Raw genomic sequence first — 53,845 nt, forward strand, 5'->3', positions numbered from 1 at the left:
CGCTTTTCGAATTTGCGCTTCGGCGCGTTGGGGTCGAACGGCCCCTTGCCGCGGTGCGGTTTCTTGTCCGGGCTCGGCGGCTGGTAGCCGGCGCGCGACAGGTCCGGCGTGCCCTCCAGCCGCTTTACCAGGATGTTGCCCTGCAATTTGCGGTCGGGACCGATCGCGGCCAGAAAACGGTCAGCCCAATCCGCCGCGATCTGCACGAAGGTTTCTTCCGGCTGCATCTTGATGGCGCCGATCTCGCGCTTGGAGATGCTGCCGGTGCGGCACAGCATCGGGATCAGCCAGCGCGGCTCGGCATTCTGCCGCCGCCCGATCGACAGCGAGAACCAGACACTGTCACCGAAATCGTCGCGGCGGCTGGGCGCCTCGTCGCGATGTGCGAACTTTTCGCCCCCCGGTCTTTCCCGCGAGGGCGTGAAGGGCGCGATATCCAGGAGATCCTCGGGCGCCGAGCGGCTGGCGCGGCACTGGCGCACGAAGGCGGCCGCCACCTGTTCGGCGCCATGTTTGGCGAGCAGCGCGTCGATGAACTCGCGCTCATCCTCCTTCACCGGCTCGTCGAAAACCGGGTCGGCAAGGATGCGCTCGTCGTCACGCCGCATCACGTCGTCGGCCGAGGGTGGGCTTGCCCATGTCGCCTTCAGCCCGGCGTTCTGTAGGAGCCGCTCGGTGCGCTTGCGGGCGCTGCCCGGCACGATCAGCGCGCTGACGCCCTTGCGCCCGGCACGCCCGGTGCGGCCGCTGCGGTGCAGCAGCGTTTCCGGGTTGGTCGGCAGGTCGGCGTGGATGACCAGTTCGAGGTTGGGCAGGTCGATGCCGCGCGCCGCGACATCCGTGGCGATGCAGACTTTGGCGCGGCCATCGCGCATCGCTTGCAGCGCGTGGCTGCGCTCGTTCTGGCTGAGCTCGCCCGACAGCGCGACAACGGAAAAATTGCGGTTGTTGAAGCGTGCAGTCAGGTGGTTGACGGCGGCGCGGGTGTTGCAGAACACCAGCGCGTTCTTGGCCTCGTAGAACCGTAGCACGTTGATGATGGCGTTCTCGCGGTCAGCCTGGGCGACGCTCAGCGCCCGGTACTCGATGTCGAGATGCTGCTTTTCCTCGCCGGCCGCCGAGATGCGCACGGCATCGCGCTGATAGCCTTGGGCCAGCGTTGCGATCGAACGCGGCACGGTGGCCGAAAACATCAGCGTGCGGCGGTCGGCTGGGGCGGCGTCGAGGATGAATTCGAGATCCTCGCGAAAACCGAGATCGAGCATCTCGTCGGCCTCGTCCAGCACCACCGCCTTCAGCGCCGACATGTCGAGCGAGTTGCGGGTGATGTGGTCGCGCAGGCGGCCGGGGGTGCCGACGACGATATGGGCGCCGCGGTCCAGCACGCGCCGCTCGGTGCGCATGTCCATGCCGCCGACGCAGGACGCCACCGTCGCGCCGGTCAGTTCATAGAGCCACTCTAGCTCTCGCGTCACCTGCAGCGCCAGTTCGCGCGTCGGCGCGACGGCCAGTGCCAGCGGGGCTGCTGCATGGCCAAAGCGCTCGGCGTCGCCCAGAAGGGTCGGCGCCAGCGCCAGGCCGAAAGCGACGGTCTTGCCGGAGCCGGTCTGCGCCGACACCAGCGCATCGGCTTGGCCGAGCTCCAGAACCGCCTTCTGCACGGGCGTCAGTTCGGAATAACCGCGTTTTTCCAGCGCCTGTGCAAGCGCTGGGACAATAGCTTCGAAGTTGGACATCTCGCTCTTTCGGAATTCAGGGTTCTGCGCTCATCATGGAGCACGAGCCGGGGCCGGCGTCACGCCAGCCAAACAATCTTGGCCGTTCGTACTTCCTGGCGCCGCTCTTGTACAGGGCGCGCCTTGAAAGCCAGGCGGTGCGTCGCCAATTGACTCCTGCCGCAAACCGCGTAAAAGCCCGCTTCGAACGGGATCGTTTTCGATGCGCGGCCTTTTGATGGCTCTTCTTGCATTCGACGCCCCCAGCCTCAATGCACATCATTGGGCCGGGCGTTTTGGCGCGTCCCCTCGTTCCAGCAAAACTACGGCCAAAAAAACCACCACCAAAACGGTGTGATTCCCTTGGCCTAACCACCCTCTCCCGGGTCCGGCCCGGGGGACGGAACCCGCATCGGCCAGCGGGTTTTCTCCAAAAACCAAGCGGAGAGGGACAGGAGATTTTTCGATGAGTTTCAAGGTTGCAGTCGTCGGCGCCACGGGCAATGTGGGCCGGGAAATGCTCAACATACTGGAAGAGCGCGGCTTTCCGGTAAGCGAAGTCGTGGCGCTCGCCTCGCGGCGCAGCCAGGGCACGGAAGTGTCGTTCGGCGACCGCACGCTGAAGGTCAAGACGCTCGACCAGTATGATTTTTCCGACACCGATATCTGCATCATGTCGGCCGGTGGCAACGTCTCCAAGGAATGGTCGCCCAAGATCGGCAAGCAGGGCTGCGTCGTCATCGATAATTCGTCGGCCTTCCGCTATGACCAGGACGTGCCGCTGATCGTGCCGGAAGTGAACCCGGACGCGATCTCGCTGTTCACGCGCAAGAACATCATCGCCAACCCGAACTGCTCGACGGCGCAGCTGGTCGTGGCGCTGAAGCCTCTGCATGATTTCGCCACCATCAAGCGCGTCGTCGTTGCCACCTACCAGTCGGTGTCAGGCGCCGGCAAGGAAGGCATGGACGAGCTCTTTACCCAGACCCGCGCGGTCTTCGTTGCCGACGGCGTCGAGGTCAAGAAGTTCACCAAGCGCATTGCCTTCAACGTCATCCCGCATATCGACGTCTTCCTCGATGACGGCTCGACCAAGGAAGAGTGGAAGATGGTCGCCGAGACCAAGAAGATGCTCGATCCCAAGATCAAGCTGACGGCGACCTGCGTGCGCGTGCCGGTGTTCATCGGCCATTCTGAAGCGGTCAACATCGAATTCGAGAAGCCGATCACCGCCGACGAAGCGCGCGATATCCTGCGCGAGGCTCCCGGCTGCCAGGTCTTGGACAAGCGCGAGGACGGCGGCTACATCACGCCGCTCGAATCGGCCGGCGAGGACGCCACCTTCATCTCGCGCATCCGCGAGGATTCGACCATCGACAACGGTCTGTCGATGTGGATCGTCTCCGACAATCTGCGCAAGGGCGCGGCGCTGAACGCGGTGCAGATCGCGGAGCTTCTGGTCGAGCGCGGCCTGATCCAGCCGAAGAAGAAGGCGGCCTGACGGCTGTTTGTTTTCGCTCACGGGCCGTATCGCCGCTGCCGCGGCTGGCCCTGCGCGGGCGCGCCGGACGACCGGCGGCCCGCGGTCGCGGGCTCGGCCTTCGGCCGGGGCGCCTCTTCCTTCTCCCCGTTCAACGGGGAGAAGGTGCCCGAAGCGCGGATGAGGGGCAGCGCCGGCCTGCGTTGAGAAACGCTATGAACGATCCCGCCAAAATCACACTTCGCCCGGCCACCGGCTCGGACGCAGCCGCCATCGCAAAACTCATGCGGGCGGCGCTTGGCTCGTTCGACTGGATGCCGGTCATCCACACGCCGGCCGAGGACCTCGCCTTCATCAGGGATATCGTGCTGCCACGGCAGCAGGTGACGGTCGCCCAGATCGGCGAAGAGATTGTCGGCTTCATTGCCGTCTGCGGCGATTGGGTGGAACAGCTCTATCTCGACCCGGCCTGGACAGGCCAAGGCATCGGCAGCCGGTTGCTGATGGACGTGACCACTACCCTGCCGATCGTGAAACTGCATTGCTTCCGATCCAACACCGGCACCCGGCGCTTCTATGAGCGCCATGGGTTCCGTGCTGAGTCGTTTGGCGACGGCACGACCAATGAGGAAGGCCTGCCGGATATTCTGTACGTCCGCAGGCGTTATCTAGCGCCGGCGCGGCCATCGCAAGCCGTCAGTCACGCGGTATCTGACGGCCCTGCCCGCCGGCTTCCCAAATGATCTTGAAGCGCTCCACCATCAATGAGAACAGCCGCGGGGGCAGCAGGCCGTAGTCGTAGCGATCGATTGAATGCGGCACCGGACGGAGATCGTAGCCCGGCCATGCAAAGCGATTGCCTTCGTGAAGCATCACCCATGAGCGCTCGCCGTCCAGACCGAGATGGCGTTTGACAGCGGGAGGCAACTCGATCGCCACCGATGGGTCCGCCGGCGGCGCATGTGTGATCGGCACCACTGTCACGATCAAACCGTCAGCGCCGCGTTCGACGGCGAGTACGATCACACATGGACGATTCTTTCGTCCCTCTTCCTGTCCGGCCTGATGCTCATGATGCCACAGACAGGCGTAGGAGATCACAAGGCCGAGCTGCGGATCGGGAAGAGGCATGCCTTACTTGGCGTCCATCAAGGCATTGAGATGGTCGTGTTCCGATGACATGCGGCCGCTGGCGATGGCATCCACTTCCTCGCGCTTGAGATCTCTGGTCGCAAAGGATCTCTGGGCGAGGTTCTTGTAGCGCTGAAGATCCTCATACTCGACGGCCGAAACGAAATAGCCGGTGGGGCGTCCATGGCTCATTACGGCTACCGGCTCACGCTGCACGATTTCACGGTAGCGGCCGAAATTGCGGGTGAATTCTGTGGTGGGGACTTCACGCATGGCGTTCATTCCTAAATCGCGCGATTTACGCATTAAGCGTAATTTACGCTGATTTCGGGAATCTGTCAAAGCTTAGCCGGCGCTGTCCTTTACCAACTGGCGCAGCAGTTCCAGCGCCTCCTCCGCCCGCGCAGCCGGGACGAAAAGATGATCGTGATAAAAGGCCGAGACCGGATTGACGCCCATGCCGGCGCTTGCCAGCCGCGTTGTGATGGCGGCGAGGAAGCCGACTGCTTCCAGCGATGAGTGGATGTTCAGCGTGATCATCCGGCAGCGGAACGAGGCAGTGAGTCCGGCTGCCTTCGCAGCCTCCTCGGTCACGATCAGCGTCTGGCCTTCACGCTCGCGAAACACCATCACCGGCTCCAGGCCTTCCGGTTGGGCAACCCCATGTGCAAGGGTGACGAAGACATGGACGCCAGGAAGCAATTCCGGTGTCATCGATGCCAACAAGGTCTTCAGATCGGTCTCGCCGGTCATTTTTTTCTCATGCCTGATGTAGGACGGGGCCAAGTCTGCAGGCCTTTCAATATCCGTGACTGAAGCAAGCCGATAGTCCGCACGCTGCACGCACGACATGGCGATGTCGCTTGCCGATGGGCTTGCGAAGCTATCGCATCGCACAATAGAGAAGCTGAGGACCCGCGCCGGTCCGTGAAAGGCTCTTCGATGATCGTTCGCCCGCGTCCGGGGTTCCTGCAGCTGTTCTTCATCATGCGCGGTTCCGTGGTGCCACGTATCCTGCCGCAGATTTTTGGTTTTGCGCTCTATTCGGCGATCATCGTCGCCCTCGCACGCAGGTTTCAGCTGGATCTTGGCGTCTTCAACATCACGCCGTTCGGACTGGTAGGCGTGACCCTGTCGATCTACCTCTCCTTCCGCAACAACGCCGCCTACGACCGCTGGTGGGAGGCGCGCAAGCTGTGGGGCACGCTGGTTTTTGAGATCCGCAATCTGGCGCGGGCCACGACCAGCCTGATCGCCGACCCGGCCGAGCAGCGCGCTTTGCTCATGGAGGCGCTTGCCTTCTGCCATTTCCTGCGCGGCCAATTGCGCAAGACCGACAGCATCAATGACGCCCGCGCCTTCATCGATGCGGATGCGGAGACGGCCGCAAAATTCGCCAATCCAGCCGACGAGATGGTCAGGCGCATGGGCCGCCGCGCCAATGCGCAGCGCCGCGTCGGCGAGGTCGATTCGATCGGCTTTCGCATCCTGGATGAGAGGCTGGCATCGATTACCGCCATCCAGGCCGGCTGCGAGCGGATCGCCGGCACGCCGCTGCCTTTCGCCTACACGCTTTTGGTTCACCGCACGGCCTACATCGTCTGCCTGCTGCTGCCGATCGGGCTGATCTCGACAACCGGCTGGGCAACGCCACTGTTCACGGCGCTGATCGCCTACACCTTCTTCGGCCTCGACGCACTTTCGGAAGAGCTCGAGGATCCGTTCGGCACCGAGGCCAACGACCTGGCGCTCGACGGCCTCTGCCGCGTCTGCGAAATCTCGGTGTTCGAGGCGCTGGGCGAAACACCGCCCAAGATGATTCCGGCCGAGAGGTTCTATTTTTCCTGACGATGACCGTCGGAAATTTGCAGGCGCTCTGGTCAATAGAGGACAGCCGCGAGTTTATAAGAAACTGGATGTCGAAACGAATTGACAGATCATGGGTCGTGTTTGCCAGCGTTGAGAACGACGAACACGACCGCTGTGTCGATATCTTCTCCAGGCCCGACAAATCGTTCGGCTATGAGGAATTCCGCAGGGACGTCGAGGATGGTGGCGCCTGGACGCCAACGGAATACTATTCCGGTGCGCGTTACGCTACGGCGGAACTCGCCTATGCTGCGGCGGAGAAATCCGTTGTCTGGCTGGCGGAAGTGCTGAGGGTCAGTCCGAAGCTTCGGCGCATCCCACCTTCCCACTAGACACAATTCCCCGACCACGGCACTTGACCCCGCGCTTTATTGTGCCGTATATAACCAAAAGGTTAGATAACCACTTGGTTTGATAAGAATGGCAACCGACGCACTCAGCCTGACCTTGGCCGCACTGGCCGATCCGACGCGGCGCGCCATCCTGGCACGGCTGTCGCTTGGCGAGGCTTCGGTGACCGAGTTGGCCGAACCCTTCGCCATGAGCGGTCCGGCGGTGTCGAAGCATCTCAAGGTGCTGGAGCGCGCCGGTCTGGTGGCGCGCGGCCGCGATGCGCAATTCAGGCCGCGCCGCCTGCAGCCGGAGCCGTTGCGCGAGATCGATGCATGGCTGGAATCCTATCGCGTGCTGTGGGACGGGCGGTTCGATCGGCTCGAAACCTATCTGCAGGCTTTGCAAAAGGGAGATCCCGACGGCAGCCGCAGCTGAAGGGGTGGAATCACTGGGGGAGAACGTGACAGATCAGTCGATAGAAGTTCCGTCCGACGATCCGGCGATCATCATCGCCAGGACCTTTGAAGCGCCGCGCGCCCTGATGTTCAAACTGTTCACCGATCCCTACCATCTGGTGCGGTTCTGGGGACCGGAAGGATCGACCTATCCGGTCTGCGAGATGGATGTGCGGCCCGGCGGCGAATGGCGGCTGACCATGCGCTTCGCGGACGGCAGCGAATATCCGACCAACAGCGTCTATCTCGAGATCACACCGCCGGAGCGGATCGTCTACCGGGATGCGCCGCTCGACCGCAGCCAATGGCAGGATAGCCTGGCACCGGCCCAGATGGTGACCACCATCCAGTTCGAGGATGTCGGCGGCAAGACGCGTATCGTGGCAACCGTTCGCGCCAATTCGATCGATGCGCGCGACATGGCGGTCAAGATGGGCTTTGGCCAGATGGTCATGGCGAGTTACGCCCGCCTCGAGACCTATCTCACCACGCTTTGAACGAACACAGGTCCCGGCAAGGCAACGCGTCGCGCGTCGATTGCCGGGCATCAAAAAAGTATCCGCGGCGTGTCGGGTCAGCGCCTCGCCGCGCGTCCTTGGATCGACCTTCACGAAGAAGGTCGGCGCCCAACTGAAACACTGAGGGAAGAGCAATGACCATTTCTGAAACCGCGCCCGTCTCGTCGGGCGCTCTGTGGACCGGCCGCGTGCTCAGCGGCGTCATCATCCTGTTCATGATCTTCGACGGCGCCATCAAGCTGCCGCCGCTCGACATCGTCACGCAAACCATGGTGCAGCTCGGCTGGCCGGCCGATCCGAACGTCGCGCGCATGCTCGGCATCATCGGCCTGGTCTCGACGGCGCTCTACGCATGGCCACGCACCTCGGTGCTCGGCGCCATCCTGCTCACCGCCTATATGGGCGGCGCCATCGCCACCAAGGTGCGCCTCGACAGCCCGCTATTCTCGCACACGCTGTTCGGGGTCTATCTCGGTATCATCCTGTGGGCCGGCCTGTATCTGCGCGATCCCAGGCTGCGCGCGCTGATCCCGTTCGGCCGTTAAGCGCGAAGGAGAGAAGAATGTTCAGCACAATCCTTATCGTCCTCGTCATCATCATTGCCGCCGTCCTTATCTACGCGGCGACGCGGCCGAATGATTTTGTCACCACCCGAACGGCCGGCATCAAGGCGCCGCCGGAAGCGATCTTCCCGCTGATCAACGATTTCAGCCGCTGGCCCGAGTGGTCGCCTTACGAAAAGCTCGACCCTGATATGAAGCGCGCCCTCTCCGGTGCGGCAAGCGGCAAGGGCGCCGCCTATGCCTGGGAAGGCAACGGCAAGGCCGGCATAGGGCGCATGGAGATCGTCAATTCGGTGCCGTCCTCGCTGGTCGCGCTCAAGCTCGATTTCGAGAAACCGTTCAGGGCCAACAACAGCGTCGACTTCACCTTGACGCCGTCTGGCGACACCACCGCCGTCACCTGGGCGATGCGCGGCAGCCGGCCCTTCATCGCCAAGCTGATGGGCCTGTTCATGAATTTCGACACGCTGATCGGTCGGGATTTCGAGGTCGGCCTCGCCAATCTCAAGCGCAGCACCGAAGCATGACCGGCCAGGACCTGTCCGCCGAGCGCCTTAATGGCCGGTCAAATCATGGGATGGTGAAGGGTGCCGAGTCCGAAACCGTTCCGTCGATGATCAGGTCGACACGATAGGTGCCAACCGGCCACCCGGCCGTGGGTTTGCTGAGCTGCGAATCCGCCTGGGTGTTCTCTCCGACATGGAGGTCAACCTTGTCGATCGTATAGTTGGCTGGCGCAACGCCATGGGAATCGATCGAAACCCACGAGAATGTGATCGTCGACGTGGCCGGAATGTCCACCAGGTCGGCCGATAAATAGATGACCGGCGTGTCCGCGGGGAATGCGTTCTGGGGTTCGCCGCCCTTCGTCGCGGAAAGTACGATGTTGGCGAAACCGGCCGCCTGGGCCGGCATGCCAAGGGTCAAGGCCAAAAAGGCCGCGATCGCTAAAGCCAGAACTGATTTCAAGACGCACACTCCCCAAACTGTATCGGCAGGAGATCAACGTCGGAGTCTCCCGTCAACTGAAAAGGGGCGACCAGTAGGCCGCCCCCTGTATTCCTTCGTTTATGCCGCTGCCCGCATCGGAAAGTCGGGCGGGAGTCGCGTCGCCGCAGGGATGTCGGGAAACAGCTTTCCCGACATCACGTCAGCAATCCGGCCAAAGTTGAGGCCGGGATAATAACCCGAAATCCACGAGTACGGAATGTCCAGGTGGCGGGCCAACTTAATCACCGGGACCATATCCGGTGTTACCTTGCGGTCCTGCATTGCCTTTCCTTTCGAAAAGGTTGCGACCGAATGAACAGTTGACGCTGATTCAAGGATGAATCATTGTCGCTCCGCTGAGTGATCTGTTATTCGGTCACTGTTCGAACCCGGACCTATTCCGGGTCCGTTGTGGAGCCGAGGCATTTGCGCCGCGGCCCCTACCGCCCAGCGGCGGCTGCTGAAACTGACCAGGTCGGCAAACCTCGTCAGATCAGGAAGCGGGCGTCATATGGGTTCCATCGCATCTCCAATGCTCCGAATCGTCGGGATTCTCTCCCGGCGGCTCGGAGCATATTGAAAACCGACCGCTTGACAAGCGCATTCTGAGTTAGCTCCTGACTTTATTCTGTTGATTATTCTATCTGCTCGTGAGAATAATCGACCAATAGAGGAGAACGCTCATGGCGAAGGTTCGAAGCCCCAACTACCCCCTTGTCGATTTGGCCGGAGCACTGGTCATGGCGCGGAAGCTCTATGACAAGGACGGTCGAAACAGGGTCTCCAAATCGGCGCTAGCGTCTCACCTAGGGCATGAAAGCCTAAGTGGCCCCGCATTAGGAAAGATCGGCGCTTTACGCGCCTACGGCCTTGTCGATGGCACTGGCGATGAGAACCGGATCACTGAGGACGCGATCACCGCGCTAATGGCTCCGGAGGATTCCCTAGATAGAGTGGATGCGCTACGCCGGATGGCATTGCAACCAAGCCTTTTCCGGGAAATTGCCAAGGAATTTCCAACGCCCCCCAGTGATAGCAATCTCCGTTATTGGCTCGCTAAACGGGGGTATTCGCCGGATGGCGCAGCGAAAGCAGCAAAGACCTATCTCACGACAATCACGCTTGCGACCCTTCATGAGAAGGGGTATCCTCACCCGCCAACCTCCACGGAGGATGAGACGATGCAAGCTCCGGAGCCGTCACGTCCGACTCAACGGCGTGCCGAGACAAGAGAACAGCCGCCACTCAAACCGGGGATGCGGCAGGAAATCATCGCACTGGACGAGGGGGACGTGACCATCACATTCCCTGTAAATTTGTCGGCGGATAGTTTTGGGGATCTAGAGGATCACTTGAAGCTCTTTATTCGAAGGATGCAGCGTCGCGCGAACGCAAAAATTCTCGGCTTCGACGAGGGTCAAGACCAGCACTAGGCATTGCGGCGCTGCCAGTAGTCGCACCACTGGACCGAGTTCGGCGCAACACCACTGCACTGACGACCATCGCGTACTGAGTGCCGTTTGCCCGCGCCGACGCGGCCGCATCAGCACCACGACACCTGTCCGTGGCGTCAGCACATCGCAACAGCGTTTCGGCAAGGCCGCCGGACAGGATTTCTTCCGCGACTGGCGCTTCGCTCATCCGCTCCATCAAGCTGAAAGCCGCTATGGCATTGCCGCACAATAGCAAAACGGCGGGCACAGGCCCGCCGTTTTGTCGATGCGATGAAGCAATATTTATTCGGCGGTGGCGGCTTCTGCCTCGGCCGGGGCGGCAGTGGCGGCCGCAACGGCGGCGGCAGCGTCTTCCTGCGCCTTCTTCAGAAGCGAGGCGCGTTCCTGCGCCTTCTTGCCCGGCTCGGCCTTCTTCGGGTTGGAACGGGCGTCGCGCTTGGCAATGCCGGCCTCGTCGAGGAAGCGCAGCACGCGGTCGGTCGGCTGGGCGCCGTGCGACAGCCAATGCTTGACGCGGTCGGCGTCAACCTTGACGCGCTCGCCGTCCTTGGGCAGCAGCGGGTTCCACGAGCCGAGCGACTCGATGAAACGGCCGTCGCGGGGCGAACGGGCGTCGGCAACGACGACGTGATAGTAAGGACGCTTCTTCGAGCCCGCGCGGGCCAGTCGGATCTTCAGTGCCATTTCTTTTCTCCTAAAAACTCTGATTTCGTTGATCGGTTTGGCTGGGGTTTCAGCCGGTTTTCGTCACGCCGTTGGCAGCGGCGATCTGTTCGTGGTGCCGGATCACTTCGCGGACGACGAAGTTGAGGAATTTCTCCGCGAAATCCGGGTCGAGATGGGCGTCATTCGCCAGCTGGCGAAGACGGGTGATCTGCTGCTGCTCGCGCGCCGGGTCGGCCGGCGGCAAGCCATGCTCGGCCTTCAGGACGCCGACCGCCTTGGTGCAGCGGAAGCGCTCGGCCAGCATATGGATGAGGGCGGCGTCGATGTTGTCGATCGAGGCGCGGTAACCGGCCAGGATGGTACGTGCGTCGGCCATGTCTTTTTCTTCGTTCATCGCGTCCTCACTTCTTCTTGCCAAGGCCTGGCAGGCCGCCACCACCGAGACCGGGAAGCCCCGGAAGTTTCATGCCGCCAGGCAGGCCTGGCAGCCCACCACCGCCGGGAAGTCCACCGGGCAGGCCCTTCATGCCGCCGAGGCCGGCGGCCTGCGCCTGCTTCTGCAAGGCTTCGAGCTGCTTGGGATCCATCTTGGAGAGGTCAGGCATGCCGGCTCCCATGCCGCCAGGCATCATGCCGCCGAGGCCCATCTTGGAGGCAAGGCCGCCCATCATGCCGCGCATGAGGCCGCCGCCTTTGCCCTTGCCACCCATCGCCTTCATCATGTCGGCCATGCCGCGATGCATTTTCAGCAGCTTGTTGATTTCGGCCGCATCGGTGCCGGAGCCGGCGGCAATGCGCTTCTTGCGTGAATGCTTGAGAACATCAGGGTTGGCGCGCTCGGCTTTGGTCATCGACGAGATGATGGCGAGCTGGCGGCCGAACATCTTGTCGTCGAGACCGGCGGCGGCCATTTGGTCCTTCATCTTGCCCATGCCGGGCATCATGCCCATGATGCCGCCCATGCCGCCCATTTTCGACATCTGCTGAAGCTGCTGGGCGAGGTCGTTCAGGTCGAACTTGCCCGACTGCATCTTCTTGGCCATCGCCGCCGCCTGCTCGGCGTCGATGTTCTCGGCGGCCTTTTCGACCAGCGAAACGATGTCGCCCATGCCAAGAATGCGGTCGGCGATGCGCTTGGGGTGGAATTCCTCCAGCCCATCCATCTTTTCGCCGGTGCCGATCAGCTTGATCGGCTTGCCGGTGACGGCACGCATCGAAAGCGCCGCACCGCCGCGACCGTCGCCGTCCATGCGGGTCAGCACAAGGCCGGTGATGCCGACACGTTCGTCGAAGCTTTTGGCCAGGTTGACGGCATCCTGGCCGGTCAGCGAATCCGCGACCAGCAGGATCTCGTGCGGCGACGACACCTTCTTGATGTCGGCCATCTCGACCATCAGCGGCTCGTCGATATGGGTGCGGCCGGCGGTGTCGAGGATGACGACGTCATGGCCGCCGAGCTTGGCCGCCTGCACGGCGCGTTTGGCGATATCGACCGGGTTCTGCCCAGCAATGATCGGCAGAGTGGCGACCTTGACCTGCTCGCCGAGCTGGCGCAGCTGCTCCTGCGCGGCGGGACGCCGCGTATCGAGCGAGGCCATCAGGACCTTCTTGTTCTGACGCTCGGTCAGCCGCTTGGCGATCTTGGCCGAAGTCGTCGTCTTACCGGAGCCCTGCAGGCCGACCATCATGATGACGACGGGAGCCGGCGCATTGAGGTCGATGGCGACGCCCTCGGCGCCCAGCATGTCGACCAGCTCGTCATGAACGATCTTGACGACCATCTGTCCGGGCTTGATCGACTTCAGCACCGCGGCGCCGACGGCCTTTTCACGGACCTTGTCGGTGAAGGACCGCACCACTTCGAGCGCCACGTCGGCCTCGAGCAGCGCACGGCGCACCTCGCGCAGCGCCGCCGAGACGTCAGCCTCCGACAGCGCGCCGCGACCGGTGAGGCCGTTCAGGATCGAACCAAGACGTTCCTGTAGTGATTCAAACATTCTGTTTCCTTTTCCCTGGCGCCGGATGGTGCCCGAGAGGTAATGCGTTCGCGCCAAGTGTCCAAGTCTCGTGGCGAGCAAAAGCCAAAACCAAAAAGCACCCGGGGGCGCTCAGCGCTGCCGGGTGTTGGCCTCCAGGATCTGTTTACAGCACTCGGCCTCAAAGAGGCTTCGGCGTCCTGGTCGGCTTGCTCGGAGGGATACTCGTCGCGGAATTCGAGGCGTGTAGACAGGAAATCGACCGCAGAGTCAAGACGAGGGCCGTGCGGCAAGGCGTACGACCCATAGCCGAGGCTTGACGTCTATCAGACGAATTCCTCCCGGAAGGTCGCCTCCGGCTGCCAGTATCAGCTGGCCGGCTCGGCTGTGATCTTCACTCCGAGCGCCTTGGTGACACCCAGCAGTGTCGAAAGGCGTGGGTCGCCGTCGGGCCTCAGTGCCTTGTAGAGAGCTTCACGCGTGACGCCTGCTTCCTTTGCAACCGCGGTCATGCCGCGCGCCCGGGCAACGATGCCAAGCGCATTCGCGATATAGCTGGGGTCGCCGGTCGCAAAGGCGTCAGCGAGCAGCTCGGCCTGCCCCTCGGCGCTGCCAAGATGTTCGGCGGGATCAAAGGGAACAGTTCCGATTGCCATGATCATAGCTCCTTGGCCATCTGGATGGCCTTCTTGATGTCGCGACCCTGGCCGGACTTGTCGCCGCCGCAAAGCAGGATGATGACTTCATTGCCGCGCTTGACGAAATAGAGCCGGTATCCGGGCCCAAAATCCAACCGAAGTTCGCCGATACCATCGAAGTACTTCACGTCGCCCGTGAGGCCGGACTGGATACGGGCAATGCGGATCGCGATCTTTTCGACGGCCCGCTTGTCTTTCAGACTGTTGAGCCAGTCGCGAAAAGCTGTTGTTTGGCGAACCTCGATCACTTGTGAACTATAGTTCACATGGGCGATATGTCAAGCTTGTGTGAAAAATAGTTCACAGCCGGCCATCCTCTGGCCATCTGCCCGGCACGCTTACGGAAGCTCGGCCGTGACCTTCAGCGGCGAGCGGGGATGCAGCAGCAACGCGATCGTCAGCAGGCTGCAGGCGACGCCGATAAGCGCGATCAGAATGGCGTCCGACATCATCCAGCCGGGGCCTTCGAGCGGTTTCGCGGTGAACAAAGCGAAGGAGTTGTAGCTCTCCTGGTGCGAGATCAGCAGGAAGCCGGTCAGATTGTTGCCGAGGTGGGCGCCAAGTGCGGCACCGAGATTGCCGGTGGCGTAGACCACGAGTGTCAGCAGCAGCGCGAAAGCGGCGATCGAGACCAGCACGCAGGCGTTGATGGCGGGCGACGAAGCGCTGCTCCAGTGCAGCGAGGTGAACAGCAGGCCGGGCAGCAGCGCCCAGATCAGCGGGCTCCTGAACCGGTTGGCCAGGCCGCGCAGGAGGTAACCGCGAAACAGCACCTCTTCCGACGACGTCTGCAGCAGAGTGAGCGCGACGATCGGGATCGCGAACAGCAGCCAGGACGACAGGCTGATCGTACCGCGCGAAATCCCTGGCTGCAGGAGGTAGAGCAGGATTTCGGAGATCAGCGAGGTGATCAGCACCGCGACCAGCCCCTTGAGGAAGTCCGGCCGCGATGCGCGGCGGCTGGCGCCGAGCAGTGCCGACAGCGGTTCGCCATGCACCCAGCGCATGGCCATCCACAGGCCAATCCAGATGCCGGCGAAGGAGGCGAGCGCGCTGAGTATGCCGATCGGCGAGGCGAGGAAACCCTGCATCACGCCATCGGCCGGAGGAGCCGCTGCTGCCTGCCAGGCGAAGTAAACATAGGTGCCGCCGAACAGCACGGCCGCGGTGGTGGCGCCCCATAACAGGACGACGATCAGCGTTCCCAGGAACAGGCGCAGCAAGGTCGTTTTGGCATTCGGCGACCGCCGGTAGCGCTCGAAGGCATTGTCGTCGATCGTCACGCTGCTTCCCTTGCCTCGAATCCATCAGCGCGCCTGGGATTCGGCGCTGCCGGCAGGCTTATCCCGGTCTGGTCAACAGATCGTGCACGAAGGCGAGCTTGCCCGCCGTGATGTCCGAAATGACGAAGGGATAGAGGTCGGGAAGGCCCATGCAGCGGTTGATCGAGTTGGAGGCTTCCGACAGCACCAGCCAGCGGGCAAGGATTTTTTCGAAGGGCTCGGGCGTGTTGGGCGGCTCCGAAGGTGCCGCCTGCAGCCCGCCGCCGGTGTCGCCTTGCGGCAAATCCTTCGCGTCGACCGTCTCCAGCCGGCCGAGCGGGAAGTTCAAGGCATAAACCATCTCCAGTGTGTCGGTGATGTGCAGGTGGTGGGCCCAGGTTTCCGCCCAGTCCTCCCATGGGTGCGAGGTGGCGTAGGCCGAGATATGGCCTTGCTGCCAGTCCGGCGGCGCGCCGTTGGCATAATAATCCTTCAGCGCCTGTTCGTAATCGGCGCGGTCGTCGCCAAACAGCGCGCGGAAGGCCGAAAGCCTGTCCGGATTGTCACGGATCAGGCGGTCCCAGTAATAATGGCCAAGCTCATGGCGGAAATGGCCGAGCAGCGTGCGATAGTTCTCGCCCATCTCGACGCGGCGCTTCTCGCGCTCGGCCGAGTCAGCTTCGGCGACGTTGAGGGTGATCAGGCCATTGTCATGGCCGGTCAGGATGCGCTCGCCGCCAGGCCCGCCGCCGATCGGATCGGCGAGGAAGTCGAAGGCGAGGCCGACCTCGTCCGTCGGGTTCTGCTTGGGCGCCACCGGCAGGCCGAAGGCGAGCAGCGAATAGATGGCCCGCTTCTTCGCCGCCTCGACACGGATCCAGCGGCGGCGGTTGCCGTCGACGGAGAGATCGGGGATCAGCTGGTTCAGCACGCAGGCGCGGCAAAAGGCGTGTCCGGGCTCGGCCATCCAGTTGCAGGCGCATTCATCGGCATTGGTACATTGGATGGCGCCGTCAACGCCAGACAAGGTAAAGCGGGCACGCTCGGGATCGTAGAGCACAAGGCTGGAGCAGCTCAGGCACTGGGCGTTTTCGAAGTAGAGACGATGGCCGCAATGCGGGCAGTCGAAGAGTTTCATGTCGGTCTCAATTCACCAGAAGAGGCACAGCGCGTATGCGGCCCGTGCCCAAACGCGAGCCGCCGGCCAGCGTTCCGCATCGCATCGAGACTATTTCGCCGCAAGCTGGGCGGCGACCTGGCTGGCCACCGCTTCGCCCGACAGGCGCGCACCGCCACAGGTCTGTAGCCGTGGACCGGCGTGTCGCTCGCCGGCGTCGACGACATCAACGTCTTCCATGGCTATTTCGACCCCGCCACAATAATCACTTGATCGTAGGCAAATTCCCCGGCATTCGCCAGCATTGTACTGCGGACGGTGACAAACGTGCGTTTCGCTGGCAAATTCGCAGATGGGACGTGAATCAGGCAACCAGGAGAACAACATGGCATTTCTTGCCAAGGGTAGGATTTTAGCGGCAGCGGTGGTGGCTGTGCTTGGGCTGGCGACGGGTGCACAGGCGGCGGCCAGTTGCGGCAGCACCGGTGCAGGCTTCGAGGCCTGGAAGCCGGGGTTCGCCGCGCAGGCCAAGTCTGAAGGTGTGGGCGCCAAGGGCCTGGCCGCTTTGGCCGGCGCCACTTACGCGACAAAGACGATCTCCGTCGACCGCGGCATTCACAAGGCTTTCAGCGGTTCGGTGGACGCCTTCATGAAGCGCCGTGGCGGGGCGGCGATCATTTCCAAGGGCCGTGTGCTGAAGAAGTCGAACGCGGCGCTGTTCAGCCAGATCGAAAGCACCTATGGCGTGTCGCCAGGCGTGTTGCTGGCCATCTGGGGCATGGAGACGGGCTTTGGTTCGTCCATGGGCAACCAGAATACGGTCTCCGCCATTGTGACGCTTGCCTATGATTGCCGCCGGCCGGAGTTCTTTCATCCGCATGCCATCGCGGCCCTCAAGCTGGTTGATCGCGGCGCCTTGAGCGCCTCGTCGGTCGGCGCCGCGCATGGCGAGATCGGCCATACGCAGTTCCTGCCCGGGAACGTCTTGAAGTATGGCGTGGGCAGCGGAAACCTGCGCGACAAGGCAACTGCCCTGGCTTCGACGGCCAATTTCCTGAAGGGCCATGGTTGGCGGCGGGGCGCGAGCGCGGCGTCCAATATCGGCGCAATTGCCGGCTGGAATGACGCAAACGTCTACCAGCAGGCCATCGTGCAGATCGCCACGGCGATCGATGGCGACTGATTGAAAGCTCTGTTCGACAGGAAGCCCGGCCATGCGCCGGGCTTTTTTGTTGATAAGAGCCATCACGTCGCTACACTCTTGCTTTGCCCGTGGATGACGAAGCGACGTCTATTTCGCGTCAAGAACGAAGGAACAGCCGGCCAGTGTCTTGCCGGGGTGGGTATCGACGTTCGAGACATTGAGCTTGATGCGCATGGCAAGACTCACATCACCGACATCCTCGGTGCTCTCGGCCACGACTTTTTTGCCCAGGAATTTGTCCGGCGCGGAAATCGCCGGGATGACGCCGAGCGTCCAAGCGGGGTCAGCCTCGGAAAAATCGTCGAAAACGGCCATCGGTCCGGTGGCGGTAAAGACGACGGATGCCGTTTCGCGCCCGAACACATGAAGCGGCGCCGGCAATTCATATTGCTTGAGGAAAAAATTGCCGGCGGGAATCTCCTTCCAGCTGAGTCGTGCGGGCGCATCGGGCTGGCCGCCCAGCCAAAGCGCAAAACCGTTATAGGTTGGCACGTCAGCCCTGCATTCGATCAGCTCGGCAAAGGCTAGCGACGCGGGAGCATAGTCATTGGCTTTGGCAACAGCAAAACTCGCCAGGACGGCCACGTGGGCAGGAGGCCGATTCTAGGAATGCCTGGGCACACCACTCTCAATAATGCGCGTAGCCGCTTAACGGGCATTTCTGGGAAACGGGAACCTGAAAAGGGCCGTCAATCCCGCTGCAGTTACGGTATTTGAGCGACCGCGGCGCCGGGGCTTGCGTGACCCTAGCGGGCTTTGGCTTGCCCTTGAGGACCATCCAGATTTCGGTTGGCTGGTCGAGCTGCAGGCTGTTTATGTCGGAATAGCTGATCCGCCCGCTGCGTATCCCATCGGCAATGCGCTGGCAAAACAGGGCGGGCACGCGCTCCTGCGAGACGCCCATGAACAAAGCCATGTCATGCTTGAACGTAGAGTCCCGTGTACGGACGGAGGTGACGCATTCGTCCATATCCGCCTTGGGGTCGCGCTTGGCGCCGGCCTGCGAGGACTGGCATACCGCCAAGACGAAGACCGTCGCAAGCAGAAGAGAGATACCGTTCTTCACTGTCAAACCCTCTGAAACCCGTAAATGAACTTAGATGAAGTCACTAAAAGGTCAAACAGGAACCGAGTACAGGCAGCTTCATTCTATTTATATTAGAGATATTGAATATAAACCCAACGTCTCCGTCGGGTTTCCTGGGGGTGGATTGGCAGAACGCCAGACCGCTGTTTGAAAATCAACCCTTCCGGTTGCGCGCGGCAAGCGTGCGCAGCCTGAGCGCGTTGAGGCGGATGAAGCCGGAGGCGTCCTTCTGGTCGTAGGCGCCGCGGTCATCCTCGAAGGTGACAAGCGCGTCGGAATAGAGCGTCTTCTTCGACTTGCGGCCGGTGACGATGACATTGCCCTTGTAGAGCTTGAGCCGCACCGTGCCTTCGACGTCTTCCTGGCTCTTGTCGATCATCGCCTGCAGCATCAGCCGCTCGGGCGAGAACCAGAAGCCGTTGTAGATGAGTTCCGCATAGCGCGGCATGAACTCGTCCTTGAGGTGGCCGGCACCCCGGTCGAGAGTTATCGATTCGATGGCGCGGTGGGCAACGATCAGGATGGTGCCGCCGGGCGTCTCGTAGACGCCGCGCGACTTCATGCCGACGAAGCGGTTCTCGACAAGATCGAGCCGGCCGATGCCATTGTCGCGGCCGAGATCGTTGAGGGCTGCCAGCATGGTCGCCGGTGACAGCTTCTTGCCGTTGAGCGCGATCGGATCGCCCTTTAAAAATTCGATCTCGATCTCGGTGACCGTGTCAGGCGCATCCATTGGCGAAATGGTGCGCTGATGGACGAATTCCGGCGGCTCGATCCACGGATCCTCGAGCACCTTGCCCTCCGAGGAGGAATGCAGAAGGTTGGCGTCGACCGAGAACGGCGCCTCGCCCCGTTTGTCCTTGGCCACCGGGATCTGGTGCTGCTCGGCGAAATTGATCAGGTCCGTGCGCGACTTGAACGACCAGTCGCGCCATGGCGCGATGACCTTGATGTCGGGGTTGAGCGCATAGGCCGACAGCTCAAAACGAACCTGGTCGTTGCCCTTGCCGGTGGCGCCGTGCGCGATCGCATCGGCGCCGGTCTCCCTGGCGATCTCGACGAGGTGCTTGGAGATCAGCGGCCGCGCGATCGAGGTGCCGAGCAGGTAGGTGCCTTCGTAGACGGTGTTGGCGCGGAACATCGGGAACACGAAGTCGGAGACGAATTCCTCGCGCACATCGACGATGCGGATGTCCTTGATACCCATCATCTCGGCTTTCTGACGCGCCGGCTCCAGTTCGCCGCCCTGACCGAGGTCGGCGGTGAAGGTGACGACTTCAGCGCCGAGTTCGGTCTGCAGCCATTTCAGGATGATGGATGTGTCGAGGCCGCCAGAATAGGCGAGCACGACCTTCTTGACGTCTTTGGTCTTGGACATTTCTGCTCCGTCGATGGCGGACGCTTGAAGCCGGGCGTCACGGATTGTCGGAGCGCCTTTTAGCAGGAACGGCAAAGCGAGCAAGCATGCGCGGCACCAGACTGCTGATCCAGCGCGCTGCAGGCGGCGATGCGAGCTGGAGAACAACCTGCTGCAATCAACGGCTGCATTCGACTGGAGGATTTAAGCAAGTTTTCACGCCCTGTCGCTAAACGAGCAAGACAGAGCTGCGTTGGCCACGCGAGTGCCGAAGCGGCTTTTGCCCGCTCAACGCGGGTGTCCTCGGGCCTGGGCCATTCTTGATGCGCGTTATATCATGCATCGTCACGGAGCATAATCTGTGGCTTGTCCTGCTGGCGGCGCTGATGTGCGTCACAGGCTGCTGGGTAACGATCGGTCTCCTGGACCGCGCCAGGAAAACCGTCGGTGTGCAGATGCGCGGATGGTTGTTCCTGACCGCGGTCGCGGCCGGTTCCTCGATCTGGTGCACGCATTTCATCGCCATGCTGGCCTATCAGCCCGGCGCGCCGATCACCTTCGATCCGGCGCTCACCATGATATCCCTGGTCATCGCCATGATCGGAACCGGGGCGGGCTTCGGCCTTGCCCTGGACAAAGGCCGCGGTCTGGCGCCGGAATGGGGCGGATGCCTTGTCGGGCTGGCGATCTCGGCCATGCACTATACCGGCATGATGGCCTATCATGTGGCCGGCATCGTCGAGTGGGACGCCGTCTATGTCGTCGCGTCGCTGGTGATCGCGATGGCGTTCTCCGCCGTGGCGATCGGCCAGGCGGTGCGCCGGCCGCACCGCTGGTCGCACTATTTCGGCATCGGGCTTTTGGTGCTGGCGATTGTCGGCCTTCATTTCACGGCGATGGCGGCGGTGGCGGTAACGCCGATCTCCTTCATCACTACGGGCACCAATCCCGATATCCTCGAAGCGATGGCCGTCGCGGTCGCCGTGGTCGGCATGATCGTCGCGGCGACCGGCTTCGCCAGCTACCTGATCGACGAGCGCGGCCGGCTCGAGAGCTTCGAGCGGCTGCAGCATCTTGCCCTCAATGACGCGCTCACCGGGCTTGCCAACCGCGTCGCCTTCAACGACCGCCTCGACCATGAGATCGAGCAAGTGCGCGAGGATGACGAGACGATGACCGCGGTCATCGTCATCGATCTCGACCGCTTCAAGGAAATCAACGACCTCAGGGGACACGCCGCCGGCGACCAGGCGCTCAAGATCGTTGCCCGCAGGCTGGCGAAGCTGGCCGGCGACGGCGAGTTCGTCGCCCGGCTCGGCGGTGACGAATTTGCCGCCATCAAGCGCTTCAAGGACCAGAACGACCTGCTCGGCCTGGTGTCGCGCCTGGAAAAATCATTGTTCCAGCCCTTGCGGATCGACGATTTCGAGACAATCACCGGCGCCAGCATCGGCGTCGCCGTCTATCCGCGTGACGGCGCCGACCGCGAGAGGCTGGTCAGCAATGCGGATCTGGCCATGTACCGGGCCAAGAACGACGTGACGCGGGCCGTCTGCTTCTACGAATCGGCCATGGACGAGACGGCGCGGGCTCGCCGCGCGCTGGCCACCGACCTTCGCCTGGCGATCGAGCGCGGCGAGCTCTCGCTGCACTATCAGGTGCAGACCTCGGTTGCTACCGGTGCCACCTGTGGCTACGAGGCGCTGCTGCGCTGGACCCATCCCGTGCGCGGCATGGTGCCGCCTGTCGAATTCATTCCGATTGCCGAGGAGAACGGGTCTATCCTGGCGATCGGCGAATGGGTGCTGCGCACCGCCTGCCGCCAGGCTGCTTCCTGGAACAATGAGCACAAGATCGCTGTCAATCTGTCGCCGGTGCAACTTGCCCACGCCGATCTCGCCAAGCTCGTCCACCAGATCCTGATCGAAACCGGCCTGTCGCCGAAGCGTCTCGAACTCGAGCTCACCGAATCGACGATCGTCGCCGACAAGGTGCGCACGCTGCATGTGCTGCGCCAGATCAAGGCGCTGGGCGTAACAATTGCGATCGACGATTTCGGCACCGGCTATTCATCGCTCGACACGCTGCGCTCGTTTCCGTTCGACAAGATCAAGCTCGACCGCTCCTTCATGGCCGATGTCGAGCGCAGCCCGCAGGCCAAGGCGATCATCCGCGCCGTGCTGACACTGGGGCGCAGCCTCGACATTCCGGTGCTCGCCGAAGGCGTCGAGACCCATGTCCAGCTTACCATCCTGCAGGTCGAAGGCTGCAACGAGGCGCAAGGCTATTTCCTTGGCCGGCCCAAGCCGATCGACCAGATCCTGCTGGCCGGGGGTCCTGATGTCCAGGCGCACGTCATCGAGGGGCCCGTCAGGATACGGGCAGTCGCCGGCTGACGCTCGCCGTTTTCCCTGACGACTTCGACAGTGATGGTCTCCGCCCCTAGCGGAACTGTAGCTGCTGAAGCGTTTGTCGTGATGGATTACCGCTTATCTGGCGCCGGCGCGACGCATCTTGTATAGGCCTGCGCGTTCCCAGGGGCCGCCCATGTCCTTCATTCCCGATACCGCCACGCTGATCCAGTTCGCCATCGCCACCGTGATCCTGGCGATCACGCCCGGGCCTGATATGACCTTGTTTGTCTCGCGCACGCTGAGCCAGGGGCGCGCCGCCGGCTTCGCCTCGTTGGCAGGCGCGCTATGCGGCACGTTGATCCACACCACGCTGGTGGTGGTCGGCATCTCGGCGCTGATCGTCGCCTCGCCGATGGCCTTCTTCGTGCTGAAGATATTTGGCGCCGGCTATCTCGTCTTCCTGGCCTGGCAGGCGATCGCCAAGGGCTCGGCCTTTTCCCCGGAGAAGAAGACGGGCCCGCAAATCTCCCTGTTGCGCAGCTGGGCGGCGGGGCTCGGCGTCAATCTGCTCAACCCGAAGATCATCCTGTTCTTCATGACCTTTCTGCCGCAGTTCGTCTCGGCGCATGATCCGAACGCGCCGGGAAAGCTGTTCTTCCTCGGCGCCATGTTCATCGTGCTGTCGATTCCGGTGACGGCGCCGATGGTGCTGGCGGCGGAGAAATTCTCTGCGGCGATGAAGGCCAGCCCGCGCGTTACGCGGGTGGTCGACTATCTCTTCGCAGGCGTGTTCTCGGCCTTCGCGCTCAAGATCCTGACGGCCCAGGCGAAGTAGGGCTCGCGGTTTGCGCTGAAAGGATGGGTCAGCGCAACGCCCTTGCGGCATGCCGTGCCAGGGCTGCCGTTGCCGCGAGAGCGATCAGGGCGCAGACGCCCGGCCAGCCCCATTGCCCATAGGCCTTGACGCCAATCCATGAGCCGGCGCTTCCACCGAGAAAGGCGGAGGTCATGTAGGCGGTGTTCATTCTGCTGCGGGCCTCGGGGCGAAGGGCAAAGACGCGCGCCTGGTTGGCCGCCTGGCCACACTGCACCGCGAGGTCGAGGACAAGCATGCCGGCGGCCAGCGCCATCAGGCCGAAATGGGCTCCGAACTGACCGCCAAGAAGTATCGCTGCCGCCAGGATGGCCCCGGCAAAGGAAAGCCAATTGACGAAGTCCGAGCCCTTGCGGTCTATCAGCCGGCCGACGATTGGCGTGCACAGAACACTTGCCGCGCCGACCAGCGCGATCAATCCGACGGCCTGGCTGCCAAGGCCGTAAAGGGGGCCGCCAAGCACCAGAGCTATGCTGGTCCAGGCCGCGGTGAAACTGCCGAACATCAGTGCCTGATAGAAGCAGGATCGGCGCAGTTCCGGCTCCTGACGGAACAGGACGAAGGCCGCGGCGATCAGCGAAGGATAGCGCTGCGACGATGTCGGCGTGGTCTTCGGCAAGACGATGGCCAGCAGAACCGCGAACACGAGCAGCACGGACGCCGCGATGACGTAGGGTCCACGCCAACCCAGATGCTCGCCCAGGACCCCGCCAAAGGTTCGCGCCAGGAGAATGCCGCCCAGCAACCCGCTTAGAAGCGTGCCGGTGACGGCGCCCCGCCGTTCGGGTCCCACCAGCCCGGCCGCCATCGGTAACAGGATTTGCGGCACAACGGTCGTGAAACCCGTCACCAGGCTGGCAACAGCCAGGATCGAAAGTGTCGGCGCCCGGCTTGCAACCAGCAACGAAAGGGCCGTCAAGGTCAACAATGTTGCAACCAGGGGACGGTGGGACAGCCGGTCGCCCAAGGGGACCAACAGCAGCAGGCCCAAGGCATAGCCAAGCTGCGCCATTGTGACGACAGTGGCGGCGGCTTCAGGGGCGACATGCAGGTCCGATGCAATCAGCAGGGTTATGGCCTGCGGAAAGTAGATGGTGGCAACGCTTACACCACAGGCAATGGAAAGGATGAAGAGCACGCCAGCGCCGAGGCCCGAACGGCTCTGGCTGGTGGCCAAGCCTCCCGGGGGCGCGGCCGTCGCGACGGCCGCGCCCGTTCCTTCGATGTTATCCGACTGCGCACTCTGTGCCACCGCGAACCGCTCCAGTTGTTGGACGATCGACACAGAATAAGAGTTGCGATCCGGTGTCAAATAAATTATGTGTCAATTGACCAAGAAAGGGAGGTTGCATGGCAGGACGACCTCGGGAGTTCGACCGCAATGAAGCACTGGCAAAAGCGCGCGACGCGTTCTGGAGCCATGGCTATGAGGGCACCTCGATCAACGATCTGGTCGCGGCTCTTGGACTTGCATCGAGCCGCATCTACGCTGCTTTCGGCACCAAGGAAGAACTGTTTCGGGAGGCGGTCTTGCTCTATCGCGACGGCGAGGGTGGCCGGGCGATAAAGGCGCTGCAAGCCGGTTCGACCGTGACTGAAGGGATCGAACAGATGTTGCGGGTCGCCATTGCCACCTACACGCAACCGGGCCGGCCACGAGGCTGCATGGTCGTGATCGCGGCGGCAAACTGCTCGGCCGACAACGCGTCCGTCATGAACTGGCTGGCCGGCCACCGGCGCGCGCGGACCCAGGCCATCTTCGATCGCTTGCAGAAAGGCGTCGAGGACGGGGAACTTCCTCCGCTTGCCGATGTGGCGGCTCTGGCGGACTATTTCAGTGCGCTGATGTCTGGCTTCTCGACACAGGCACGGGATGGCGTATCGCGAGGCAAGCTGCTCGCGGTGATACCCATGGCCATGCGGGTGCTGCGGGAGCAGCAACACTGAAACCGGATTGATTGGCGCCCGGCGTCAGGTCTTACCTGTCGATCTGGCGTCGCCCTGCCACCAGCTTCCGGCCCAGCGCCCGGCACTCAGCCAGTAGAAGATGCCGCCGACCATACCGCCGCCGATCACCGCCATGATGGCGCTGGTGTCGGTCACCGCGAAGGTGGACTCTTGGGCGTGGTCGACGAGGCCGAGGAAAACGCCGGCGACCACGGCACCCGCCAGCGCATAGAACAGCCAGTCCCTCCGGCCGAGGATTTCGGCAATCAGGATGACGATCGCCGCCGGCATGAAGGCGAAATAGGCGACGAACAGGGCGACGAAGGGAATTGAAAAATACAGCGAAGCCGTCGCGACCGGCTGCGCGTCTTGCGGTGTAAAGCCGAGTGAGGCCAGGAACAGGATGTTGAGGAAAGCGCTCGCCGCCAGCGATGCGACGGCATAGCCGAACAGGATGATGGCAAGGCGCACGATATAGGCGACGAGACGGTTCATCCGGGATTCCGGTTCATGAGCTGGCCAGACTTGCGTCCAGCCAGAAGCCAGTAGACCGAACCGGCGGCGCTGCCGGCGGTGGCCAGAAAGCCGAGAAAGCCCGGGTTGAACACAAACCCCCCGGCCGAACCTGGTACGAAAACGCCAAAGGCGATGGAGGTGATCGCCCCGGTCACCGCGAAGTAGAACCAGCCTCGAAACGACCACCGTTCGGCGAGGAAGATCGCCGGGCCGACGATCAGCAGGGCGCAGACCGCCACGGTCAACACGGCGAGGGGGAAGGAGCCCAGCCAGTCGAAGGTGAAAACCAGGGACCAGTTGCCGTATTCGATCCCTTCCAGAAGGGTGATCAGCAGCACGGGCACCAGGATTGAGGTCAGCACAGCGGCGACATAACCGACTGCTATGGTGGCGATGCGCTGCGACCAGGCGACGAGACGGCTCACGCCTCGCCGTGCCCCGCGATCATCATGGCTTCCAGCGCCAGCCGGTCGACCTTGCGCATGCGCTCCGAGTCCGACTTCAGCTGACCGCAGGCGGCGAGGATGTCGCGGCCGCGCGGGGTGCGGATCGGCGAGGCATAGCCGGCATTGTTGATGTAGTCGGCGAACTTCTCGATCGTTTCCCAGTCCGAGCACTGGTAGTTGGTGCCCGGCCACGGGTTGAACGGGATCAGGTTGATCTTGGCCGGAATGCCCTTGAGCAGCTTGATCAGGCCCTTGGCGTCCTCGATGGAATCGTTGACGTCCTTCAGCATCACATATTCGAAGGTGATGCGCTTGGCGTTGGACAGGCCGGGATAGGCGCGGCAGGCGGCGATCAGCTCGCTCAGCGGATACTTCTTGTTGATCGGCACCAGGAGGTCGCGCAGATCGTCGTTGGTGGCGTGCAGCGAGATCGCCAGCATGACGCCGATCTCTTCGCCGGTGCGGAAGATTTCGGGCACAACGCCGGACGTCGACAGGGTGATGCGGCGCTTCGACAGGGAAAGGCCGTCACCGTCGGAAGCGATCAGCAGCGCCTTCTTCACCGCCTCGAAATTGTAGAGCGGCTCGCCCATGCCCATCATGACGATGTTGGACACTTTGCGACCTTCGGCCGGCACGATGGCGCCGTCCGGCGTATTGCGATCGGGGAAGTCGCCCAGCCGGTCGCGCGCGGTGAGCAATTGGGCGAGAATCTCTTCCGCCGTCAGATTGCGCACCAGCTTCTGTGTGCCGGTGTGGCAGAACGAGCAGGTCAGCGTGCAGCCGACCTGCGAGGAGATGCAGAGCGTGCCGCGGCCCTCCTCGGGGATGTAGACGGTCTCGATCTCGACCGGGCGGCCAGCGCCGCGCGGCGGAAAGCGGAACAGCCATTTGCGGGTGCCGTCGGAAGAGATCTGTTCCTCGACGATTTCGGGCCGCGCGACCGTAAAATGCTTGTCGAGCTCGGCGCGCAAATCCTTCGAGATATTGAGCATGCCGGGGAAGTCGGAAACGCCGCGCACATACATCCAGTGCCAGAGCTGCTGGGCGCGCATTTTTGCCTGGCGCTCCGGCACAATACCGGAGGCGACGAGCGCCTCACCGAGCTCGGCACGTGTCAGGCCGATCAGCGACGGCTTCTCGGGCGCGGCGCGGGCGCGCAACGCGTCGCGGGCACCCTCAGTGGTGAGGTCGAAGGAAAGGGTCATGGTTGCACAGATATAAGCGTTTTGCGGCCGATTTCATCCATCGTGCCTGATATGGAGCGCGGCGCATAGCACAGGTTGAGGGCGGAGTCATGCGGGGCGGACGCAACCCGAGCGCCCCGGCAATGGTTCAGCCACGAATAAGCTGGTCGACACATGGATCAGCCCCTTCAACTGACCGGCAGCCTTCTGTCCGTGTTCCCGCCGCACGTCGGACCCGATCACATAGTCGTGTTGCAGTAACGATCCCCGTCCCGCCTTCGAAGCCTGAAGGGGGCAACCATGCCCTTGCAAAATGGGAGTATGCTAAATGAACTCGATCAAGCTCGCCGTAGTTGCCGCCCTCGTCGGCCTTGCCATCCCGCAGGCTTTTGCCGAAGACGCAATGGGCACGATGACCATGATGAAAGGCGGGGAGGTGACGGCGATCATGCCGGACGGGCATATGGGCACCATGATGCCAGATGCAAAGATGGGCGCCGAGATGATGAAGATGGCCAAGCCGATCAAGCACTGCATGATGATGATCACCGATGCCAAGGGCAAAGCCTACATGATCGATACATCGACCAAGAAGGCCCAGGCCGAATGTGAAAAAATGGCCATGTGAGACCTGGATCCACAGGAAGCGCCCCCGCCGGCAGGAGCTGGCGGGAGCATCCTTCTCGACGAACACCGACGCTGCGCCGAGCCTCGGGCGACGTTCAGGACTAGCCTCTAAAGCGTCGGAGTATGCCAACAGCCGCTATCGCGGCCGAGGCCCTTTTTCAAATGATGGCGTGACAGCGACTTGATCCGACAGGCTTGATCGAGGTCATGTCTATGCTAGGGCTGGGCCTCCATTGCGAGGACAGTCATGGCCGGCACGCGAAAATATCCCATGCTGCGGCGCTCGCGCGCGATGTGGGGCTCGCTGCGGAAGTGGCAGCCGCGGCTGGTGTTTTGGGCCGGCGCGGTCTCGATCGGCGTCATCAGCGTGCTGTTTGCGGTGCTGGCCGACAAGGCGCAGGCGCTGTTCCATATGATGACAGGCGATGCCGGCGGCTGGCGCTTCTATCTGCCGCTCGGCATCACGCCGCTCGGCTTTGTGCTGTGCGCCTGGCTGGCGCAGACCTTCTTTCCCGGTTCACAAGGCAGCGGCATTCCACAGGCGATCGCCGCGCGCCATCTGCGTGACGAGGAGGATCGCAGCCACCTTCTGTCGTTGCGGCTGGCGGCGGGCAAGGTCGCGCTCACCATCGTCGGCCTGTTCTGCGGCGCTTCCATCGGCCGCGAAGGCCCGACTGTGCAGGTCGGCGCCTCTTTGATGCTGCAGGCAGCGCGCTGGGGCGGCATGGCGCAGGCACGCGGCCTGATCCTGGCCGGCTCGGCCGCCGGCATCGCCGCCGCCTTCAACACGCCGCTGGCCGGCATCGTCTTCGCCATCGAGGAGATGGGCCGCACCTATGAGGCGCGCACCAACGGGCTGGTGCTGACGGCGGTGATCCTGGCCGGCCTCGCCTCGCTCGGCCTGCTCGGCAACTACACCTATTTCGGCGTTTCGAAGGACACGATCGCGTTTGCCGCCGAATGGCCGCTGGTGATCGCCTGCGGCGTCATCGGCGGTGGCTTCGGTGCGCTGTTCTCGCTTTTGGCGCTGAAGACAACGCGGCGGATCCGGCGCTGGCACACGCAGCAGCCTCTGCGGCGCGCGCTGCTGGTGGCCGCTGTCTGCGGGCTCGGCGTGGCGGTGATCGGCATCGCCTCGGGCGGGCTGACCTTCGGTACCGGTTATGTGCAAGCGCGTGGTGCCGTCGAGGGCACGCCGCTGCCGTGGTTCTTCTTCGGGGAAAAATTCCTGGCCGGGCTGCTGTCGATGGTTTCGGGCATTCCCGGCGGCATCTTCGCGCCCTCGCTGGCGGTCGGCGCCGGCATCGGCAGTTCGCTCGGCCTGTTGTTCGGCGCCAGCACCGGTGCGGCTGTGCTGCTCGGCATGGCCGGCTATTTCGCCGGTGTCGTACAGGCGCCGATGACGGCTTTCGTCATCATCCTGGAGATGACCGGCAATCACGACAATGTCATTGCGCTGATGCTGGCCTCGATGCTGGGCTATGGCACGGCACGCATGATCTCGCACGAGCCGCTCTATCACGCGCTGTCACGCGTCTTCATCGCCGAGGCGATCCGGCGGCGGCGGGCGGAAGCGGAATCAGCGCAGGGCTGAGCGGCAAACCCTATTCAGGGGTCCCTGGCGCCTGCGGGAGGCGAACTTCACTGTTGCGCCAAAGGGAAAGATCTCCCTCATTTTCGATGTCGCCCTGGGAAGCGAGCGCTGCAATTCGCTCGCCGATTTCTTCATAGGACGCTTTCACGCCGGCTTTGCGAAGCACTTCATCTGACTTCATGATGATCATGGCGGTTTTCTGCCACCGCTCCATGACCATCTGCAGAATCGCGGCATCGATGTCGCGATTTGCCATTGACGCTATCCTATTTGCACTTGGCAATCGACGTCAGCGCCGCGGAGATGCCTTTCAGCGAGAAGACGTAGTTCGTGGGGTTGCCGCGGCCGGACTTGGCGGACACCTTCATGTCGGTGCCGGTCTTCATGGCGGCGATCAGAACCGGTTCCTCGGCGGCATTCTCGACCCAGGCCGACTTGCCGCGCGTGAACATCGAGAAGGACTTCTTGTCGATGGTGACGGTGGCTTTGGAGCCTTCCTGGAAATTGTAGCCGGCAATGAACTGCGGCTCGTAGGACACCTGCTGGCCGGGCCGCTGGCTGACGAAGAAGAACATGTCGCCATGGTCGAGCGTCGGTGGCTGCTTGTCGGTCGGCACGGTGAGCACGTAGCAGACCTTGCCGCCCGATGCCTGGTAGCTGTAGGTGCCCCAGGCATTGTGCTGGCCGATCTTGGTCGCCTGCTGCGCCAGCGCCGGCGCTGCGAAGGCCACCAGGGCCAGGCTCGAGACTAGTGCTATCAATCCGCGCATCGTTTTTCCCGTATTCCAAATGGTGCGGAGGCCGGCCGGCGTGGCGTCCTGCCTTCGCTTCATTTTGATTTAATCTGGGTTACCAAACGGTGAATTTCCCTCAACAAAAGGACGTTCACCGCAGGAAACCGCCACCATTCCCGCACCGCCGCCTTGTCAGCGGCCGGCGCGACGTCCCTTCGGCGACTTGGAGGCCACGAAAGCGGCAAGAGTTTGACTTTTTGGCCGGGCCTCGGAACGCCGGTATCCAGAGGGTATGTGCCGGATGGAGACGCTCAGCCCTTGTCGGCGATGGCGTCCTTGGCGGCCTGGCGATGCGCCGGCGTGATATGGGCGCTGACAGCGGTGATCGCGGCGGTCAGCACGGCGATGTCGTCGGTGAAGCCGATCCCGAAGATGAAGTCGGGGATGAGGTCGAAGGGCAGGACAAAATAGCCGAGCGCGGCCACCAATATGGCCTTGGCGCGCAGCGGCGTGTTCTTGTCCATGGCGCAGTAATAGGCAGCGACGACTTCTTCCATGAACGGAATCTGCCGCGCGGCCTTCTTGGCCGTGCGCCAGAATTTCTCGCGCACTTCGCCTTCGCCGCCGAGCTTGTCGCCAAAGCCGAAGAAATCAAAACCGGGTTGTTGCGCCATCAATATCTCCTCGCGGGTCTCATGCGCATTGTGGCGCACGCTCGCGAGGGAAAATGTGGTGAAAGGTGAGCCCGGCTGCAAGATGCGGACGCCCGATTTGGCGATTCCCCGCCTGCCCGTATGCAGGGACAGGTGGTGTTCAGCCGCCGAAGTAGCGGCTCATCTTCTTTGCCAGCGCGATGTCGAGCGCCGTGACGCCGCCGGCGTCGTGGGTGTTGAGCGTGACGTCCACGGTCTTGTAGACGTTTGACCAGTCGGGATGGTGGTCCATCTTCTCGGCTGCCAGCGCGACGCGGGTCATGAAGGCGAAGGCTTCGGAAAAATTGTTGAAGACGAAGCTGCGCTTGATCGAGGCGCCGTCCGTGGCCAGCGACCAGCCTCCGAGTTCGGCAAGGGCAGCGGTGATTGCGTCCTTGCTGAGTTTTTCTCTCGTCATGATGATTTCCCGTGCTATCTCGAATTTGAGCCTCACCATAATGCAAGTTGCCGAAAAGTGCTTTGCGGTTTTGGGGGTCCAAATGCACAAACGGCGCATATCGAATGAGCATAAAGCCGATAAAATCCATACTCTTCGTCTGCCTCGGCAACATCTGCCGCTCGCCATTGGCCGAAGGGGTGTTTCGCACCGTCCTGGCGGAACGCGGGCGCGACATGCTGCTGGACTCTGCCGCGACCAGCGGCTGGGAGGTCGGCTCGGCCCCCGATCCTCGTTCGATCGCGATTGCCTTGCATCACGGCATCGACATTTCCGGGCAGCGGGCACGCAAGGTCACGCCGCAGGATTTCTCCCGCTTCGACCTGATCCTCGGCATGGATCGCTCGAATGTCGCCGATCTCAAGGCGCTGGGTACGGCTGCGCGGGACCGGGTGCGACTTTTCCTGGAATTCGCGCACGGGCAGGCGCGCGACGTGCCCGATCCATACTATGACGGCCCGGAGGCTTTTGCCGAGGTCTACCGCATGATCCGTGAGGCGTCGGAGGCGCTGGCGACAAGGCTGGCGGCGCGGGCGTCGTTGCCCGACAGTGACCAGGCTTCCTCGACAATGTAAGGCCCACCGCCGACCGAATCGCGCGACGACATCAAGACGAAGCGGCCGATGCGGAACGGCAGCGTCGAGAAATTGCCGCGCGCCGACAGATATTGGGCGACATCCAGCGGGCTCGAATTGCGCAGTCTCGCAAGTGTGACATGCGGCATGAACTTGCGCGGATCGGCGGGAATGCCGAGCCGCTGGCAGATGCGGTCGATCTCGCCCTGAAGCGCGGCCAGATCGGGCGAGGTGGAAGCACCAGCCCACACCGCGTGCGGCTTTTTCTGGCCGAAAGCGCCGACGCCGGACAGGGTCAGCGAGAAGGACGGGCGGTGGACACGGTCGAGCGCGTTGGCGATCTCATCGGCTACGTGACCGGGAACATCGCCGATGAAGCGCAGCGTCATATGGTAGTTTTCGACATCGATCCAGCGGGCTCCGGGCAGGCCGCCCCGGAGCAGGGACAGCGAAAGGGCGGCGTCACGCGGAATTTCGAGGGCGGTGAAAAGACGCGGCATGAAGAGCCTCCCTTCCTCGAATCGAACTGTCACCTATAGCGAATCATCGATGGTCGAACGGATCAAGAGGTTTATTGGTCACAGGCTTTGCTAAAAACTTCCCTAACGGAAAGCGGTTCCGGAAGACGTCACGACCCGCCCGGCACTGCCGCTATGGCCTTCTCGACGGTGGGCAGGATGCGTTCGACCATCACGTCGACCCCGTGAGCGTTCGGATGCAGGCCATCCTCGAGCCGCAGGCCAGGCTGGCCGGCGACGCCGTCGAGGAAGAACGGATAGAGCGTGACATCGTATTTCTTCGCCAGGTCCGGAAAGATGGCGTCGAAGGCGGTCTGGTAGTCGGCGCCGAGATTGGGCGCGGCGCGCATGCCGGCCAGGAGCACGGCGATCTTGCGCTGTTTCAGCCTGCCCAGCATCTCGTCCAGGTTCTTGCGGGTGATTTCAGGTGCGACGCCGCGCAGCATGTCGTTGGCGCCGAGTTCGAGGATGACCAACTGGGTTCCGTCCGGCACCGACCAGTCGAGCCGCGCCAGGCCGCCGCTCGTGGTGTCGCCGGAAACACCGGCATTGGCAACGGTCACATCATGGCCCTTGGCACGCAGCGCTGCCTGGAGCTTGTCGGTAAACCCCTCGCCACGCCCGAGGCCGAAGCCCGCCATCAGGCTGTCACCGAAGCCGACGATCTTGAAGGGCTCGGCCCGCGCTGACGAAATGGCGCCGCAAACGGCGAGGAAAAGGATCAAGCCTGCGGCTATCTGGCGTTTGAAAGACATGCGGCAGGCCCCATATGACAGAAATTCTCTTCGGCTTCCGGCAAGCAAAGCCTTCACGCTCCCATATAGGACACTTTGATTTTGACAGAAGCCGTCATCGCGCTGAAAGACGTATCCCTGACGCTCGGCGAGGGCGCTTCATCAGTCCATGTGCTGAAGGGCGTCAGCCTCGAAGTGGCGCGCGGCGAGGCGACCGGCATCGTCGGCCCTTCTGGTTCCGGCAAGTCGACCCTTCTGATGGTTCTGGCAGGCCTGGAAAGGGTCGATTCGGGTACGGTACGAATCGCCGGCGAGCTGCTCAACGGCAAAAGCGAGGACCAGATTGCTTCGTTTCGTGGCCGAAACATTGGCATTGTGTTCCAGTCCTTCCACCTCATTCCCAATATGACGGCGCTCGAAAATGTCGCGGTGCCGCTGGAGCTGGCCGGCCACGCCGATCCGTTTTCGGTGGCGGCGCGCGAGCTGGCGGCTGTCGGCCTGAGTGACCGCGTCACCCATTATCCCGGCGAACTCTCGGGCGGCGAACAGCAGCGCGTGGCGATCGCGCGGGCACTGGCGCCGTCGCCGCGCATCCTGATCGCCGACGAGCCGACCGGCAATCTCGACCAGGCGACGGGGCGGCAGGTCGCCGACCTGCTGTTCGCCAAGGCGGCCGAACGCGGCATGACGCTGGTGCTGGTCACCCATGATCCCACGCTCGCGGCGCGCTGCTCGCGCCAAGTGTCGATGCGCTCGGGACAGATCGAGGCGCCGGCGACGCTCAAGGTCACCGCTTGATGCCGCTGGCACAGACGTTGAAGCTTGCCGTCCGCTTCTCGTTGCGCGAGATGCGCGGCGGCCTGTCCGGGTTCCTGATCTTCCTCGCCTGCATCGCGCTTGGCGTCGCGGCGATCGGCGGCGTCAATTCGGTGGCGCGCTCGATCAGTGCCGGTGTCGCCGATCAAGGCCAGACGCTGCTTGGCGGCGATCTTCGCTTCGAGATAAACCAGCGCGACGCCAGCCAGGCCGAGCGCGGCTTTCTCGACGGGCTGGGCACCGTTTCGCGCACCGCCAGCATGCGTTCGATGGCGCGTCTTGCCGACGGGTCGGACCAGGCACTGGTCGAGGCCAAGGCGGTCGACGATGCCTATCCGCTCTATGGCGCGCTGGAAACCGAGCCGAAGCTGTCGAAGCAGGACCTGTTCGGCGAGCAATCCGGTGTTTTCGGCGCCGCCGCACCCGATCTGCTGTTCGAACGGCTGCATCTCAAGCTCGGCGACCGGCTGAAGCTCGGCACCGCCACCTTCGAACTGCGCGCCACGCTGGTCACCGAGCCTGATGCCGTGTCCGACGGTTTCGGTTTCGCGCCAAGGCTGATGATCTCGACCGAGGGCCTGGCCGCGACCGGGCTGATCCAGCCGGGCAGCCTGGTCGAAAATGCCTACAAGATCCGCTTGCCCGCCGACGCCGATGAGGCGCGGCTCAAGGCGATCCAGGATCAGGCCGCGAAAGATTTTCCGGAGGCCGGCTGGTCGATCCGCACGCGCGACAATGCGGCACCGGCGCTGTCCTCCAACATCGAACGTTTCTCGCAGTTCCTAACGCTGGTCGGTCTGACGGCGCTGGTGGTCGGCGGCGTCGGCGTCGCCAATGCGGTGCGCGCCTATCTCGACGGCAAACGCGGCGTCATCGCCACCTTCAAGAGCTTAGGTGCTTCCGGCGGCTTCGTCTTTGCCGTCTATCTCGTGCAGATCCTGATCATTGCCGCGTTGGGCATCCTGCTCGGCCTCGTGCTCGGCGCGCTGATGCCGTTCGTGGCGAGTGCTGCGCTCCAGTCCGTCATTCCGGTGCCGGCGCAAGGTGGTTTCTATCCCGGCGCGCTCGGCATGGCGGCACTGTTTGGCCTGCTGGTGACGCTGGCCTTCGCGCTGCTGCCGCTCGGCCGCGCCCGCGACGTGCCGGCCACCGCGCTGTTTCGCGAGATGGGGCTGGAAGGCCGTGGCCAGCCGCGCCTCGTCTATGTCGCTTCGGCGCTCGGCATCGCGCTGATCCTGGCGGCGCTGGCGATCCTGTTTTCGGGCGACCAGCGCATCGCCTCGATCTTCGTCGGCGCCACCATCTTCGCCTTCCTGGTGTTGCGCCTGGTCGGGGCGCTGGTGCAGTGGGTCGCGAAAAAGAGCCCGCGCGTGCGCTTCGTGGCGCTCAGGCTCGCCGTTGGCAACATCCACCGGCCGGGCGCCCTGACGCCATCGGTGGTGCTGTCGCTGGGGCTCGGCCTGACGCTGCTGGTGACGCTGGCGCTGATCGACGGGAATCTGCGGCAGCAGATCTCCGGCAGCCTTCCGGAGCGGGCGCCGAACTTCTTCTTCGTCGACATCCAGAGCAGCGATGTCGATGCGTTCACCGCGCTGGTCGGCAAGGAGGCGCCACAGGGAACCCTTGCCAAGGTGCCGATGCTGCGTGGCCGGGTGATGGCGCTGAACGGCGTCGATGTCGACAAGGTCAAGGTGCCGGCCGAAGGCGCCTGGGTGCTGAAAGGCGATCGCGGCCTGACCTATGACGCCAAACAACCGCAAAATGCGACCCTGACCGAAGGCAGCTGGTGGCAGGCTGATTATAGCGGCGAACCGCTGGTCTCGTTCTCGGCCCAGGAAGGCAAGCAGATCGGGCTGAAGCTTGGCGACACCGTCACCGTCAATGTGCTTGGCCGCAACGTGACGGCCAGGATCGCCAATTTCCGGGAGGTCCAGTGGGAGACGATGGGCATCAATTTCGTCATGGTGTTCTCGCCCAACACATTCGCGGGCGCCCCGCATGGCTGGATGGCGACGCTGACCGAGAAGACTGCCACCACGGCCGACGACGCCCGGATCCTCAATGCCGTCACGCGCGCCTTCCCGGCGGTGACGACGGTGCGGGTCAAGGATGCGCTCGATGTCGTCAACCGGCTGGTCGGCCAACTCGGCACGGCGATCCGGGCCGCGGCCGGCGTGGCACTGATCGCTTCGGTGCTGGTGCTGGCCGGCGCGCTCGCGGCGGGAAATCGGGCGCGCATCCACGACGCCGTGGTGCTGAAGACGCTGGGCGCCACCAGGCGAACGCTGATCGCGGCATTCTCCCTGGAATACATATTGATCGGACTGGCCACTGCCATCTTCGCACTGGCCGCCGGTGGCATCGCGGCCTGGTATATTGTCGCCCGCATCATGACGCTGCCATCGCATTTCATGCCCGAAGTGGCGGTGGCGACCATCGTGTTTTCGCTGGTCATCACGGTCGGCATCGGCCTTGCCGGCACTTGGCGGGTGCTTGGTCAAAAGGCGGCACCGGTGCTGCGCGAGCTGTGATTTCAGGGCCGGAGCGGCCATCCCGGATTAAATCTTGGTAAGGATGGGGTTCGGAAAGCCGGGGAATCGGCATTTCAGTCTCTCACGAACCGTTACATCCGGTTACGGTCTTGTTCTTGACGCGAATAACCATCATATTTCGCCACAGGCATGCTGGAGTCCCGCCAGCGGCGCCTGGGTCCGTAAGAGGCCCGACACCGGACGGGACAGAAGCAATAGAGGATTCCAATGGCTGATCCCATTCGCAATTATCAGACGTCGGCAGTGCCCGGCGTCCGCGCCGACATCGATCAGGGTCTGCGCGCCTATATGATCAAGGTCTACAATCTGATGGGGCTTGGCCTCCTTATCACCGGCCTTGTCGCCGTCGGCACGATCATGCTGGCTACGACGAACGATCCGGCCTCGGCTATCGCGACGCTGTCCAGCGGCGAGATGCTGACCTCTTTCGGTGTCGCGATCTTCGCCTCGCCGTTGAAGTGGGTAGTTATCTTTGCCCCTCTCGCGCTCGTTTTCTTCATGCAGGCTCGCCTCCAGTCGATGAGCGTTTCGGCGGCTCAGACGACCTTCTGGATCTTTGCCGGTCTGATTGGTCTGTCGCTGTCGTCGATCTTCCTGGTCTACACCACGGCAAGCATCTCGCAGACCTTCTTCGCTACCGCTGCCGGGTTCGGTGCGCTCTCGCTCTATGGCTACACCACCAAGCGCGATCTTTCGGGACTTGGCTCGTTTTTGATGATGGGCTTGATTGGCTTGATCATCGCGTCGGTGATCAACCTCTTTTTGCATTCTTCGGCGCTCACATTCGCTGTGTCGGCAGTCGGTGTACTCGTCTTTGCGGGCTTCACCGCCTACGACACACAGAGCATCAAGGAACTGTACTACGAGGGTGACGCTTCCGATGTCGCCGGCCGCAAGGCCATCATGGGCGCACTGAAGCTCTATCTCGACTTCATCAACCTGTTCACGTTCCTGCTGCAGCTCATGGGCGACCGCCGCTAAGGCCTGGTTCGCATCATGGTCTGACTGGACCATCAACTTCCGGAAGGGCGGCCCAACGGCCGCCCTTTTCTTTTGTGCCGGCCTTTGCTGTTATTGCGGGCAGATAGAAGGCTTGCATAAAGAATGAGCAGTATTGTGATTCGGACGGCCAGCGCGGCCGACCTCGACACCATCACCGAAATCTATGCCGACGCGGTCCAGCATGGCACGGCGAGCTATGAGCTGGAGGCGCCAAGCCGCGCCGAGATGGGCACGCGATTCGAGACGCTCACGGCCGGCGGCTTTCCCTATCTGGTGGCGGAAAAGGACGGTGCGGTGCTTGGCTATGCCTATGCCGGCGCCTTCCGGCCGCGTCCGGCCTATCGCTTCATCGTGGAGGATTCGGTCTATGTCGCGCCTGACGCCAAGGGCCAGGGCGTCGGCCTCAAGCTGATGCAGGCCTTGATCGCAGCGGCCGAGGCAGCGGGCTTTCGCCAGATCGTCGCGGTGATCGGCGAAGGCCATCCCGACAGCGCCTCGGTCAAGCTGCACGAAAAGCTCGGCTTTCGCCATTCGGGCCGGCTCGAAGGTTCCGGCTACAAGCACGGACGCTGGCTGGATACGGTGTTCATGCAGCTGTCGCTGAACGGCGGGGCGTCAGTTCCGCCCGATCCAGACTCATTGCCCGAGCAAAAATTTCTCAAGCAAAAATAACAGGTTAAGCCTACACCAGCTTCAGCTTGCTGTCGAACACGCCAAGCACGCGGCCAAGCTCCTGGCCGCGCTTGAGAATGCGGCCGCCGGCGGCGATGACGGCGAAGGCGCCCTGCTTGCGCGCCAGTTTCGGATCCTTGACGATCTGGAACAGCGGCACTTCGCTGGCGCGGCGGAAGACGGAAAACACGGCCCTGTCGGTCAGATGATCGATGGCGTAATCGCGCCATTCATTGGCGGCGACCATGCGTCCGTAGAGCCTGAGGATCTGGTCCAGTTCGCGCCGTTCGAAGCGCACCGGCTGGTCGAGGCGTGCGCTGCGCGCCTCGTGCAGCGGGATCAATATTGCGGATGCGTCCCCATCCCCCATCCCGCCGCTGTCGTCAGTCATGCCTCGATCCTTCAAAATGAATCTTTGCCAACCAAAGTTGGCCCCTTCGCGCTGCAATTGCAAGAGCCGGCGAAGCGGTGGCGGCGCCGCGCCGTTTTTGTGGCGTCCAGTCACTTTTGTAACGCGGCGTGTTGGAATTGGTGATGCTTCGCCACATTCTCGCCATTTTTTATCCGCGCTCATGCCCCAATGTCCGACGAATTTACCGGCGTTGCCTGAGACGGTTCGGTCCGGCACCGGCTCGTAAACCCCAAGCCCCCCGCCCACGGGTCTGCGTCGGATCGAACCAACCTCGGTTTTTCCTGGGAAAAATCGGGTGCGACGATCCCAAAACTAAATGACCGACGTCAGAAGCAAGCTGACGTCGGTTTTTTCATGCCTGCCGTCCAGTTAGAGCGGTTCACCCTTTCACGGAAACGGCGAACGCTCTAACTCTTTGATTAATGCAATTCCCAAGGGAAAGTGCTGTGCGCTTTTCCCGGAAAAACCGCTTCACACTTCTCCTGGAATTGCTCTGGAAGGCAGAAAAAATGCAAGCCAAGCACAATGGCGACGTGTCGTTCTGGTATGCCGATATCGGCGGTGTTCCGCCCTATCGCCCTGCCTTGCCTGGCGACATCGAGGCCGATGTTTGCATTGTCGGCGCCGGCTATACCGGATTGTGGACCGCCTATTATCTGAAGAAGGCGCAGCCCTCGCTGCGCATCGCCATCGTCGAAAAGGAATTCGCCGGCTACGGCGCTTCCGGCCGCAATGGCGGCTGGCTGTCGGGCGGCTTCAGCTGGTCGCGTGAGAAATACGCAAAGACGTCGTCGCGAGGCGCTGTCATCGACATGCAGCGCGCCATGTTCGGCACTGTCGACGAGGTGATCTCGGTGACGCAGGCCGAGGGCATCGACGCCGATATCCGCCGTGTCGACAACATCACCGTGGCCACCAACGAAGCGCAGCTGCAGCGCGCCAGGGCTGAATATGATGAACTGCTGCGCTGGGACATACCGCAAGAGCGACTAGCCTTCCTCGACGCGCGTGAGGCGCGCGAGCGCATCGCCATCGACAAGGTGCTGGGCGGCTTCGTTGTGCGCAATGTCGCGCGCGTGCAGCCGGCCAAACTGGTGCAGGGGCTGGCGGCAGCGGTCGTGCGGCTTGGCATTCCGATCTACGAGCAGACGCAGGTGCTGGCGATCGAGAAAGGCAAGGTCACCACCACCAGGGGCATCGTGCGGGCCGAAAAGATCGTGCGCGCCACGGAAGGGTTCACTGCCGGCATTCCCGGCCTGAAACGCCTCTGGCTGCCGCTCAACAGCGCCATCGTGGTGACCGAGCCGCTGCCGCAAAAGCTGTGGGACACGATCGGCTGGAGCGGCTACGAGGTGCTGGGCGATGCCGCGCACACCTATTGCTATGCCCAGCGCACCCGCGAGGGCCGCATCGCCATGGGCGGCCGTGGCGTTCCCTACCGCTTCGGCTCGCGCACCGATGTGCGTGGCCAGACCCAGCAGGCGACCATCGACCAATTGCACGAAGTGCTGACCAGGCTGCTGCCGCAGACCAAGGGCTTGCGCCTCGACCATGCCTGGTGCGGGACGCTTGGCGTGCCGCGCGACTGGTGCACCACCTCAGGCTTCGATCGCGAGACCGGCATTGGCTGGGCCGGCGGCTATGTCGGGCTCGGCGTTTCCAGCTCGAACCTGTCGGGTCGCACCTTGCGCGACCTCGTGCTCGGCCATGATACCGAGCTGACCCGGCTGCCCTGGGTCAACCGCACGGTCAAGAAATGGGAACCGGAACCGCTGCGCTGGCTCGGCGTCCATTCCATGTACCAGCTCTACCGGATTGCCGACCAGCGCGAGGCAAACGGCCTCGGGCGGACGTCCCGGCTGGCCGCTTTCGCCGACCGGCTGACCGGGCATTGATGTCTTTTCAGGCCGTCTAAATCAGGGCTTGTGGATGAAGGCGGCACCGAGGATGGGGCCGGGCATGCCGTCCTTGCCGACCGACTGCAAAAGCACGGCGCAGCCGCCCTTCTTGTTGATCTCGCTCATCGGCAGTTCGTAGCGTTGCGCCTTGCCGTGCCACATGCCGGCGGTCTGGATGCCGGTGACCGCGTTCCAGTAGGTCATCTTGCGGCCGGAGTTCTCGCCCTGGGCGATCTTGACCGTCTGCGGCTGCTCGAAATAGACGATGACGACATGGGCGTCGCTGGGGCCGGATTCGGCGTCGCCGGCATCGATGATCACACGATCGCTGGTGCGGCTGACCTTGATAGGGACGCGAATGCCTTCGCCACCCTTGGCCATGCGGGCAAGCGCGCCGTCGACCTCGCCGCGATTGGCGCCGTTGACATGCACGCGGCCGTTGAGGACCGCCTGCGGCGTATAGACGGAGCGGCTGCCGAAGGCGCGCATGTAGTCATATTGCCGCTCGGTGTTTTCCTTGCGGCTTAGCGTGTCCTTCCAGCCGAGATAGTCCCAATAGTCGACGTGATAGGAGAGCGCGACGATGTCTTCCTTGGTGGCCAGTTCGGCAAAGAACGCATCGGCCGGTGGGCAGGAACTACAGCCTTGGCTGGTGAACAGTTCGACCACGCCGAGCGGCTTGTCCTGCTGCGGCTTGTCGGCCTGGATACGCTCGGCCTCGCCCGCATGGCCAGCCCCGGCAAAGGCCGAAAAGGCCAGCGCTAAGGCTGCCAGCCACAATGATTTTCGCCAGGCCATGATCATTCCAATTCCCGCCGGTGGCGCCGGCTTTGTTCTGATTGGCTGAAATATGTGGCAGAAGCGGAAGTCAACGGGAAGTCACGTTGCGGTGAAATTTTTGCCATTGCAGTCGCAGGTAAGGCCGCAATAGGAGAGGTACTGCATTTCACGGCGCGGTTCGATTCGGGGCAGGATCATCACCATGTGGCAAACTCTCTTGACCCCAGTCGATCTCTATTGCGAGCGGACCGGCCCTGGACTTTGGGCCGAGCCGGCTAATGCTTTGACCAACCTTGCTTTCATTGCCGCGGGATTGTGGGGGGTGCGGGAAGTACGGCGGCACAAAACCGGCACCTTCGCCGAGGTACTGGCCTGGTGGGTGGTGGCGATCGGCATCGGTTCGACGATCTTCCATACCTTCGCCACCAAGGGCACGGTCTGGATCGACGTGCTGCCGATTGCCGGCTTCACGCTCGCTTATACGCTGTTCAACCTGCGCCGCTTCCTCGGCATGGAATGGGGCAAGGCGATCGCGATCTTCGTTGTCTTCTATGTGGTGGCCGGGGCGATCACTTTTGCGGTGCCGGACTGGCTGCGGCAGGCGTCGAACGGCACGACAGGCTATCTGCCTCCGTTCCTGGCGCTCGCTTTCTTCGGTGTCTGGGTGACGGTGAGCGGCAACCGGGCCGGCTGGTACAATCTGGCAGGGTCGGCGATCTTCGTCGTGTCCGTCATCTGCCGCATGATCGATCCGCTGGTCTGCGCGAGCTTTCCGCTCGGCACGCACTTCCTGTGGCACATCTTCAACGGGCTGATGCTGGGTGTGCTGCTGGCGGCGGTGGCGCGGTATGGGGCGGCGAAAGTAGGCAGTAGGCAGTAGGCAGTAGGCAGTAGGCAGTAGGCAGTAGGGGTCCCTATTCCCTACTGCCTAAACCCTATTCCCTACTGCCTAAACCCTATTCCCTTGCTGCTTTAAGCAGCGAGATCGCGCAGCACGTATTGCAGGATGCCGCCGTTCTTGAAGTAGTCGAGCTCGTCCAGCGTATCGATGCGGCAGATGATCGGCACGTTCTTCACCGTGCCGTCGCCATAGGTGATCTTGGCGGTCATCGTCTGGCGCGGCTTGATGACGCTCAAGCCATCGATCTCGACCAACTCATCGCCCTTGAGGTTGAGCGAGGCCCATGAGGTGCCGTCCTCGAAGACGAAGGGGATGACGCCCATGCCGACCAGGTTCGAGCGATGGATGCGCTCGAAGGACTGGGCGATGACGGCGCGGACGCCGAGCAGATTGGTGCCCTTGGCCGCCCAGTCGCGCGACGACCCGTTGCCGTATTCGACGCCGGCGAAGATGACCAGCGGCACGCCTTCCTTCTTGTACTCCATCGCCGCGTCGTAGATCGATTCCTCTTCCTTCGACGGATAATGGATGGTGTAGCCGCCCTCGCGGCCGTTCTCGCCCAGCATGTGGTTGCGGATGCGGATGTTGGCGAAGGTGCCGCGCATCATCACCTCATGATTGCCGCGCCGCGTGCCGTACTGGTTGAAGTCGGCAACGCCGACGCCGTGGTCGGTGAGGTATTTGCCGGCCGGCGAAGCGGCCTTGATCGAACCCGCCGGCGAGATGTGGTCGGTGGTGATCTTGTCGCCGAACAGGCCGAGCACGCGGGCGCCCTTGATATCGCCGATCTTGCCGAAACCAGCGGTCATGCCGGCGAAATAGGGCGGGTTCTGCACATAGGTCGAGTTGTCGTCCCAGGCATAGGTCTGGCCTTCCGGCGCCTGCACCTTCTGCCAGTGTTCGTCACCCTTGAAGACGTCGGCATATTTGCGGGCGAACAGCTCGCGGGTGACGTTCTTCTCGATGAACTCCTGGATCTCGGCAGAGCTCGGCCAGATATCCCTGAGGTAGACCGGATTGCCGTTCTTGTCCTCGCCGAGCGGCTCGGTGGTGAGGTCCTTGGTGACGGTGCCGGCCAGCGCATGCGCCACCACCAGCGGCGGTGAGGCCAGGTAGTTCGCCTGAACATCGGGCGAGACGCGGCCTTCGAAGTTACGGTTGCCGGAAAGCACGGCAGCGGCGATCAGGCCCTTGTCGTTGATGGTCTTGGAGATCGGCGCCGGCAGCGGGCCGGAATTACCGATGCAGGTGGTGCAGCCGAAGCCGACCAGGTTGAAGCCGATCTGGTCGAGCTCCTTCTGCAGGCCGGATTTTTCCAGATACTCAGCGACCACCTGGCTGCCCGGCGCCAGCGAGGTCTTTACCCATGGCTTCTGCTTCAGGCCAAGACGATTGGCGTTGCGCGCCAGAAGGCCGGCGCCGATCAGCACGCTCGGATTCGAGGTGTTGGTGCAGGACGTGATGGCGGCGATGACAACATCGCCATGGCCGAGATCATGATCGGTGCCTTCGACGGCGTAGCGCTTGTGGATTTCAGCCGCCTTCTTGTATTCGGTCTCCATTGCCTTGGCGAAGCCGGCCGGAATGCCTTCGAGCGGAACGCGGCCTTCGGGACGCTTGGGGCCGGCCATCGACGGCACAACGCTGCCGAGTTCCAGTTCGAGCAGGTCGGTGAAGACCGGGTCGGCGGAGCCCGCCTCGCGCCACATGCCTTGCGCCTTGGAATAAGCCTCGACCAGCGCGATCCGGCTTTCCTCGCGGCCCGACATTGTCAGGTAGCGGATGGTCTCGCTATCCACGGGGAAGAAGCCGCAGGTGGCGCCATATTCTGGCGCCATATTGCCGATGGTGGCGCGGTCGGCCAACGTCATGTTGGAAAGGCCCGGGCCGAAGAACTCGACGAATTTGCCAACGACGCCCTTCTTGCGCAGCATCTGGGTGACGGTGAGCACGAGGTCGGTGGCGGTGATGCCTTCTTTCAGCTTGCCGGTGAGGCGGAAGCCGATGACTTCCGGCAGCAGCATGGAAACCGGCTGGCCGAGCATGGCCGCCTCGGCCTCGATGCCGCCGACGCCCCAGCCGAGCACGCCAAGGCCGTTGATCATGGTGGTGTGCGAATCGGTGCCGACACAGGTGTCGGGGTAGGCGGTGGTTTCGCCGTCCTCGGTGTTGGTCCACACGACCTGGCCGAGATATTCGAGGTTGACCTGGTGGCAGATGCCGGTGCCGGGCGGCACGACGCGGAAGTTGCGGAACGCCTGCTGGCCCCACTTCAGGAACTTGTAGCGCTCTTCGTTGCGCTCATATTCGAGCTCGACATTGCGGGCAAAGGCCATCGGCGTGCCGAACTCGTCGACGATGACGGAGTGGTCGATGACGAGGTCGACCGGCACCAGCGGGTTGATCTTCTGCGGATCGCCGCCGAGCGAAGCCATGGCATCACGCATGGCGGCAAGGTCCACCACGGCCGGAACGCCGGTGAAATCCTGCATCAGCACGCGGGCCGGGCGATAGGCGATCTCGACACCGGCGGTGCCCTTGTCAGTCAGCCAGCCGGCGACCGCCTGGATGCTCTCCTTGGTGACGGAGCGGCCGTCCTCATTGCGCAGCAGGTTCTCCAGCAGCACCTTCATCGAATAGGGCAGCTGGGAAATGCCGGTGAGGCCGTTCTTCTCGGCCTCGATGAGGTCGAAATAGGCATATTCGGTGCCACCAGCGGTCAGCGTGCGGCGGCAATTGAAACTATCGAGGGATTTTGACACGTGCGATCCGTCCTTGTCTGTTCAGCCTGAAAGGGAACGGACGCCGATGGCATGCAATCACGCGCAAAGGTGCGGGTACGGCCATTTCCGCTGTCCGTTCCCAAGCAACCCGAGCCGTTCAAGGCGGCGCGTGCGCTGGTTCGGCGCAAATTCTGTTCCCGCGCCGACCGCTGGCACGGATGCACCGCATATAGAGAATTTTCTGGAATAGTTCTAGACAGTTGCGGAGCAAATTTGTGCGATGCGGCAGCGCTCGCGAAACATTGATTTCAGGGCAGGCGACGGATGCGGCTTATCGCCGAAAATCTGGGCGGCGAACGTGGCGGCGAAAGCGTGTTTTCCGGGGTTGGCTTTGACCTTGGGGAAGGCCAGGCGCTGGTCGTCACCGGACCGAATGGATCGGGCAAATCGACTCTGTTGAGGATCATCGCCGGGCTGCTGCCGGTGGCGGAAGGCCGGTTGCTGCTCGAGGGCGGCGGCGAGGCGTTTCCGTCCGTTGCCTCGGCCTGTCATTACCTTGGCCACCAGAATGCGATGAAGCCGGCGCTCAGTGTGGCGGAAAACCTGCGCTTCTGGCGCGATTTCAATGGCAGTGGAGATGTCGGCGTCGAGGAGGCGCTGGAAACGGTCGGGTTAGGCGGCATCGGCCATTTGCCATTCGGCTATCTCTCGACCGGGCAAAGGCGGCGTGCGGCGATCGCCAAGCTTTTGGTCAGCCACCGGCCGTTGTGGCTGCTGGATGAGCCGACGGCGGGGTTGGACAAGGCTTCGGAGGCGCGGTTTGCGGGGTTGATGGGGAAGCATTGCGGCGACGGTGGAATGATTGTCGCGGCGACGCATCTGCCGCTGGGAATAGAGGGGGCGCAGGAATTGAAGATGGGCTCCTCACCCTCCCCCTCGTGGGGAGGGTCGATCCGCGAAGCGGAGCGGGGTGGGGGTCTTTTATGACGGCCGCCGCTCCCCCACCCCGGCGCTGCGCGCCGACCCTCCCCACAAGGGGGAGGGTGAAGTGCTAGCCCTCTTCCTGCGCGACATCCGCCTCAACATCCGCGCCGGCGGCGGCGCTTTGACCGGCGTCATCTTCTTCCTCGCCGTCATCGCCACCATCCCCTTCGGCGTCGGCCCCGACCTGAAGCTGCTTGCCCGCATTGGTCCGGCGATCCTGTGGATCGGCGCGCTGCTGTCCTGTCTGCTCGGGCTCGACCGGCTGTTCCAGGCCGACCGCGAGGACGGTTCGCTCGATCTGCTGGTGCTCGGCAATGACCGGCACATGCTGGCCTTGACCGTGCTGGTGAAATGCCTGGCGCATTGGGCGGGCAGCGTGCTGCCACTGGTGGTCGCGACACCCCTGCTCGGCCTGTTCATGAACATGGAGCCGCTGGCGATCGGCGCCACGGCACTGACGCTGCTGGTCGGCACACCGGCCATCACCTTCATCGGTGCTGCCGGTGCCGCGGTGGCAGTGGCGCTGCCGCGGGGCGGGCTGTTGATCTCGGTGCTGGTGCTGCCGCTGACCATTCCGGTGCTGATCTTCGGCGTTTCGGCGAGCTATGGCGCGACGGCCAGTCCCGATCCGTTCCTGCAGCCCTTCCTCATTCTTGCCGCGCTGACGCTGTTTCTTGCCGTGCTGGGGCCGGTCTCGGCGGCGCTGGCGCTGCGGCATGGAACGGATTGATGGGACCGCACAAGCCTGAAGGCCGCGACGCGGCGTCCGATTGCGAAGCCGCTGGCGCAAAGCTATGGGAAGGCCATGATCGAGCACGGTGAAATGACAGCGAGAGCGGAGCGAAGCGCATGAGTGCACACGCGCTCTATGTCACCGCGGCCTACGGCATCACGGCGATCGTGCTGGCCGGGCTTATCGGCTGGATCCTGCTTGACCAGCGGGCGCGCAAGCGTGAACTCGCGGAACTCGAAGCGGCCGGCGTGCGGCGGCGTTCCGACAAGGCTGCCAAGCCATGAGCACGGAGACAGAAACACCGACACGCAGTCGCCGCCTGTTCGTGCTGTTGCCGCTGTTGATTTTCCTCGGCCTTGCCGGCCTGTTCCTGTCGCAGCTGCTTTCCGGCCGCGATGTCTCGGAAGTGCCGTCGGCCCTGATCGGACTGCCGGCGCCGCAGACCAACCTGCCGGCGCTGGAGGGGTCGAACCTGCCGGGGCTCGATTCCAGGGCGTTCGCCGGCAAGGTCACGCTGGTCAATGTGTTTGCGTCATGGTGCGCGCCATGCCGCGAAGAGCATCCGGTGCTTCTGGCGCTGTCGCAGGACAAGCGATTCGTGATGGCGGCGCTGAATTACAAGGACCAGCCGGAAAACGCCCGCCGGTTCCTCGGCGACCTCGGCAACCCATTCCAGGCGATCGGCGTCGACGAAGCCGGCCGCACGGCGATCGACTGGGGCGTCTACGGCGTGCCGGAAACCTTCGTCATCGGCAAGGACGGCAAGATCGCCTACAAGTTTGTTGGGCCGCTGACGTCGGAGACGGCGCAGACGATGCTGCTGCCGCAGATTGAAAAGGCGCTGGCGGTGCCCGGTTAGGCGGTAGCGCCAGGCCCCCTCATCCGGCCACTACGCGGCCACCTTCTCCCCGTGGGGGAGAAGAGATAACGTCGGCGCTGACCTGCTCCTCTCCCCTCGGGGAGAGGTCGGATTGCCCGAATTGCGCTTGCAATTCGGTTTGGCAATCCGGGTGAGGGGGCAGGGCCCCGCGGTCCGGAAAACCGACTGGAAAGATCAGCCGTAGATCTGCTTGTGGACCTGGTACAGCATCTCGCTGCGGTCGGCGCGCATGTCCGCCAGATCGCGGCTCGAGAAGCTGTCGATTTCGGCGACGAGGCGGTTGTAATGCTTGCGCTTGGCGATGCTGCTGCGAGCGCGGTTCATGAGATCGAAGATCATAGCAAGGGTTCCTTTTGTGCCGCATTCTGGCGGCCGGTTCTTCCTCCCTTGGTCAATACGGAACATGACATAGGAATGGTGCATTGCAAAAAGAAGATGTTGCAATGCACCATTGCACGCAGCGCATAGCCGGTTAATCGAGTCCTAAGGCGTATCCAGCCTGCACGGTCGCGAGCCGGACCTGGCTGGGGCAGCCATGCCCTCTCCGTTTTGTCATACAAATTGCGACGGCCCCGTCTTGCCAGATCGATCGCGGGCTGGCTTGATCCGGCGTCACCTGATGCCGGGAGGAAATGCATGGCGGCCGCAGATTATTACGAAGTTCTCGATCCGCGCTTCGCGCGCCTGTTCAACGGCAGCGCGCAGGTGGAGAAGCTGTTCACCGGGTGCCGCTGGGCGGAAGGGCCGGCCTGGTTCGCCGCCGGCCGCTACGTCGTCTGGTCCGACATCCCCAACAACCGCATGCTGCGCTTCGATGAAACGGACGGCAGCGTCAGCGTTTTCCGGCAGCCATCGGGCAATTCCAACGGCAACACCGTCGACCGGCAGGGCCGGCTGGTGACTTGCGAACATTCGGGCCGCCGCGTCAGCCGCACCGAGCATGACGGCTCGGTCACCACAATCGCCGCCAAATGGAAAGGCAAGCGGCTGAACTCGCCCAACGACGCGGTGGTGAAATCCGATGGCTCGATCTGGTTCACCGACCCGAGCTACGGCATCGACACCGACTATGAGGGCGACAAGGCCGAGAGCGAGATCGGCGCCTGCCACGTCTACCGGGTCGATCCCGATACGGGGGATGTCGAGGCAGTCATCACCGACATGGTGAGACCCAACGGGCTGGCCTTCTCGCTCGACGAGAGCCTGCTCTATGTCGTCGACACCGGCCGCACGCATGGCGCGCAGAATCCGGCGCATATGCGGGTATTCAACGTCGGCAAGCATGGCAAGAAGGTTTCCGGCGACAAGGTGTTCGCCGACTGCACGGCCGGCCTGTTCGACGGTTTCCGGCTCGATGCGGACGGGCGGATCTGGACCAGTGCCGCCGACGGCATCCATTGCTACGATCCGGACGGAACGCTGATCGGCAAGGTCAAGGTGCCGGAGGTGACGGCGAACTGTGTGTTCGGCGGCAACAAGCTGAACTGCCTCTACATCGCCGGCACCACCTCGCTTTACATGGTGCGGCTGATGGTGAACGGGGCCAAGACTTTTTGAGTGAGACCGCTTGGAAATTCTACTCTGGCGGCCATCTGAAGGCGTTTTCTGCGCTTCCGGTGCTCACGGACCTAAATGTCCGCTGCGCTCCGGTTCTCGAAACCACCATCATATGTCTCGCCAGAGCGAATTTCGAAACGGTCTCAGCGGCGTTAGCTATTTGAAGGGGAGGACGTCATGCCATTCGTCAACATCCGTATCGTTAAGGAAGTGATCGCCGCCGATCCGGCAGGCAAGAAGGCTGATATCGCCAAGAAAGTCACGGCGGCCATCATGGAGGCCACCGGGCTCGGCAATGACGATGTCTGGGTGGTCTTTGAGGAGGTCAACGCCCGCGACTGGTATGTTGGCAAGACCGATGTCGAGACGTTGAGGAGGGGGTAGGGCGCGATCCCACGGGGGAGAAGGAAGACTGCGCCGCTCAGCGCGCGTAGATAAACTCCGCAAAGGCCGTGAGCGCATCGCGCATCGCCAGCACATTCGCGGGCTCCGCCAAAATAGCCTCCACCTCCGGCGGCTTCCTCCCCAGCAGCGTAATCTCCAACGCCACGTCCTCACAAAGCGCGAACGACATTGTCCGCATGATCTCGGCCAAAGCTGCGCGCGCGAACAGCGAGCGCGGCGAGGCGTGGGCCAGCATGGCCGGCTTGCCGACGGCGGCGTCGCGTGAGACCAGCCACTCGAGCGCGTTCTTCAGCCCGCCCGGCACGCCGTGGGCATATTCGGGACAGGAGACGATGATCCCGTCGGCACTGGTCACGGCATCGATCAGCACGGACGCCTCGTGCGGCGTCCGCTCGCCTTCGTCGTCGGGGTTGAAGATCGGCAAGCGGCCGAGTCCGTCATAGACGGTGACGCGGCAGGCGGGTGGCGCGTTGCGCGCCAGGGCCGCGACCAGGGCCGAATTGGTGGAGGCGGCACGCAGGCTGCCGGAGATGGCGAGGATGTTCAGCAAAGTATGGAGCCAGTTCGGACGAATCGCGTCCGCAAAAGCTTACCACATGGTCTGCTTGTATTCGTCGTCGAGCCAGCGATCGGTCGCCTCGGCCGAATCGGCAACCACCAGCTGGTCGCGCAGGATCTGGCCGAGCGTCGGCAGCGTGGCGCGGTCGTACCAGGCGTCAGGCTTCCACAGATCGGAGCGCATGAAGGCCTTGGCGCAATGCATGTAGGCGGCCTTGACGGCAACGACGATGACGCTTTGCGGTTCCCTGCCGTCGACGGCCAGACGTTCGCGCAAGGTGGCGTCGACCGTGATGCGGGCATCGCCATTGACGCGCAGCGTCTCGTTCATGCCGGGGATGAGGAAGAGCAGCCCGACCGAGGGATTGCGCAGGATGTTCTCCAGCGTATCCAGCCGGTTGTTGCCGGGCCGGTCGGGGATGGCGATGGTCCTGTCGTCGAGAATGGCGGCGAAGCCGGGCTTGTCACCCTTGGGCGTCACGTCGGAATTGCCTGATCCGTCGGAGGAGCCAATCAGCACGAACGGGCTCTTCCCGATGAAGGAGCGGCAATGGCCGTCGAGCGCCTTCAGCTCCTTGCGGATCGAGCCGTCGGTCGGGCGCGGCGTCTTGTAGATCGTCCGCAACTCTTCGCGCGTGGTGACGAAATCCATGGCTCTCCCCCTTGTCGCGGGCCCTATTTACCCGGCTTTTCCTCCCCGCTTGCCTTGTCGTCCAGCGAGTGATGCAGGATGAGCGGCATCTGGCTGAAGGTGAACAGAAGCGTGATCGGCATGATGCCCCAGACCTTGAAGGTAACCCAGGCGTCGGTGGAAAAATTACGCCACACCACTTCGTTGACAACGGCCAGGAAGATAAAGAACAGGCCCCAGCGGAAGGTGAGCTTGCGCCAGCCTTCGGCATCGAGCTTGAAGGCCGAATCGAAGACATAGCCGAGCAGCGACCTGCCGAAATAGAGCCCGCCGAGCAGCACGCCGCCGAACAGCGTGTTGACGATGGTCGGCTTCATCTTGATGAAGACGTCGTCCTGCAGATAGAGCGTCAGCGCGCCGAAGATGAAGACGACGACGCCCGACACCATCGGCATGATCGGCAAGGTGCGCGTCAGCAGCCAGGAGGCGATCAGCGCTATTGCCGTCGCCGCCATGAACAGGCCGGTGGCGACGAAGATCGGACCGCCGAACTCACCGAGAACAGGGAATTTCTGCACCAGCCATTCGCCACGCGCATTGGCGAAGAAGAAGACCAGCAGCGGCCCGAGCTCCAGCACCAGCTTGAGCACGGGATTGACGCCTTCCTTCTTCTCTTTCTGCGGGTCGGACGGATCGCGTTCGAGAATGGGTGGGTTCATGATCTTCCTTCTTACACACGATCCCGTTCAAACGGGATCATGCCGTTATGCCACGCCAGCGATCGCCCTGGCGAATTCGCTGGCCGAGAAAGGTTCGAGGTCGTCGACCTGTTCGCCGACACCGATGAAATAGACCGGCAATTTATGCTTTGCCGCGATGGCCACCAGAATACCGCCGCGCGCCGTGCCGTCCAGCTTGGTCATCACTAGGCCGTTGACGCCGGCTATGTTGCGAAAGATCTCAACCTGGTTGAGCGCGTTCTGGCCGGTGGTCGCGTCGACCGTCTGCAGCACGGTGTGCGGCGCTTCCGGATCGAGCTTGCCCAGCACGCGGACGATCTTTTCCAGCTCCGCCATCAGCTCGGTCTTGTTCTGCAGGCGGCCGGCGGTGTCGATGATCAGCACGTCGGAGCCGGCCTCCTTGGCCTTCTCGAAGGCGTCATAAGCGAGGCCGGCGGCATCGGCGCCAATCTTGGAGGCGATGACAGGCGATTTCGTGCGCTCGCCCCAGATCTTCAATTGCTCGATCGCGGCGGCGCGGAACGTGTCGCCGGCAGCGAGCATCACCGACAGGCCGCCATCGGTCAGTTTGGCGGCGAGCTTGCCGATGGTGGTGGTCTTGCCGGTGCCGTTGACGCCGACCACCAGGATGACATGCGGCTTGTGCGAGAGATCGAGCTCCAGCGGCCGGGCGACAGGGGTCAGCACCTTCTCCACCTCGGCCGCCATGACGGTGCGCACGTCTGTGTCGGAGACGTCCTTGCCGTAGCGGCTGGCGGCCAGCGCGTCGGTGATACGAAGTGCTGTCTCCATGCCGAGATCGGCGCGGATCAGCACATCCTCCAGGTCCTGTAGCGTCTCCTCGTCCAGCTTGCGCTTGGTGAAGACGCCGGCAATGTTGCCGGTCAGCTCGCGCGACGAACGGGCAAGCCCGTCCCGCATGCGCTGGAACCAGGAGCGCCTCGGCGCCGGTTCGGGTGCTTTTACCGGCTCGACCTTCTGCTCGACCTTTTTGGTGACGGTCACCTTGCCAGCAGCGGGTTTCGGCTCTGGCAAGGGTTGTGGGGCCGGTGGCGCGATGGGCTGCGGCTCGGGCGCGATCTCGGCAATGACGGGCCTCGACTCGACCGGCGCAGGCTTTACCTCCCCCTCGATGGGGGAGGTCCCGAGCGCAGCTCGGGGGTGGAGGTGACTGGCGCTAGCGTTGCCGCTGTCACCCCACCCCGCCAGTTCGTGGCGACCCTCCCGATCGAGGGGAGGGTGGGGAGCTTCATGAGGGGCGGCGCTGGCCTCCGGAGTTGGCTGCGCGGTAGGCGCCGCCGCCGGCGGCACCTCGATCGGCGCGGTCGTCTCCGCCGGAACTTCGGCGGGCGGAGCCGGCACTTCGATCGGCGCCGGGTCCGGCAACTTCTCCGGAACTGGCGGGGCAACCTCCGGCTGGGCGGGTGGGGGCACCTCTTGCGGCAGCGGTTCGGGAGCAGGCTCCGGAGCGGTCGGAGCTGGCGGGATTTCCTCCGGCTGCTCGACAGGCGCTTCCGGCGCGACCGGCTGCGGTTCCTCGACCGGCGCTGGCTCAGGCTGGATTTCCGGCTCGGCCGGAACCGTCGGCTCCGGCGCTGGCGGAATGGTCGGAGCGGGTTCGGGTGCGGGTTCCTCGACGGGTGTCAGTTCCGGTGAAGGAGCTACCTCCGGTTCGGCCGGTGCAAGAGCGACCTTCGCTTCGGGCTCCGGCTCGTCGCGCTTCAAAAACTCCGGAATGACGTGCTCGGCCGCCGGCTTCAGCGCGTCGAGCTGGTCCCATTTGATCGGCGGCAGGGGCGCGGTCTCGTCGATCCGCTCCTCGACAACCTCTTTCTTGCCGAACGAAAATATCTTCTTGAAAAAACCAGCCATGCTTTGCGTTTCTCAGGCGGCGCGTGCGGCAAGCGGGGCTGCGATCAGCCTGATACCATCGTGGCCAGTAATTGTCGCGTCAACGATCTCGCCCGGCGCGCCGGTGCCGAGTGCTGCGAGGGTAAATCCTTCGGTGCGGCCAAGGCCGTCGCGCTCGATCAGGATCGACTGGCGCGTTCCAGCCAGCGAGGTGAGATGGCGCCGATACGCGGCTTCGCCGGCGGCACGCAGCCGGGCGGCGCGCTGCTTTACGACCTCGCGGCGCACCTGCGGCATGCGCGCGGCGGGCGTGCCCTCGCGCGGGCTGAACGGGAAGACGTGGAGATGGGTCAGCCCGCATTCCCCAACGATCTTTTCCGAGTTCTCGAACATGGCGTCGGTCTCGGTCGGGAAGCCGGCGATGATGTCGGCGCCGAAGACAATATCTCTGCGCAATTTGCGCACATCCTCGCAGAAGCGGATCGACTGGTCGCGCAGATGGCGGCGTTTCATGCGCTTCAGGATCATGTCGTCGCCGGACTGCAGCGACAGATGCAGATGCGGCATCAGCCGGGGCTCGGTGGCGATGGCGTCGAGCAGATCATCGTCGGCTTCGACGG

64 protein-coding genes (2 of these 64 running past the window's edge) are annotated in these 53,845 nt (G+C 63.2%); 29 read left to right on the forward strand and 35 right to left on the reverse strand.

The annotated features are described in order from the left end of the window. Positions 1-1,736 carry the 5' portion of a DEAD/DEAH box helicase gene (locus EB235_RS05410; RefSeq protein ID WP_027031980.1) on the reverse strand. 130 nt of this gene lie to the left of the window's left edge, so the window shows 1,736 of its 1,866 coding nt (coding positions 1-1,736); its start codon is at positions 1,734-1,736; the stop codon falls past the left edge of the window. Between the two features lie 445 nt (positions 1,737-2,181). Between EB235_RS05410 and EB235_RS05415 the strand changes: the two genes are divergently transcribed. Together EB235_RS05415 and EB235_RS05420 are read left to right on the forward strand one after the other, a co-directional pair. Next, positions 2,182-3,216, forward strand: coding sequence for an aspartate-semialdehyde dehydrogenase (locus EB235_RS05415; RefSeq protein WP_027031979.1), 1,035 nt, complete (start codon positions 2,182-2,184; stop codon positions 3,214-3,216). A gap of 194 nt (positions 3,217-3,410) precedes the next feature. Next, on the forward strand, positions 3,411-3,938 hold the full coding sequence (locus tag EB235_RS05420; protein ID WP_080680867.1) for a GNAT family N-acetyltransferase: 528 nt from the start codon (positions 3,411-3,413) through the stop codon (positions 3,936-3,938). On the opposite strand, the gene EB235_RS05425 is transcribed toward EB235_RS05420, so the two are convergent. The 3 genes from EB235_RS05425 to EB235_RS05435 all read right to left on the reverse strand — a co-directional run bounded on the left by EB235_RS05425 (position 3,892) and on the right by EB235_RS05435 (position 5,079). Then, a complete protein-coding gene (locus EB235_RS05425) occupies positions 3,892-4,326 on the reverse strand; it encodes a type II toxin-antitoxin system PemK/MazF family toxin (protein ID WP_027031978.1) in 435 nt (144 codons plus the stop codon). The genes EB235_RS05420 and EB235_RS05425 overlap by 47 nt on opposite strands. A 3-nt stretch (positions 4,327-4,329) precedes the next feature. Continuing rightward, a complete protein-coding gene (locus EB235_RS05430; RefSeq protein ID WP_027031977.1) occupies positions 4,330-4,599 on the reverse strand; it encodes a type II toxin-antitoxin system Phd/YefM family antitoxin in 270 nt (89 codons plus the stop codon). A 72-nt stretch (positions 4,600-4,671) separates the two neighbouring features. Next, positions 4,672-5,079 carry an ACT domain-containing protein gene (locus EB235_RS05435; protein ID WP_027031976.1) on the reverse strand — a complete coding sequence of 136 codons (408 nt, stop codon included), beginning with the start codon at positions 5,077-5,079 and terminating at the stop codon, positions 4,672-4,674. 189 nt (positions 5,080-5,268) lie between these two features. On the opposite strand from EB235_RS05435, the gene EB235_RS05440 reads away from it, so the two are divergent. The 6 genes from EB235_RS05440 to EB235_RS05465 all read left to right on the forward strand — a co-directional run bounded on the left by EB235_RS05440 (position 5,269) and on the right by EB235_RS05465 (position 8,591). Then, positions 5,269-6,174 carry a bestrophin family protein gene (locus tag EB235_RS05440; RefSeq protein ID WP_027031975.1) on the forward strand — a complete coding sequence of 302 codons (906 nt, stop codon included), beginning with the start codon at positions 5,269-5,271 and terminating at the stop codon, positions 6,172-6,174. Between the two features lie 68 nt (positions 6,175-6,242). Next, positions 6,243-6,527, forward strand: coding sequence for a hypothetical protein (locus EB235_RS05445; protein ID WP_027031974.1), 285 nt, complete (start codon positions 6,243-6,245; stop codon positions 6,525-6,527). Positions 6,528-6,615: 88 nt separating this feature from the next. Further along, positions 6,616-6,963, forward strand: coding sequence for an ArsR/SmtB family transcription factor (locus EB235_RS05450; protein WP_027031973.1), 348 nt, complete (start codon positions 6,616-6,618; stop codon positions 6,961-6,963). A 25-nt stretch (positions 6,964-6,988) separates the two neighbouring features. Continuing rightward, entirely contained in the window at positions 6,989-7,480 is a 492-nt protein-coding gene (locus EB235_RS05455) for an SRPBCC domain-containing protein (RefSeq protein ID WP_051429719.1), read from the forward strand. 155 nt (positions 7,481-7,635) lie between these two features. After that, a complete protein-coding gene (locus EB235_RS05460) occupies positions 7,636-8,046 on the forward strand; it encodes a DoxX family protein (RefSeq protein WP_027031971.1) in 411 nt (136 codons plus the stop codon). A 17-nt stretch (positions 8,047-8,063) separates the two neighbouring features. Then, positions 8,064-8,591: an SRPBCC family protein gene (locus tag EB235_RS05465; protein WP_027031970.1), complete on the forward strand. Its 528-nt coding sequence runs from the start codon at positions 8,064-8,066 to the stop codon at positions 8,589-8,591. Positions 8,592-8,634: 43 nt separating this feature from the next. Here the strand turns inward: EB235_RS05465 and EB235_RS05470 are convergent, their stop codons facing one another. Both EB235_RS05470 and EB235_RS05475 read right to left on the reverse strand, forming a co-directional pair. Next, complete coding sequence (locus EB235_RS05470; RefSeq protein ID WP_245268860.1) at positions 8,635-8,979, reverse strand: hypothetical protein; 345 nt, start codon at positions 8,977-8,979, stop codon at positions 8,635-8,637. Positions 8,980-9,132: 153 nt separating this feature from the next. After that, positions 9,133-9,336: a hypothetical protein gene (locus EB235_RS05475; RefSeq protein ID WP_027031968.1), complete on the reverse strand. Its 204-nt coding sequence runs from the start codon at positions 9,334-9,336 to the stop codon at positions 9,133-9,135. A gap of 401 nt (positions 9,337-9,737) precedes the next feature. On the opposite strand from EB235_RS05475, the gene EB235_RS05480 reads away from it, so the two are divergent. Then, on the forward strand, positions 9,738-10,487 hold the full coding sequence (locus EB235_RS05480; RefSeq protein WP_027031967.1) for a hypothetical protein: 750 nt from the start codon (positions 9,738-9,740) through the stop codon (positions 10,485-10,487). A 303-nt stretch (positions 10,488-10,790) separates the two neighbouring features. On the opposite strand, the gene rpsP is transcribed toward EB235_RS05480, so the two are convergent. The 8 genes from rpsP to EB235_RS35085 all read right to left on the reverse strand — a co-directional run bounded on the left by rpsP (position 10,791) and on the right by EB235_RS35085 (position 16,467). Continuing rightward, positions 10,791-11,192, reverse strand: coding sequence for a 30S ribosomal protein S16 (gene rpsP, locus EB235_RS05485; protein ID WP_027031966.1), 402 nt, complete (start codon positions 11,190-11,192; stop codon positions 10,791-10,793). 49 nt (positions 11,193-11,241) lie between these two features. Then, positions 11,242-11,568: a chorismate mutase gene (locus EB235_RS05490; protein ID WP_027031965.1), complete on the reverse strand. Its 327-nt coding sequence runs from the start codon at positions 11,566-11,568 to the stop codon at positions 11,242-11,244. 7 nt (positions 11,569-11,575) lie between these two features. Then, the gene (ffh, locus tag EB235_RS05495; protein ID WP_027031964.1) at positions 11,576-13,171 is read right to left on the reverse strand and encodes a signal recognition particle protein; all 1,596 of its coding nucleotides are present in this window, start codon (positions 13,169-13,171) and stop codon (positions 11,576-11,578) included. 347 nt (positions 13,172-13,518) lie between these two features. After that, positions 13,519-13,806: an addiction module antidote protein gene (locus EB235_RS05500; protein WP_027031963.1), complete on the reverse strand. Its 288-nt coding sequence runs from the start codon at positions 13,804-13,806 to the stop codon at positions 13,519-13,521. A 2-nt stretch (positions 13,807-13,808) separates the two neighbouring features. Beyond that, positions 13,809-14,114 carry a type II toxin-antitoxin system RelE/ParE family toxin gene (locus tag EB235_RS05505; RefSeq protein WP_432431165.1) on the reverse strand — a complete coding sequence of 102 codons (306 nt, stop codon included), beginning with the start codon at positions 14,112-14,114 and terminating at the stop codon, positions 13,809-13,811. Positions 14,115-14,186: 72 nt separating this feature from the next. After that, the gene (locus EB235_RS05510) at positions 14,187-15,131 is read right to left on the reverse strand and encodes a CPBP family intramembrane glutamic endopeptidase (RefSeq protein WP_027031961.1); all 945 of its coding nucleotides are present in this window, start codon (positions 15,129-15,131) and stop codon (positions 14,187-14,189) included. Between the two features lie 58 nt (positions 15,132-15,189). Next, positions 15,190-16,248 carry a zinc-binding metallopeptidase family protein gene (locus EB235_RS05515; RefSeq protein WP_027031960.1) on the reverse strand — a complete coding sequence of 353 codons (1,059 nt, stop codon included), beginning with the start codon at positions 16,246-16,248 and terminating at the stop codon, positions 15,190-15,192. Positions 16,249-16,338: 90 nt separating this feature from the next. After that, a complete protein-coding gene (locus EB235_RS35085) occupies positions 16,339-16,467 on the reverse strand; it encodes a hypothetical protein (RefSeq protein WP_280945048.1) in 129 nt (42 codons plus the stop codon). A gap of 145 nt (positions 16,468-16,612) precedes the next feature. On the opposite strand from EB235_RS35085, the gene EB235_RS05520 reads away from it, so the two are divergent. Together EB235_RS05520 and EB235_RS05525 are read left to right on the forward strand one after the other, a co-directional pair. Beyond that, positions 16,613-17,410: a lytic murein transglycosylase gene (locus EB235_RS05520; protein ID WP_027031959.1), complete on the forward strand. Its 798-nt coding sequence runs from the start codon at positions 16,613-16,615 to the stop codon at positions 17,408-17,410. Then, positions 17,411-17,959: a hypothetical protein gene (locus EB235_RS05525; protein WP_155256436.1), complete on the forward strand. Its 549-nt coding sequence runs from the start codon at positions 17,411-17,413 to the stop codon at positions 17,957-17,959. It abuts the gene before it with no gap. Between the two features lie 100 nt (positions 17,960-18,059). On the opposite strand, the gene EB235_RS05530 is transcribed toward EB235_RS05525, so the two are convergent. Next, positions 18,060-18,497 carry a hypothetical protein gene (locus EB235_RS05530; protein ID WP_245268859.1) on the reverse strand — a complete coding sequence of 146 codons (438 nt, stop codon included), beginning with the start codon at positions 18,495-18,497 and terminating at the stop codon, positions 18,060-18,062. 175 nt (positions 18,498-18,672) lie between these two features. Beyond that, positions 18,673-19,896 (reverse strand): argininosuccinate synthase, encoded by a 1,224-nt coding sequence (locus tag EB235_RS05535; protein ID WP_027031956.1) that lies wholly within the window; start codon positions 19,894-19,896, stop codon positions 18,673-18,675. A 302-nt stretch (positions 19,897-20,198) separates the two neighbouring features. Between EB235_RS05535 and EB235_RS05540 the strand changes: the two genes are divergently transcribed. Both EB235_RS05540 and EB235_RS05545 read left to right on the forward strand, forming a co-directional pair. After that, positions 20,199-22,271: a putative bifunctional diguanylate cyclase/phosphodiesterase gene (locus EB235_RS05540; protein ID WP_051429718.1), complete on the forward strand. Its 2,073-nt coding sequence runs from the start codon at positions 20,199-20,201 to the stop codon at positions 22,269-22,271. A gap of 151 nt (positions 22,272-22,422) precedes the next feature. Beyond that, positions 22,423-23,064 carry a LysE family translocator gene (locus EB235_RS05545; protein ID WP_027031954.1) on the forward strand — a complete coding sequence of 214 codons (642 nt, stop codon included), beginning with the start codon at positions 22,423-22,425 and terminating at the stop codon, positions 23,062-23,064. Between the two features lie 28 nt (positions 23,065-23,092). On the opposite strand, the gene EB235_RS05550 is transcribed toward EB235_RS05545, so the two are convergent. Beyond that, positions 23,093-24,280, reverse strand: coding sequence for an MFS transporter (locus EB235_RS05550; RefSeq protein ID WP_051429869.1), 1,188 nt, complete (start codon positions 24,278-24,280; stop codon positions 23,093-23,095). A gap of 173 nt (positions 24,281-24,453) precedes the next feature. On the opposite strand from EB235_RS05550, the gene EB235_RS05555 reads away from it, so the two are divergent. After that, positions 24,454-25,050 (forward strand): TetR/AcrR family transcriptional regulator, encoded by a 597-nt coding sequence (locus EB235_RS05555; protein WP_027031953.1) that lies wholly within the window; start codon positions 24,454-24,456, stop codon positions 25,048-25,050. A gap of 24 nt (positions 25,051-25,074) precedes the next feature. Here the strand turns inward: EB235_RS05555 and EB235_RS05560 are convergent, their stop codons facing one another. The 3 genes from EB235_RS05560 to rlmN are packed head-to-tail and all read right to left on the reverse strand — an operon-like array spanning position 25,075 to position 27,220. Further along, positions 25,075-25,545: a hypothetical protein gene (locus tag EB235_RS05560; protein WP_027031952.1), complete on the reverse strand. Its 471-nt coding sequence runs from the start codon at positions 25,543-25,545 to the stop codon at positions 25,075-25,077. Then, a complete protein-coding gene (locus EB235_RS05565; RefSeq protein WP_027031951.1) occupies positions 25,542-25,991 on the reverse strand; it encodes a hypothetical protein in 450 nt (149 codons plus the stop codon). The genes EB235_RS05560 and EB235_RS05565 overlap by 4 nt, the downstream gene beginning before the upstream one ends. Beyond that, the gene (gene rlmN, locus EB235_RS05570) at positions 25,988-27,220 is read right to left on the reverse strand and encodes a 23S rRNA (adenine(2503)-C(2))-methyltransferase RlmN (protein ID WP_027031950.1); all 1,233 of its coding nucleotides are present in this window, start codon (positions 27,218-27,220) and stop codon (positions 25,988-25,990) included. Before rlmN ends, EB235_RS05565 begins: the two co-directional genes overlap by 4 nt. A 307-nt stretch (positions 27,221-27,527) precedes the next feature. Between rlmN and EB235_RS05575 the strand changes: the two genes are divergently transcribed. After that, positions 27,528-27,827, forward strand: coding sequence for a hypothetical protein (locus EB235_RS05575; protein WP_027031949.1), 300 nt, complete (start codon positions 27,528-27,530; stop codon positions 27,825-27,827). A gap of 246 nt (positions 27,828-28,073) precedes the next feature. After that, complete coding sequence (locus EB235_RS05580) at positions 28,074-29,420, forward strand: chloride channel protein (protein ID WP_032925684.1); 1,347 nt, start codon at positions 28,074-28,076, stop codon at positions 29,418-29,420. 10 nt (positions 29,421-29,430) lie between these two features. On the opposite strand, the gene EB235_RS05585 is transcribed toward EB235_RS05580, so the two are convergent. The 4 genes from EB235_RS05585 to EB235_RS05600 all read right to left on the reverse strand — a co-directional run bounded on the left by EB235_RS05585 (position 29,431) and on the right by EB235_RS05600 (position 31,264). Further along, a complete protein-coding gene (locus EB235_RS05585; protein ID WP_027031947.1) occupies positions 29,431-29,676 on the reverse strand; it encodes a DUF3658 domain-containing protein in 246 nt (81 codons plus the stop codon). Between the two features lie 10 nt (positions 29,677-29,686). Beyond that, positions 29,687-30,190, reverse strand: a complete 504-nt coding sequence (locus EB235_RS05590; protein ID WP_027031946.1) for an invasion associated locus B family protein — start codon at positions 30,188-30,190, stop codon at positions 29,687-29,689. Positions 30,191-30,465: 275 nt separating this feature from the next. Beyond that, positions 30,466-30,828 carry a YkvA family protein gene (locus tag EB235_RS05595; protein WP_027031945.1) on the reverse strand — a complete coding sequence of 121 codons (363 nt, stop codon included), beginning with the start codon at positions 30,826-30,828 and terminating at the stop codon, positions 30,466-30,468. 139 nt (positions 30,829-30,967) lie between these two features. Further along, positions 30,968-31,264: a 4a-hydroxytetrahydrobiopterin dehydratase gene (locus EB235_RS05600; protein ID WP_027031944.1), complete on the reverse strand. Its 297-nt coding sequence runs from the start codon at positions 31,262-31,264 to the stop codon at positions 30,968-30,970. 104 nt (positions 31,265-31,368) lie between these two features. Between EB235_RS05600 and EB235_RS05605 the strand changes: the two genes are divergently transcribed. Continuing rightward, positions 31,369-31,878, forward strand: coding sequence for a low molecular weight protein-tyrosine-phosphatase (locus EB235_RS05605; protein ID WP_080680865.1), 510 nt, complete (start codon positions 31,369-31,371; stop codon positions 31,876-31,878). On the opposite strand, the gene thpR is transcribed toward EB235_RS05605, so the two are convergent. Continuing rightward, on the reverse strand, positions 31,782-32,378 hold the full coding sequence (thpR, locus tag EB235_RS05610) for an RNA 2',3'-cyclic phosphodiesterase (protein ID WP_027031943.1): 597 nt from the start codon (positions 32,376-32,378) through the stop codon (positions 31,782-31,784). The two genes, EB235_RS05605 and thpR, sit on opposite strands and share 97 nt — an antisense overlap. Positions 32,379-32,506: 128 nt before the next feature. Continuing rightward, positions 32,507-33,151 (reverse strand): arylesterase, encoded by a 645-nt coding sequence (locus EB235_RS05615; protein ID WP_027031942.1) that lies wholly within the window; start codon positions 33,149-33,151, stop codon positions 32,507-32,509. Between the two features lie 81 nt (positions 33,152-33,232). On the opposite strand from EB235_RS05615, the gene EB235_RS05620 reads away from it, so the two are divergent. From EB235_RS05620 to EB235_RS05635, 4 genes are all read left to right on the forward strand, one after another. Beyond that, a complete protein-coding gene (locus EB235_RS05620; protein WP_027031941.1) occupies positions 33,233-33,928 on the forward strand; it encodes an ABC transporter ATP-binding protein in 696 nt (231 codons plus the stop codon). Further along, the gene (locus EB235_RS05625; RefSeq protein ID WP_027031940.1) at positions 33,928-36,477 is read left to right on the forward strand and encodes an ABC transporter permease; all 2,550 of its coding nucleotides are present in this window, start codon (positions 33,928-33,930) and stop codon (positions 36,475-36,477) included. The genes EB235_RS05620 and EB235_RS05625 overlap by 1 nt, the downstream gene beginning before the upstream one ends. 228 nt (positions 36,478-36,705) lie before the next feature. Then, a complete protein-coding gene (locus EB235_RS05630; protein ID WP_027031939.1) occupies positions 36,706-37,479 on the forward strand; it encodes a Bax inhibitor-1/YccA family protein in 774 nt (257 codons plus the stop codon). Positions 37,480-37,602: 123 nt separating this feature from the next. Then, positions 37,603-38,172: a GNAT family N-acetyltransferase gene (locus EB235_RS05635; RefSeq protein ID WP_027031938.1), complete on the forward strand. Its 570-nt coding sequence runs from the start codon at positions 37,603-37,605 to the stop codon at positions 38,170-38,172. Between the two features lie 10 nt (positions 38,173-38,182). Here the strand turns inward: EB235_RS05635 and EB235_RS05640 are convergent, their stop codons facing one another. Next, positions 38,183-38,563, reverse strand: coding sequence for a DUF2794 domain-containing protein (locus tag EB235_RS05640; RefSeq protein ID WP_027031937.1), 381 nt, complete (start codon positions 38,561-38,563; stop codon positions 38,183-38,185). Between the two features lie 530 nt (positions 38,564-39,093). Between EB235_RS05640 and EB235_RS05645 the strand changes: the two genes are divergently transcribed. Beyond that, positions 39,094-40,479: an NAD(P)/FAD-dependent oxidoreductase gene (locus EB235_RS05645; protein ID WP_027031936.1), complete on the forward strand. Its 1,386-nt coding sequence runs from the start codon at positions 39,094-39,096 to the stop codon at positions 40,477-40,479. Positions 40,480-40,500: 21 nt separating this feature from the next. Here the strand turns inward: EB235_RS05645 and EB235_RS05650 are convergent, their stop codons facing one another. Further along, entirely contained in the window at positions 40,501-41,286 is a 786-nt protein-coding gene (locus EB235_RS05650) for a DUF1223 domain-containing protein (protein ID WP_027031935.1), read from the reverse strand. Positions 41,287-41,464: 178 nt separating this feature from the next. On the opposite strand from EB235_RS05650, the gene EB235_RS05655 reads away from it, so the two are divergent. After that, entirely contained in the window at positions 41,465-42,142 is a 678-nt protein-coding gene (locus EB235_RS05655; RefSeq protein ID WP_027031934.1) for a ceramidase domain-containing protein, read from the forward strand. A gap of 92 nt (positions 42,143-42,234) precedes the next feature. Here the strand turns inward: EB235_RS05655 and acnA are convergent, their stop codons facing one another. Continuing rightward, the gene (acnA, locus tag EB235_RS05660) at positions 42,235-44,925 is read right to left on the reverse strand and encodes an aconitate hydratase AcnA (protein ID WP_027031933.1); all 2,691 of its coding nucleotides are present in this window, start codon (positions 44,923-44,925) and stop codon (positions 42,235-42,237) included. Positions 44,926-45,210: 285 nt separating this feature from the next. Between acnA and ccmA the strand changes: the two genes are divergently transcribed. The 4 genes from ccmA to EB235_RS05680 all read left to right on the forward strand — a co-directional run bounded on the left by ccmA (position 45,211) and on the right by EB235_RS05680 (position 47,462). Continuing rightward, a complete protein-coding gene (gene ccmA, locus EB235_RS05665) occupies positions 45,211-45,873 on the forward strand; it encodes a heme ABC exporter ATP-binding protein CcmA (RefSeq protein WP_051429717.1) in 663 nt (220 codons plus the stop codon). Between the two features lie 61 nt (positions 45,874-45,934). After that, entirely contained in the window at positions 45,935-46,600 is a 666-nt protein-coding gene (gene ccmB, locus EB235_RS05670) for a heme exporter protein CcmB (RefSeq protein WP_027031932.1), read from the forward strand. A 119-nt stretch (positions 46,601-46,719) separates the two neighbouring features. Continuing rightward, positions 46,720-46,887, forward strand: coding sequence for a heme exporter protein CcmD (gene ccmD, locus EB235_RS05675; protein ID WP_027031931.1), 168 nt, complete (start codon positions 46,720-46,722; stop codon positions 46,885-46,887). Beyond that, on the forward strand, positions 46,884-47,462 hold the full coding sequence (locus tag EB235_RS05680; protein ID WP_027031930.1) for a DsbE family thiol:disulfide interchange protein: 579 nt from the start codon (positions 46,884-46,886) through the stop codon (positions 47,460-47,462). The genes ccmD and EB235_RS05680 overlap by 4 nt, the downstream gene beginning before the upstream one ends. A gap of 195 nt (positions 47,463-47,657) precedes the next feature. Here EB235_RS05680 and EB235_RS05685 read toward each other — a convergent pair whose 3' ends face one another. Continuing rightward, entirely contained in the window at positions 47,658-47,822 is a 165-nt protein-coding gene (locus tag EB235_RS05685) for a hypothetical protein (protein WP_080680864.1), read from the reverse strand. A 297-nt stretch (positions 47,823-48,119) separates the two neighbouring features. On the opposite strand from EB235_RS05685, the gene EB235_RS05690 reads away from it, so the two are divergent. Continuing rightward, on the forward strand, positions 48,120-49,040 hold the full coding sequence (locus EB235_RS05690; RefSeq protein ID WP_027031929.1) for an SMP-30/gluconolactonase/LRE family protein: 921 nt from the start codon (positions 48,120-48,122) through the stop codon (positions 49,038-49,040). 177 nt (positions 49,041-49,217) lie between these two features. Continuing rightward, entirely contained in the window at positions 49,218-49,424 is a 207-nt protein-coding gene (locus EB235_RS05695) for a tautomerase family protein (protein ID WP_027031928.1), read from the forward strand. 37 nt (positions 49,425-49,461) lie between these two features. On the opposite strand, the gene EB235_RS05700 is transcribed toward EB235_RS05695, so the two are convergent. The 5 genes in view from EB235_RS05700 to mtaB are tightly spaced (at most 45 nt apart) and all read right to left on the reverse strand, a layout consistent with a single transcriptional unit that may run on beyond the window. Then, positions 49,462-49,995 carry an NADPH-dependent FMN reductase gene (locus tag EB235_RS05700; RefSeq protein WP_027031927.1) on the reverse strand — a complete coding sequence of 178 codons (534 nt, stop codon included), beginning with the start codon at positions 49,993-49,995 and terminating at the stop codon, positions 49,462-49,464. A 39-nt stretch (positions 49,996-50,034) separates the two neighbouring features. Next, on the reverse strand, positions 50,035-50,655 hold the full coding sequence (locus tag EB235_RS05705) for a pyridoxamine 5'-phosphate oxidase family protein (protein ID WP_027031926.1): 621 nt from the start codon (positions 50,653-50,655) through the stop codon (positions 50,035-50,037). A 23-nt stretch (positions 50,656-50,678) separates the two neighbouring features. Further along, positions 50,679-51,353 carry a septation protein A gene (locus EB235_RS05710; RefSeq protein ID WP_027031925.1) on the reverse strand — a complete coding sequence of 225 codons (675 nt, stop codon included), beginning with the start codon at positions 51,351-51,353 and terminating at the stop codon, positions 50,679-50,681. 45 nt (positions 51,354-51,398) lie between these two features. Next, positions 51,399-53,246 carry a signal recognition particle-docking protein FtsY gene (gene ftsY / locus EB235_RS05715; protein ID WP_027031924.1) on the reverse strand — a complete coding sequence of 616 codons (1,848 nt, stop codon included), beginning with the start codon at positions 53,244-53,246 and terminating at the stop codon, positions 51,399-51,401. A 12-nt stretch (positions 53,247-53,258) separates the two neighbouring features. Then, positions 53,259-53,845, reverse strand: the final stretch of a protein-coding gene (mtaB, locus tag EB235_RS05720; RefSeq protein WP_027031923.1) for a tRNA (N(6)-L-threonylcarbamoyladenosine(37)-C(2))-methylthiotransferase MtaB. The gene runs 751 nt beyond the window's last position; the window shows 587 of its 1,338 coding nt (coding positions 752-1,338); its start codon lies off the right edge, out of view; the stop codon is at positions 53,259-53,261.

It is taken from the genome of Mesorhizobium loti R88b (genome assembly GCF_013170845.1).
GTDB lineage: Bacteria > Pseudomonadota > Alphaproteobacteria > Rhizobiales > Rhizobiaceae > Mesorhizobium > Mesorhizobium loti_B.

Coding starts and splice junctions, on each gene's coding strand:
- EB235_RS05415 (WP_027031979.1), top strand. CDS start 2,182: ATGAGTTTCAAGGTTGCAGTCGTCGGCGCCACGGGCAATGTGGGCCGG.
- EB235_RS05420 (WP_080680867.1), top strand. CDS start 3,411: ATGAACGATCCCGCCAAAATCACACTTCGCCCGGCCACCGGCTCGGAC.
- EB235_RS05425 (WP_027031978.1), bottom strand. CDS start 4,326: ATGCCTCTTCCCGATCCGCAGCTCGGCCTTGTGATCTCCTACGCCTGT.
- EB235_RS05430 (WP_027031977.1), bottom strand. CDS start 4,599: ATGCGTGAAGTCCCCACCACAGAATTCACCCGCAATTTCGGCCGCTAC.
- EB235_RS05435 (WP_027031976.1), bottom strand. CDS start 5,079: ATGACCGGCGAGACCGATCTGAAGACCTTGTTGGCATCGATGACACCG.
- EB235_RS05440 (WP_027031975.1), top strand. CDS start 5,269: ATGATCGTTCGCCCGCGTCCGGGGTTCCTGCAGCTGTTCTTCATCATG.
- EB235_RS05445 (WP_027031974.1), top strand. CDS start 6,243: ATGTCGAAACGAATTGACAGATCATGGGTCGTGTTTGCCAGCGTTGAG.
- EB235_RS05450 (WP_027031973.1), top strand. CDS start 6,616: ATGGCAACCGACGCACTCAGCCTGACCTTGGCCGCACTGGCCGATCCG.
- EB235_RS05460 (WP_027031971.1), top strand. CDS start 7,636: ATGACCATTTCTGAAACCGCGCCCGTCTCGTCGGGCGCTCTGTGGACC.
- EB235_RS05465 (WP_027031970.1), top strand. CDS start 8,064: ATGTTCAGCACAATCCTTATCGTCCTCGTCATCATCATTGCCGCCGTC.
- EB235_RS05470 (WP_245268860.1), bottom strand. CDS start 8,979: ATGCCGGCCCAGGCGGCCGGTTTCGCCAACATCGTACTTTCCGCGACG.
- EB235_RS05475 (WP_027031968.1), bottom strand. CDS start 9,336: ATGCAGGACCGCAAGGTAACACCGGATATGGTCCCGGTGATTAAGTTG.
- EB235_RS05480 (WP_027031967.1), top strand. CDS start 9,738: ATGGCGAAGGTTCGAAGCCCCAACTACCCCCTTGTCGATTTGGCCGGA.
- rpsP (WP_027031966.1), bottom strand. CDS start 11,192: ATGGCACTGAAGATCCGACTGGCCCGCGCGGGCTCGAAGAAGCGTCCT.
- EB235_RS05490 (WP_027031965.1), bottom strand. CDS start 11,568: ATGAACGAAGAAAAAGACATGGCCGACGCACGTACCATCCTGGCCGGT.
- ffh (WP_027031964.1), bottom strand. CDS start 13,171: ATGTTTGAATCACTACAGGAACGTCTTGGTTCGATCCTGAACGGCCTC.
- EB235_RS05500 (WP_027031963.1), bottom strand. CDS start 13,806: ATGGCAATCGGAACTGTTCCCTTTGATCCCGCCGAACATCTTGGCAGC.
- EB235_RS05515 (WP_027031960.1), bottom strand. CDS start 16,248: ATGAAACTCTTCGACTGCCCGCATTGCGGCCATCGTCTCTACTTCGAA.
- EB235_RS35085 (WP_280945048.1), bottom strand. CDS start 16,467: ATGGAAGACGTTGATGTCGTCGACGCCGGCGAGCGACACGCCGGTCCA.
- EB235_RS05520 (WP_027031959.1), top strand. CDS start 16,613: ATGGCATTTCTTGCCAAGGGTAGGATTTTAGCGGCAGCGGTGGTGGCT.
- EB235_RS05535 (WP_027031956.1), bottom strand. CDS start 19,896: ATGTCCAAGACCAAAGACGTCAAGAAGGTCGTGCTCGCCTATTCTGGC.
- EB235_RS05540 (WP_051429718.1), top strand. CDS start 20,199: ATGCGCGTTATATCATGCATCGTCACGGAGCATAATCTGTGGCTTGTC.
- EB235_RS05545 (WP_027031954.1), top strand. CDS start 22,423: ATGTCCTTCATTCCCGATACCGCCACGCTGATCCAGTTCGCCATCGCC.
- EB235_RS05555 (WP_027031953.1), top strand. CDS start 24,454: ATGGCAGGACGACCTCGGGAGTTCGACCGCAATGAAGCACTGGCAAAA.
- EB235_RS05560 (WP_027031952.1), bottom strand. CDS start 25,545: ATGAACCGTCTCGTCGCCTATATCGTGCGCCTTGCCATCATCCTGTTC.
- rlmN (WP_027031950.1), bottom strand. CDS start 27,220: ATGACCCTTTCCTTCGACCTCACCACTGAGGGTGCCCGCGACGCGTTG.
- EB235_RS05575 (WP_027031949.1), top strand. CDS start 27,528: ATGAACTCGATCAAGCTCGCCGTAGTTGCCGCCCTCGTCGGCCTTGCC.
- EB235_RS05580 (WP_032925684.1), top strand. CDS start 28,074: ATGGCCGGCACGCGAAAATATCCCATGCTGCGGCGCTCGCGCGCGATG.
- EB235_RS05585 (WP_027031947.1), bottom strand. CDS start 29,676: ATGGCAAATCGCGACATCGATGCCGCGATTCTGCAGATGGTCATGGAG.
- EB235_RS05590 (WP_027031946.1), bottom strand. CDS start 30,190: ATGCGCGGATTGATAGCACTAGTCTCGAGCCTGGCCCTGGTGGCCTTC.
- EB235_RS05595 (WP_027031945.1), bottom strand. CDS start 30,828: ATGGCGCAACAACCCGGTTTTGATTTCTTCGGCTTTGGCGACAAGCTC.
- EB235_RS05600 (WP_027031944.1), bottom strand. CDS start 31,264: ATGACGAGAGAAAAACTCAGCAAGGACGCAATCACCGCTGCCCTTGCC.
- EB235_RS05605 (WP_080680865.1), top strand. CDS start 31,369: ATGAGCATAAAGCCGATAAAATCCATACTCTTCGTCTGCCTCGGCAAC.
- thpR (WP_027031943.1), bottom strand. CDS start 32,378: ATGCCGCGTCTTTTCACCGCCCTCGAAATTCCGCGTGACGCCGCCCTT.
- EB235_RS05615 (WP_027031942.1), bottom strand. CDS start 33,151: ATGTCTTTCAAACGCCAGATAGCCGCAGGCTTGATCCTTTTCCTCGCC.
- EB235_RS05625 (WP_027031940.1), top strand. CDS start 33,928: ATGCCGCTGGCACAGACGTTGAAGCTTGCCGTCCGCTTCTCGTTGCGC.
- EB235_RS05630 (WP_027031939.1), top strand. CDS start 36,706: ATGGCTGATCCCATTCGCAATTATCAGACGTCGGCAGTGCCCGGCGTC.
- EB235_RS05635 (WP_027031938.1), top strand. CDS start 37,603: ATGAGCAGTATTGTGATTCGGACGGCCAGCGCGGCCGACCTCGACACC.
- EB235_RS05640 (WP_027031937.1), bottom strand. CDS start 38,563: ATGACTGACGACAGCGGCGGGATGGGGGATGGGGACGCATCCGCAATA.
- EB235_RS05645 (WP_027031936.1), top strand. CDS start 39,094: ATGCAAGCCAAGCACAATGGCGACGTGTCGTTCTGGTATGCCGATATC.
- EB235_RS05650 (WP_027031935.1), bottom strand. CDS start 41,286: ATGATCATGGCCTGGCGAAAATCATTGTGGCTGGCAGCCTTAGCGCTG.
- EB235_RS05655 (WP_027031934.1), top strand. CDS start 41,465: ATGTGGCAAACTCTCTTGACCCCAGTCGATCTCTATTGCGAGCGGACC.
- ccmA (WP_051429717.1), top strand. CDS start 45,211: ATGCGGCTTATCGCCGAAAATCTGGGCGGCGAACGTGGCGGCGAAAGC.
- ccmD (WP_027031931.1), top strand. CDS start 46,720: ATGAGTGCACACGCGCTCTATGTCACCGCGGCCTACGGCATCACGGCG.
- EB235_RS05680 (WP_027031930.1), top strand. CDS start 46,884: ATGAGCACGGAGACAGAAACACCGACACGCAGTCGCCGCCTGTTCGTG.
- EB235_RS05685 (WP_080680864.1), bottom strand. CDS start 47,822: ATGATCTTCGATCTCATGAACCGCGCTCGCAGCAGCATCGCCAAGCGC.
- EB235_RS05690 (WP_027031929.1), top strand. CDS start 48,120: ATGGCGGCCGCAGATTATTACGAAGTTCTCGATCCGCGCTTCGCGCGC.
- EB235_RS05695 (WP_027031928.1), top strand. CDS start 49,218: ATGCCATTCGTCAACATCCGTATCGTTAAGGAAGTGATCGCCGCCGAT.
- EB235_RS05705 (WP_027031926.1), bottom strand. CDS start 50,655: ATGGATTTCGTCACCACGCGCGAAGAGTTGCGGACGATCTACAAGACG.
- EB235_RS05710 (WP_027031925.1), bottom strand. CDS start 51,353: ATGAACCCACCCATTCTCGAACGCGATCCGTCCGACCCGCAGAAAGAG.
- ftsY (WP_027031924.1), bottom strand. CDS start 53,246: ATGGCTGGTTTTTTCAAGAAGATATTTTCGTTCGGCAAGAAAGAGGTT.